The organism is Aeromonas sp. 95A, from assembly GCF_051919235.1.
GTDB classification, from domain to species: domain Bacteria; phylum Pseudomonadota; class Gammaproteobacteria; order Enterobacterales; family Aeromonadaceae; genus Aeromonas; species Aeromonas veronii.
In genome coordinates this window covers 1,779,688-1,834,162 of sequence record NZ_JBQBFC010000001.1, presented here as the reverse complement: position 1 = coordinate 1,834,162, position 54,475 = coordinate 1,779,688, and the positions used below count along the sequence as shown (strand labels likewise).

The following is a 54,475-nucleotide window of genomic DNA, read 5'->3' as shown; positions in this document are numbered from 1 at the left end:
ATCAACACCCCGAAGGGCAAAAAATCTTGTCTTGGCTACCTGCAACCCGGATGTCTTGGCACATCTGTAGTTGGCAGTCCTGATCATCACATGTTGTTTTTTTATGTTCCGATTCTTGGCTATCGGACAACCCCAAGAGTACGTTCGCGGTGCGAAATATCAATGAAAAGTTCCCTCAACGTTTCAAAAGTATGACCGAGTGCAAATAATCATGGGCAAGGTCGTAAACAGCCTCATGGCCGGTATGACGGTGATGAGAGCGTTTTCTTGGTGTCGCCGCCAGCACTGGTGCGGTTTTTCCTCCGGTACGGGCGAAGCGCTGCCAGTTAACCAGTCGGTAACAGATAATTTTGTGCTACAAAAAAACTTTCCCTCTGGTCGAGGGAAAGTGAGCTGGCAAAGATTTGGGGCGAATAGGGTTCAGCCTTGCTGGCCGAGGATGCGGGGGATCTGCTGCGCCTGATGGTGAATATGGGAGGAGACCTGCACCGAGAGCTGACTCACCTGACGGGCATGCTGATGGATACGGGTGATCAGATCGGCAAAACTAGCCAGTTTGTGCTCCTGACTTTTGGCGTTGTCGGCGCCCTGCAGGGCGATCACTGCGGTGTTGCGGGCGATCTCCCGCACCGCCTGGGTAGTCTGGCGCAGTTGTTCCGCCTGCGCCCGCTGGCGGCTTGATTCGCTGGTGATCCGGTTCAGTACATTGCCAAGTTGTTCGCCGGATTGGGTCAGACGCCCCAGAATATCGGTGATCTGGTTGAGGGATTGCTGGGTATTGGCCGAGAGGTGGCGCACCTCATCGGCGACCACCGCAAAGCCGCGTCCCTGTTCCCCTGCGCGGGCCGCTTCGATGGCGGCGTTGAGGGCCAGCAAGTTGGTTTGCTGAGCGATATGACCGATCACATCGACAATGGCCGTCACATCGGCAACCGAGCGGGTGAGGGCTTGCAGCGCCTCATCGCTCTCGTCAATCGCCAGTCCTGTCTGATGAGTGGCGTGCAGCATGCTCCCCACCAGATCTTCGCTCTGGCTCATCGCCTGTTCGTTATGGTGGGCATGCCGGGCGATGTCGGCGGCGACCTGATGGACCTCTCCGGCCAGCTGGTTCAGTTCATCCATCATCTGGCCGCTCTCGTCGACTACCTGTTCAGTGGTGCGGGTGCTGTGGTGGATCTCGTCAACCTGGCTGACCATCCCTTGCAGACTGAGGGATACCGCTGACAGCTGCCCCTCTTTCTGTTGTTGGTCCAGTTGCAGGCGACCGATCAGCCGGTTGTAGCTGGCAACAATATCGGCCAGCTCGTTGCGATCGCGCCCGTCAGGCAACGGCTCGGCCTGCCCCGTCTGATCGAGCTGCAGAAAGGCTCCGCGCAGTCGCAACAAGGGGGCGAGCAGCCAGCGTCGTTGCACCAGCGCAAACAGCAGGGCGACTATCACCAGACAGAGCGCCAGCGTGCCGAGGATGGTGGCCAGCTCCTGATTGACGGCTTGCCGTTCGTGGGCAAGTTGTTCCCCCATCTGTCTGGTCGCTTGCAACATGGCCATGATGTCTTGCTGCACGGTCTGGCGGCCAGCCTGTTGTTGCTGGAGCGCCGTGCGGCTGTTGGCCAGCTCCTGCGGATAGCGGCCCAGCAGCGAACGTAATTCGCTGCGCGGTTGATCTCCCAGCTCCTTGCGTACCGGCTCCCCCAGCGTGAACTCATCGGCGGGAGCCTCTTCATACAGGCCGAGCAGCGGCAAGGCTTGCAGCGCTTGCGCCTGTTTTTGCAGTGCCTCCAGCTCGAAGCGGATCCCTTCGAGCAGCTTTTCATTGCCCTGCTCCATATAGCTTTGGCGCAAATGGGCGAGGCGCGGCAGGCCCGCCAGGATCTCGGCCGCACCGCTGCGATATTGCTGTGCCGCGGCAGATTGTTCTGTGCTGGCACCTTGCTCCCCATAGCGGATCAGCGCCATGGCCTGGCTGCCCAGCTCACTCTCCGCATTTTGCAGCAGCAGCTGGCTGTTGCCCGAGAGCTTGCCTGCGGCCTGATAGTCGTGCGCGATGCGCTGCCCCATCTGTTCGAGTTGCTGCCTGAGCGGGGCCGCCACGGCATCATCCTGAGCGGCCAGCGAGGAGAGCGCTTGCTGGCGGATCTTCTCTGCCGCGGTCAGTTGCTGTGGATCGCCGCTGTTGAGGTAGTCACGCAGGCTGTTTTGCAGGGGCACCGTCACCAGTTGTTGCAGCGTCTCGTGCTGATGCTGGGCCTGATTGGTGCGGGCAAGCTGTTGCCAGCCGTGGTAGAGGGCCAGCGCCTGTCCTCCCGCGACCAGTAACAGAACCAGGGAGGAGAGGGTGGCGTAATGGGCGATTTTCACGGGGTAATACCTGTCAGCACAGACCATGGGGGAGCGTGGCCCGAGCCTAAACAGGGATGATGGCGTTTTTATGACAGCATGGTCAGGTGGCCCTATTTTACCGACTTAACTGGCTGGGGATGCCAGTGCTCTGTTGCGTTGGCCCAGCATACCGAGCAGGGCGCCTCCCATGATAAGTGCACCGGCCAGCAGATGGCGCGAGGTCAGCTCTTCTCCGTTCAATGCCACTAACAGCAAAGTACTCAGCAGCGGTGTCAGGTAGGCAAGGGCACCGATCCGGCGTGGATCGCCGTCTCGCAGTGCCAGATACCAGGTCACAAAGGCCGCCCCCATCGGGCCCAGCGCCAGCCCGATGATGAGGCTCCAGTCACTGGTGGGGATCTGCGCGAGCGGCAGGGGCCCCTCCAGCAGACGGGCAAGCAGCAGCGCCAGCAAACCTGCGGGCAGGCAGGCTGCCGCAGTGACCACGGCAGGGGCTGGCGGCAGACGGCGTGACAACACCGAATAGGCCCCCCAGACGACAGCTGCACTGAGTGCCAACAGGTATCCCGGCAGATAGACCTGTTGCAGTTGCAGCTCGCCGTTGACCATCACCAGCAGGGAGCCCGCCAGACCGAAGGCACCGGCCAGCAGGTGACGGGCATGGAGCGGATGGCCGGGCAGCAACAACGGGGTGAACAGAATGATGCAGAGCGGCCAGAGGTAGTTGATGAGGTTTGCCTCCAGCACCGGGGCATGGTGAAAGCTCATAAAGAGCAGCAGATGGTAGAGCAGCAATGCCGTAACCGTCACCAGCCAGGTAATAGGGCGAGCGCGCCATTGGCGCCAAAACGGCAAGGCCCCAACCCCGCAGAAAAACAGCACCAGCCCGACCAGCACCAGCGGTGACACGCTGGTGACCCGTGACGTCAGCGCCGCCAGCGAGGCCCACAGCACAATGGTCAGCAGTGCAAAACCGGTGGATCTATCCCACCAGGAACATCCGGACATCCAACACTCCTTTGCAAGATGAAACAGGGCTTGGCCTCAAAGACAAGCCAAAGAGAAGCAGTCTATCAGAGAGCGCATGCTCTGAACGCAGAAAGGAGAGGGTCATTACGGTTGGATGGTCGGATTCATTGTCGCCAAAAAAGACCAAGGGGTTGGCATCATGATGATGCCAACCCCTTGTTTTATATGGCGCTCCCGACTGGAGTCGAACCAGTGGCCTGTCCCTTAGGAGGGGACCGCTCTATCCTGCTGAGCTACGGGAGCTGTGTGGCGGGCATTATACAAGAAGCAACTCCCTTTTAAACCCTTGATTCTTATTCCAATACTGCCAAATCCCCATTCTGGATGTTAAACGGCGAATATTTGTTCTGGCTGCTGATGATGGCGCCATCGTCGAATACCTGTACTACCTCAAACAGGCCGTCGGCCGGGTTGCGCATCATGCGCGACTTGCCGTAGGGGTCGATAAAGTCAGCGTTGTGCTGGATGCGGAACTGGTCGCCGAGTTTGACACCATTGCGCCGCCCCAGATTGATGTAGGGACCTCGCTCGTTCTGACCGACCACTCTTGCAGTGACCGGGGCACAGGTGAGCTGGGCTACCAGATCCTGAGCCGCCTGTTGCAACTGGTAGTTGACCTCCTGGCCGTAGCTCGACTGCCAGAACTGGCCGCTGCTGCTGCCCACCTGATCCCGTTTGCCGAAGGTCCAGGTGGCGCGCCCTTCATAGACCTTGCGGTTGATCAGGCTGCCGTTGATGCCGTCGAACAGGTAGAGCTGCATGCGAAAATTGCGGACGGGATCCTCATACCAGCTGGTCAGCTGATTGCCCTGCGGTTCGATGGAGAGATCGTCGATGCTGCCGAGCACCAGATACTGGCTGTCGCTACGCAGGCTGAGGGCCTTGATCTCCTCGAGGGCGCTGCGATCCCCCTGTTGCAGGTGAAGCGGGTCGATGCGCAGGTTTTCATCCAGCCACTGGCGCACCGCGACCCCTTGCGGGGCGTTGGCGAGAGTTTCGAACAGTCGTCGCGAGAGGTTTTCCGGCATGTCGTCCATGGCGCCGTAGCTGGCTTGGTCCGGATAACGCATCCGCAGCCTGACCAGTGTCAAATCCTTGGCGAAGTGTTGGGTCTGGCAGATCTGGCGCTCGGCCTGAATGTCGGCGACCAGCGTGATATACATGCGGCCGTTGCGCACCTCTTCCCGCTTGAGCCGATACTGGCGAATGTCTCCGCCGGAGCGGATCTGGATCTGCTCGGATCGCAGGCTGCCATTTTCCAGACGCTGGACGCTGGAAACGGCCGCGCCGCTGGCTAGCAAGGCTTGACGCAGGGCGTCGCGGGTTGCCTGCTCGCGGGCATAGACTTCATCGCCCCCCAGAATGGCGGCGCTGCCCTGCGCTTCGATAAGCTCGGCTCGGGCGCTCAGGCTGGCCAGCAGCAGGGTCAACAGCAGCGGTAATTTCATAGCAGATACCTTGAGTTGGCGGGCAGCCGAGCCATTTTGAGGAAATGACGCCTGCTGGCCGACATGGATCACAACACGTTCCAAGTGGCAGCGCACGTTGGCGCTGATGATGACCATTAAAAAGCAAGAATCATGCCTCATTCCCGGCTCAAGCTTTGTCCGGCGCGTCCGATAATAAGTCAGGTGCAGATACAGGAAAGGTATCCATGAACAAACTCATCACGGCGTTGGCGCTTGCCCTGGCATTGACCGGGTGTGGCTCCGACCCTATCAATCGGGATCAGGGTGACCCCCGCCAGGCGGCGCAGGGGATGGAGCTCAACTGGCTGGTGGCGCGCATGACCGATCAGCTGATGGAGCGCAAATCGCTGACCACCCTGACCGAGCCCATCGCGGTGGCCTCTTTCGTCGATCTTGATACCCTGCAGGATACCAACTGGATGGGGCAGCAGATTGAGGAGAGCTTTATCTACGAGCTCAATCGTCGCGGCGAGGTGGTGGTGGACTTCAAGCTGACCGGTAGCATCAAGGTGACGCCGCAGGGGGACTTCGTGCTGAGCCGCAACTATAAGGAGCTCTCCTCCCGTTTGCCGATCTCCCGCATTCTGGTCGGCACCTTCAGCCGCAACAGCAAGGGAATTCTGGTCAATGCCCGCGTTATCGACATGCGCACCAAGATGGTGGAGACCACGGCCCAGAGCCTGATCCCGCAAAAATATCTGTTCGGTGCCAACAATTCGTTTGGTCGGGCATCGATCAATCGCGGTTATCTGATGCGTGACAGTCAGGCCCGGCCGGGCGGTCATCTGGTCAACCTGACCCCGTGAGGAGCGAGTCATGAAGATCCTGTTTGGTTGCCTGTTGGCACTCTTGCTCACCGGTTGCAGCTACAACCGGGTGGTGGATTACACCCAGGGTGGCAAGCCCGATGATTTTCCGGTGCTCAAGGCGGTGGGGTATGCGGTGATCGACATCCAGCCCGGCCCCTCCCAGTCGGAGAAGATGCTGCAAGCCATTCGCGCTTCCAAGATGGATGCCTATCGCGAGCTGGCCGAGCAGCTCAATGGTCAGCAGGTGCGCGGCCAGAGCAGCTACCGCGACTTGACCCAGACCTCCAACTCGCTGGATGTGTCGGTCGCCGGTGTGGTGCGTGGTGCCCGGGTGGTTGCCTCCTATCCGCGCGGCAACACCTATGCCACCGAGATGGAGCTCGATACCCGTGCCCTCTACAACATCAACCAGCTGATGGCCGGTCAGTTCTGAGTTGATGGGCTTGCCGTGAAAACCGGCATCAAAACAAAAGGCGAGCAGGGTGCTCGCCTTTTGTCGTTGTGGGCTGGTTAGCTCCCCATCAGCACCGGCGGCACTGCGGTGGGTTTCACATCCTCGCTCGGGTAGCAGCCAAGCACCTTGATATAGCGGGTGATCTTGGTCAGCTCCACCAGTGCGGCCTGCATCGCCGGGGTCTGCAGGTTGGCGGAGACATCCAGATAGAACATCTCTTCCCACGGGTTGCCCTGCACCGGACGGGACTCCAGCTTGGTCATGTTGATCTCGTGGTTGCGCAGTACCAGCAGCGCCTCGACCAGCGAACCCGGCTTCTGGGAGGTGGACATGATGAGGGTGGTCTTGGCCGGGATCTGCGGCGCCACGTCGATGGGCTTTCGCGCCACCACGATGAAGCGGCTGTAGTTCTCTTTCTGGTTGGCGAGCTGCTCGGCCAGCACGTCCAGACCATACAGTTCACCACCGGCGGCGCTGCCGATGGCGGCGGCCTCCGGGCTGGCCAGTTCTTTCACCTTCATCATGGCACTGGAGGAGGAGTCGCAGATCTCGTGGCGTGCCCCTTCCAATTTGCTCAGATAGTGGGAGCACTGCTGGAACACCTGCGGGTGGGCATAGAAGGTTTTGATGCGACTCAGCTCGGTCGGCACGGCGGTGAGGATGCAGTGCTCGATGGGGTAGGTGAGCTCGCCGACGATGGAGAGGCTGGTGTGCTGCATCACGTCATAGACTTCGTTGATGGAGCCCGAGCTGGTGTTCTCGATGGGCAGCACACCGAAGGCGGCGCGGCCTGACTCCACGGCATCCAGCACTTCGCGGAAGTTCTGGCAGTTCACCTCGATCACCTGATCCTTGTAGCGCGCCAGATATTTGCGGGCGGCCAGGCTGGAGTAGGATCCGCGCGGCCCCAGATAGGCGACGCTGGTCATCGGCTCCTGCTGCTCCGGGTTGAGCAGGCTCTGCAGATAGGCCTGCTGGGAGAGCACAGAGTCTTCGATGATGGTGTGATAGATGCGGGTGATGTACTGGGCATCCAGCCCAAGCACGCGCCCTTTCTGGATCAGGGCGACCAGCAGTTCCTGCTCCCGCTGGTGGTCACGGATGGGGCGCGGGTTGGCTTGCTTGGCACGGGCGACCTCGATGCTGAGGGTCTTGCGTTTCGCCAGCAGGGCAAGCAGCTCCTGATCCAACCGGGTGATGTCTTGTCTGATCTCGTCGAGCGTTGCCATGATTGTTCCCTATCCAAGTAATCGATTGATATTAATGCAAAAAAAAGCCTCCGCTAGGGGAGGCTCGATTCGTCTTTGCTTTCTGTTCACACGACGACAGGCCTTCCCTCAAGCGGGCCGGATAAACGAGAAAGCAAAGAAGAATGGTGCGTGCATAGGTGTGTCCTTGAAGTAACGTCATAACCATTAAGGGATTTGCCGGTCTGATGCAAGTAAAACTTGCCCGCAGGAGGGGATGGGGGCAGGGTATCCGGTTAAGAAAATGGCGTATGAGCGATGTTCTATTGACTCTGTTTTGATGACTGAAACCCAGTGGGGGAGGTAAAGACGATGGCGATTATTTTCGATCTGGGGCGGGTGGTGGTGAGCTGGGATCCGGTAGGCATAGTGCGTTCGGTGCGTGGCCCGCAAGGGGCCGAACAGTTGGCCGAGCAGCTCTTTAACCACCCGGATTGGCTGGAGGTAGACAGAGGTACCATGTCGCTCCACACCATGGCCCGGGAAGCGCAAGCGCGCACTGGCCTCTCGGCGGCACAGAATCTGGCCATTTTACAGGCAGTTCCCGCTTCCCTGCTGCCAGATCCCGCTATGCTAACCCTGATAGCCGAGCTGCACGGGGCGGGGCACACCCTGTATGCCCTCTCCAACATGGGTCATGCCAGCATCGACTGGTTGGAGCAGCATCAGGATTTCTGGCGCTTCTTCAGCGGCAAGGTGGTCTCGGCGCGGGTGCGGATGATGAAGCCGGAGCCGGATATCTACCGCTATCTGCTGGTGTCGTTCGATCTGAAACCGGCAGAGTGCATCTTCATCGATGACAGTCCTGCCAACATCGCGGCCGCCGAGGCCCTCGGTATCAGGGGGATCGTTTTTACCGACGCTGAGAGTTGTCGTCAGCAACTGGGTGAGCTGGGCTGTTTGCCCGCCACCGGCAAGGGGTGATGCCCCTCTAGGAGCACTATGGAGCATGGCCGGTTTCGCAATTGGCTCAGTCACTATCCCGAGGCGACCCTGATCATCGCCTGCAAGGATGGCAGCGGTTATCAGCTTTGCATCGAGGCGGAAGGGGAGTGCCTCTGCCTGACCGACAGCGAGGGAGGGCGCTTGACCTTCACCTCGCTGGATCAGGCGCAGGGTTTCTTGCGAGCCCATCGGGTTCACCAAGCAAGATTACGAATTTATGACGCCCAAAATGAAGATTTAGCAGCAGAATCACAGGAAATAATCATCAAGTTTTAATTTTAACCAGACTCTTTAAGGGTCTATTCAGTTTGTTTGCCGCACAATACTGCACCTGTTCATCATCCGGAGCTGTTTAATGGGTGCCAATGTAGTTGTACTGAATCAGGGATATGATCACTCTTTTCAAGCCAGGGAACAGCTGCTGATTGAGCGACTGGCAAGTTTTGACGAGCTGGTTGTCTCTTTTTCGGGACGGTTGGAATCCTGCTACAGCATCGAGCTGTGCCGCGCTGCCGGTGTGAAAATCCACGCAATTACCCTCGATAATCCGACCCGCAGTCGCAGCGAAGTGGCCCGAGCCCGCCGTTATTGCCAGCGTTATGGCATCGATCACTGGGTCATCAAGAGTGACGAGATCGTCTTTTGCGATCGCCTGCCAAATATTGAAGGGCTGATCGACCCGGTTCGCCGCATTGGTGAGTATGTGCAGACTCGTCCGGAGTGGACTCATCTGCCGTTGCTGGTTCCGGCAGCGGTGGAGGAGCGTGATGATTATCTTGCCCAGTTCGGGTCTCTGCCTGCCAACTCAATCTGGTTTTTTGCCGACAACGGATTGATGCGCCGCGATTATCGTTACGGCTTCAACAAGCGTCAGCTCGGTCGTTGGGGTAAGGGGAGCAACGGTTGCCTTAGCAATCGCTTCACCAATCCACGGCAGCTTGAGCAGCGTTATCTGCGAATGGTGGATCAGGCAGAGCAGATGCTGGCCGACATGGGGCTGGACGAGGCACAGGTCTTTTTCCATACCCTGTGTGACTGCTCCACCACCCTGGCCCGGGTGCGTCTGCCCGAGCATCAGCGTGCGCAGGCATTTGATATGCAATCGGATATTTTGTCTGCCCTCAAGGGGAGCAAGTTCGATCTGGTGACCCTAGATATGGCACAGAAAGAGCGGCACGATCTCGCCATCTAGCCTGCGGGCAAGCGATGCGGGTGCCAGAACGTGAGTGCTGTCATAGGCAAGGGGCGACGGGACTGTTTATACTGTCGCCCTTTCATCCGTTACCGAGCTTCGCCCTATGAAATCCTTCTCCCGTCTGCTGATTGCCCTGTGCCTCTCCCCCGTATTGGCGCAGGCTGCCCCTCTTTCTCAGGTGACGCTGCCCGATGGTCGGCAGGTTCAGCTCAACGACGACTTCACCTGGGAGTATCTGGTGGTCAAACCGGCCGAGCCTGTGCAGGGCGTGGCTGCCGATGGGAAGGCTGGGGCCGTGGTGGCCGTCGCGGCCCCGGTACTGACCGAGCAGGCCAAGGCCAATCCGGACCTGCTTGCCCAGATGGCGCGTGACGGTGTGGTGGTCAAGCTGGACAAGATCGAGGGATCTGACCCGCTGGTGCTGACCTTTATGGTGAGCAATACCGGTACCCGCAATGTAGTCGGGGTGCGTGGCATGGTGACCCTGTTCAGTGCTGACGGGGTGCAGCTGAGCCGTCATGAGGCCCGCTTCTGGGTTGCCGAGAACCGCCTGCCGGAGACCTATCTGCGCAAGGGGCAAGCCCGTCCGTCGCTGGCCCTCGAGATCCCCCGTCCTGCCGGATTGACCGGTCAGCCGCTGGTGCGGGTCGAAATTGACGAGGTGGTCTTCCGCTGATTTGGCGTTGTTCCGGCCCATGCAAACCGTGTGGGCCGGCAACTTGTTGCCGCTGACACCCCCTGCAATATCTGCTTACATCTGACATGGTTCTGCAACAGCTTGCAGCTCGGCAAGCCGGGAACCTGATCGCACAATGACTCCATACCAGCTCGCTAGCAACGGGCCCAATCACATGGAGTTATCATCATGAAAAAAGCAACTGTCTCTCTTCTGGTTCTGGCCGGGTTTGCCTCTACTTCCGCCATGGCGCAGGATGCCTTTAGCTACGCCAAGGGCGCGGCCACCTGGGCGCACACCAAATCCGATTATCTCAACGGTACCTTCAGCAATGACAGCAAAGGAACCCGTGATTTTGGCGGTCTGAGCCTGGATCTCTCCAAGAGCTTCGGCTCCAATTTCTATGGTCGCGGCAGCACTGAATACACCTCTCGCAGCAACGGCAACGACAGCATGTCGATCTCCAGCATTGGTGTCGGTGTATTTACCCCGCTCAGCACGGGTCTGAACCTCTACGGTGAAACCGGTGTGACCGGCTACATGCTGGAGCGTGAACTTGCCAGCGATATCGCTAACAAAGGGTGGGATGCTGTTGCTCGCAAAGATAGCGGCAGCATGTACGGTGAAGTGGGTCTGCGCTACGACATCGGCAATGTCGAGCTCTCCACCGCTTATCGCTACGCCAACATGACCGACGATATGCACGACTTCAAGGTGGGCGGTGCCTACAAGCTCAACCAGAACTGGGCGCTGACTGCCGATTACACCTATCGCAACTGGGATCTGCAAAAAGGTTCCATCTCCAGCCTGGGTGTGAAGTACAGCTTCTAATTTTCCTTCCCGTAGTCCGTAGTGTCTTGTTTTTTACCCATGGCGTTCGCCATGGGTTTTTTCTTTTTCCGGTGATCCCTTTTTTCTCCTTGTGTCGTATCAGTCGCAAATAGTTATACAACTTTCATTTTTTTGTATAACTGCTATAACTGAATCAATGCTTATACAAGGAGCGTCATCATGTACAAGATTAAAGTCGGTATCAGTGCCTGCCTGCTGGGACAAGAGGTACGTTTCGATGGGGGCCACAAGCGCTCCAGCTTCTGCGAACGGGATCTTGGCGCTCACTTTGACTACCACCCCGTCTGTCCCGAGATGGCCATCGGTCTAGGGGCGCCTCGCGCCGCCATCCGGCTGGTCAAGCGCAACGGCGAGATCCGCGCCGAGGCGAGCAACGGCAGCTTCGATGTCACCGAAAAGCTGATCGCCTTTAGCGAGCAGAAAGCCCGTCAGCTCGACTTTATCTCCGGCTATATCCTCTGCGCCAAATCCCCCAGCTGTGGCATGGAGAGGGTCAAGGTCTATGGAGCCAACAACGAGGGGAGCGCCAAGGAGGGGATTGGCCTCTTTGCCAAGGCCTTGATGGAGGCCAACCCCCTGCTGCCGGTGGAAGAGGATGGCCGTCTGTGCGACCCCATCCTGCGGGAGAACTTCGTGCTGCGGGTCTTCGCCTACCACGACTGGCAGCAGCTCTGCGCCCGCGGCATTACCGCCTCTGCGCTGATCCGCTTCCACTCCCGCTACAAGTATCTGGTGCTCTCCCATGCCACCACCCACTACCGCATCCTCGGCAAGCTGCTCGGCAATCTGGGCAAGTCCACCAATTTGCAGGAGGTGGCCGACAACTACATCAAGGGATTGATGACGGCGCTGACCCTGCGAGCAAACCGTCGCAGCCACACCAATGTGCTGATGCACCTGCAGGGCTATTTCAAGCGGGTGCTGACCCCGGCCCAGAAGCAGGAGCTTGCCGATACCATCGACAAGTACCGCACCGGTATCTTCCCCTTGCTGGTGCCGCTCACCCTGATCCGTCACTACCTGCGCGAGTACCCCAATCCCTATCTCGCCGAGCAGGTTTATCTCAATCCGCACCCCGATACGCTGAAATTGCGTTACGGGCTCTGAATCCGTTCTGTTGCCCCAGCGCATGGTTTGCGCCGGGTAGCCTTACTCCTTTGTTTGATGGACGTTGTCATGTCTGATTTATCGCAAGAAGTTGCTCCTCTGGCTGATGAGGGGATCTACCCCATTCGCGAGGTCTCCCGTCTCACCGGTGTCAACGCCGTGACCCTGCGCGCCTGGCAGCGCCGCTACGGGTTGGTACAACCGGCTCGCACCGAAAAGGGCCACCGCCTCTACAGCGAGCAGGATATCCGCCAGATCGGCGAGATCCTGAGCTGGCTGGAGCGGGGAGTGAGTATCGGGCAGGTGAAGGGGCTCTTGAGCGAACCCCATTCCGAGCCAGTGAGCGATCACTGGCAGCAAACCCTGGAGCAGTTCAGTCAGGCGTTGCTCGCCTTCAACCAGCGCAAGGCGGAGGCTGAGCTGAACGACCTGCTGGCAAGCTACCCGTTCGAGCTGGTGCGCAGCCGGATACTGCAACCGCTGGTGGAGCGGCTGCTGGGGCTGTGGCGCGAGCGGCCCGATGGCGAGCTGCTGCAACAGGTGTGGCTGGGCTGGCTCCATACCCGCTTCGCCCGCCACCTGATCGAGCAGGAGAAGGGCGTGCCGATCACACTGGCGAGCTGGGGACAGGTCGGCCCCCTCGATCTGGTCTGGGTCGCCTACGAGCTGATCGGTCAGGGCTATGAGGTGCAACTGCTGGGGGCGGTGGAGCCGCGCCATGCCAGCCTGCTGGAGGGGCGAGCCGTTACCCCCTGGCTGGTGCTGCTGGGGGCCGGGCTTGGCAAACAGGAGCTGGCCGCCGGATGGCCCGCCGGCACGCGCCTGTTTGGCGAACTGGGCCGTCTCTACGAGGATGAGTGGCTTAAAGCACACGGCTGGCAGGCGAGCCTTGCCGAGCTGATGGCGAACGCACCTGCTGCGGCTGGCGCCAGCGGACGCGGGAGGAAAAAATCATGAAGCTGGTCTGGTTTCGCAATGATCTGCGCCTTGCCGACAACCCGGCGCTGCGGCATGCCTGCGCCGGTGATGAACCGGTGGCCGCGCTCTTTATCGTCTCTCCTACCCAGTGGCGGCAGCACAAAATGGCCCCCATTCGTCAGCGCTTTATGTTGGCGCAGGTGGATGAGTTGGGGCGCGAGCTGGCGGCGCTTGGCATCCCGCTCCATCTGCTGCGAGTGGAGACCTTTGCCGAGGTGCCCGCAGCGTTGGCAGGCCTCTGCCGCGAGCAGGGGGTGACCCAGCTCTACGCCAATCAGGCTATCGAGATCGACGAGCAGCGCCGCGATCACGCCGTCAGCGCCGCGCTGGTAGAGCAGGGGGTGAGCTGTCACTGGCTCAACGGCTGTTGCGTATTGCCGCCGGGGCGGGTGCTGACCGGCTCGGGTGAGATGTTCAAGGTGTTCACCCCCTTCAGCCGAGCCTGGCTCAAGGCCCTCGATGAAGAGGGGTTTGTCATTCATCGCGCTCCTGCGTCCCGTGGCGAGTCGTTGCCGTGGCAGCCGCTGGCCGAACGTGCGTGGGTTGATGAGGCGCTCGGCGAGCTGACGGCGGATCCCCGCTGGCCAGTGGGGGAGGCAGAAGCTCTGCGTCGTTTGAACATTTTCCTGGAGCAGGCGGTGCTCGACTATGGCGAGACCCGGGATTTTCCTGCCATCGCGGGCACGTCCGTGCTCTCCCCCTATCTGGCGGCCGGCATCATCAGCCCCCGTCAGTGCGTGGCGGCGCTCCAGCAGCGGCTCGGCTATCGGCCCCAGTCCAAGGCTCAGCCCGGCTTTGTCTGGCTCAACGAACTTATCTGGCGCGAGTTCTATCGCCACCTGCTGGTGCTGATCCCGACCCTCTCCATGAATCGCCCTTTCAAACCCGAGACGGCAGCCTTGCCGTGGAGCTGGGATCCGGATGCCTTCGCCGCCTGGTGCGAGGGACGAACCGGCTACCCCATCGTCGATGCGGCGATGCGCTGTCTCAACACCACCGGCTGGATGCACAACCGGCTGCGAATGATAGTGGCGAGCTTTCTCACCAAGGATCTCCATATCCACTGGCGGCTCGGGGAGGATTACTTCATGAGTAGACTCATCGACGGAGATCTGGCGGCCAACAACGGCGGCTGGCAGTGGGCGGCGGGTACCGGCGCCGATGCGGCGCCCTATTTTCGGGTATTCAACCCCACCACTCAGGGGCAACGATTTGATCCACAAGGGGAGTTTATCCGTACTTGGGTAACTGAACTTGCCGATATTCCCGCCGCTTATGTGCATCAGCCCCACGATTGGCTGCGACTCAAGGGGCGACAGGATTATCCGGCACCCATGGTGGATCACGCCGTTGCCCGGGTGAGAGCCATCGAGATGTTTCGCTCTCTGGAGAAATAGGATGAACGAGCCGCTGGCCCGCTTTATTGGCCTCTATCAGCAACTGGACAAACAGCAGTTGCACCGCTTGCCCGAGGTCTATGCCGAACAGGTGGTCTTTACCGATCCGGCTCACCGCATTGAGGGGCTGGCGGCCCTTGGCGACTATTTTACCGCCCTCTATCAGCGCCTCGCCTACTGCCGTTTCGTCATCACCAGTCAGCAGCAACAAGGGCGGCAGGCCTGGCTCGGCTGGACCATGACCTTCTCTCACCCCAGATTGCGTGGTGGTGAGCCGGTGACGGTGGAGGGGGCCACCCGCCTCGAATTCGACGAGGCGGGCAAGGTGTGCCAGCACCGGGACTATTTTGACCTGGGCGCCATGCTCTACGAGCAGTTGCCGCTGCTCGGGCCCGTGGTGCGCACTATCAAGATGAGGCTTGGCGCATGAGCGGCCGGGTGCTTATTACAGGCGCGACTTCCGGCATCGGTCGCCAGTTGGCGCTGGATTACCGGCGGGCAGGCTGGCAGGTGTGGGGCTGTGGCCGCGATGGTGAACGGCTGCAGGCGCTGGGGCTGCACGGTGTCACGCCGCTGCAGTTCGATGCCCGAGATCTGGCCGCTATGAACGGGGTGGCTGCTACACTGCCATTCCTCGATCTGCTGATCCTCAACGCAGGCAACTGCGAGTACATGGATGTCGGCGATGGGTTTGACAGCGAGCTGTTTGCCCGTGTCATCGACACCAATCTGACCGCTACCGGCCATGCGCTGGCCGCCTTCTTGCCGTTGCTCGGGGCTGGGTCACGGCTGGCCATCGTCAGCTCGTCGGTGAGCTGGCTGCCGCTGCCACGAGCCGAGGCCTATGGCGCCTCCAAGGCGGCCCTCGACTATCTGGCGGATACCTTGCGCCTCGATTTGGCCAGCAAAGGGATCGGGGTGACCCTGATCCGCCCCGGCTTTGTCCAGACGCCGCTCACCGCCAAAAATGATTTTCCCATGCCCTGTCTGGTGACGGTGGAGCAGGCCTCCCGCGCCATCATGGACGGGCTGACCGCTGGTCGTCACCAGATCCACTTTCCCCGCCGTTTCATCTGGTTGCTGCGCCTGCTTGGTGCGCTGCCGGTGGGGCTCTGGCTGCGCCTTGGCCGCGCACTTGTATCGAAAGGAAGCCATTCATGAAGAAAAAGATCGCCATCGTCGGTTCAGGGATCTCGGGGCTCACCGCCGGTTTTCTGCTCCACAAACTCCATGACATTACCCTGTTTGAGGCGGCGCCGACCCTGGGTGGCCATACTGCGACCGTCGATGTGAATCAGGCTGGCCGCAGCTATGCCATCGACACCGGCTTTATCGTCTTCAACGATCGCACCTACCCCAACTTCTTGAAGTTGCTGGCGCGGATCGGCATGGCGCGGCAACCGGCCGAGATGAGCTTCTCGGTGAAGAGCCCGGAGGGGCTGGAGTATAACGGCCACAACCTCGACACCCTGTTTGCCCAGCGCCGCAATCTGCTGAGTCCGCGCTTCTACGGCTTTGTCGCCGAGATCCTGCGGTTCAACCGGGAGGCGCGGGCCTGGCTGGCGGATGGGCAACATCAAGGGGCTGGCCCCGAGCTGACCCTGGGAGACTTTCTGCTGGCGGGGGAGTTTAGCGACTACTTCGCCCGCCACTACATCTTGCCGATGGGGGCGGCGATCTGGTCATCGACCCTGGCTGATATGCGCGCCTTCCCCCTTGGCTTCTTCCTGCGCTTTTTTGCCAACCACGGCCTGCTGGATGTGGCCAATCGCCCCCAGTGGTACGTGATCCCGGGCGGCTCGCGGGAATATATCGGCCCCCTTACCGCGGGTTGGCAGTCGCAGATCCGCCTCGCCTGTCCGGTGCAGAGCGTGCGGCGGGAAGCGGATGGCGTAGTGATCCTGAGCAGTTACGGCGAGGAGCGGTTTGACGAGGTGATCTTCGCCTGCCATAGCGATCAGGCGCTGGCACTGCTGGCGGATCCCGGCGAGCGGGAGCTGGCCATTCTCGGCGACATGCCCTATCAGGCCAACGATGTCTGGCTCCATACCGATGCGCGCTGCCTGCCTACCCGTCGCAAGGCATGGGCCAGCTGGAACTATCAACTCGATGGCGACGACGAGGCACGGCCGCTGGTGAGCTACAACATGAACATCCTGCAGGGGGTGAACTCGCCGGAGCCCTTCTGCGTCAGTCTCAACCCCAGGGGCAAGGTCGATGAGAGCAAGGTGCTGCGCCGCTTCGTCTATCACCATCCGGTGTTCAATCAGGCCTCCATCGCTGCCCAGCAGCGCCGCGCGGAGATCTGCGGCCAGCAACACACCCACTTCTGTGGTGCCTACTGGTACAACGGCTTCCATGAGGATGGGGTGCGCAGCGCGCTGGATGTCGCCAGGCGCTTCGGAGCCGAGCTATGAACGGCGCCACCGTGGCCACCGCACATGAGGGTGCCGACGAACTGGCTGGCGTCACCAGCGCCATCTGGCAGGGCTCGGTACGCCACCGCCGTTTCGCACCGCGGGCTCACGCCTTCTCCTACAGCCTCTTTATGCTGGGACTGGATCTCGACGAGCTGCCGCAGCTCGATCAGGGGCGCTGGTTCGGGGTGGAGCGGGCTGGGCTGCTCTCGTTTCACCGCCATGACTATCTCAAGGGGAGTGAGGGAAGCCTCAAGCAGGCGGTGTGGCAGAAGGTGAGCGAGCTGGGTGGCGATGCCGACCCCGAGGGGCGGGTGCTGCTGCTCGGCAATGTGCGCTGTCTGGGGTTCTACTTCAGCCCGGTCAACTTCTACTTCTGTTACCGGCAGGGCGAGGCGCGCTATCTGCTGGCAGAGGTGTCGAACACTCCCTGGAACGAGCGTCACTACTACCTGCTGGATCTGGCGGCGCTGGCACCCCATGACAAGGATTTTCACGTATCCCCCTTTATGGGGCTCGCGATGCGTTATCACTGGCGGATCAGGCCGCCCGCGCGGGAGACACTGATCCACATCGAGAGTCATCCCGTATCCGGTGAAGCCAAGCTGTTTGACGCAACCCTGGCGCTCACTCGCGAACCCTTTTCGCGCAAGGGGCTGGTGGCCCTGCTGGTCCGCTGGCCCTGGATGACCATGAAGGTGCTGCTCGGGATCTACTGGCAGGCCCTGCGTCTATTTATCAAACGAACCCCGATTTTTACCCATCCGGAGAGCCGCTAATGGAACTTGCTCAATCAACCCTCTCTGCCTCTTTCATCGACAAGGGGGCAAGACAACTGCTGCTCAATCTGCTGGGTCGCCTCGAACATGGCCAACTGCTGCTGCGGGATGGCGGTGAGCGCCACAGTTTTGGCGTCGCGGGCACCGATCTGCATGCCGAACTGGTGGTGCAGGATCCGGCCTTCTATCGTCGCCTGCTGCTGGGGGGCAGTATTGCCGCCGGAGAAACCTGGGTGGAGGGGCTCTGGACCAGCCCGGATCCGGTGGCATTGGTGCGGTTGCTGGCTCGCAACCTGACCCTGCTCGACTCCCTCGAGCAGCGCTTAGGCTGGCTCAGTTTCCCCTTCAACAAGGTGCGCCACTGGCTTAATCGCAATACCCTGACCGGCTCGCGTTCCAACATCGCCGCCCACTACGATCTCGGCAATACCCTCTATCAGGGGTTTCTCGACAGCCATATGCAGTACTCGAGCGCCATCTATCCGAGCGCCGAGGCCACTTTGGAGGAGGGGCAGCAGGCCAAGCTGCGCACCATCTGCGAGCGGCTCGAGTTAGGGCCTGACGATCATCTGCTGGAGATCGGTACCGGTTGGGGTGGCCTCGCCGTCTATGCCGCCCGCCACTATGGCTGCCGGGTGACCACCACCACCATCTCCCGGGCTCAGCACGACTATGCCAAGGAGTGGATTGCGCGGGAGGGGCTGGGGGATCGCATCACCTTGCTGCTGGAGGATTACCGCAAGCTGGAAGGCACCTATGACAAGCTGGTCTCCATCGAGATGATCGAGGCGGTGGGCCACGCCTTCCTGCCCGACTATTTCCGCCAGCTGTCACGGCTGCTCAAGCCCGGTGGTCGCCTGCTCATTCAGGCTATCACCATCGCCGATCAGCGCCACGCCCAGTATCTGCGCGGGGTCGATTTTATCCAGCGCTATATCTTCCCCGGTGGCTGCCTGCCGAGCGTCTCCCAGATGGCGGGGTTGCTGGCGCGGGAGACCGACATGCAGCTGGTGCGGCTGCACGATCACGGCCATCACTATGCCCGTACCCTGGCTCACTGGTGCGAGCGTTTTCTGGCGTTGGCGCCCGAGCTGCCCAAGCTCGGTTACAGCCAGGATTTCATCCGGTTGTGGCACTTCTACTTTGCCTATTGCGAAGGGGGATTCTGGGAGCGCACCATCAGTCTGGTGCAGCTGGAGGCCGCCAAGCCGGGGCCCGCTGGCTGGTCGGGTGATGTGCCAGTAAGCGATCACTGACTATGTGGCAGTGGGCTCACCTGCTGGGGTTCAACCTCTACTGGTTGCTGGCGGTGAAGTGGCAGCAGCCGGGCCCGCTGCTGGCAATGTTGCTGCTGCACTTTCTCTTCTCACCCAGCCGCCTGCGTGACTGGCGGCTGCTCCCCATCGCGGTGGCCGGCTGTCTGCTGGATGTGCTGCTCTGGCAGCTCGGCCTGTTTCGGTTCCCGTCCGGTTTTCCCCTCTGGCTGGTGCTGCTCTGGCTCGGTTTTGCCCTGACGCTGGCCCACGGTATGCGCTGGCTGCTGCGCTTGCCTCGCTGGCAGCAGGCGCTGTTTGGCGTATTTGGCGGTGCCTCCTCCTATGTGGCGGGGGCTGCCATGGGGGCAGTAAACTTACCCTGGGGCATCTGGATCAGTACGGCGCTGCTGGCAGTGATCTGGATGTGGTGGTTACCCGTACTCCTGTGGGTAATGGTCAAGCTGGAGGGTGAGTCATGACAAACACCTTTTCGACCGACTCGTTGCTTTTTTCTAAATGGACCAAAGAGAGCCAGCATGAGCTGACTGATCGATTCTATCTGGTGGTTGCCTGCCAGAGGGATGCGCAGGGGCGGCTGGTGCAGGTGGTGATGCAGGATATCAACACCCTGCAAGAACAGGAGATGGACTGGCATGAACTGGAAGACCCCAACCACTGGCATATGGGGTGGAATTAACCCGCTACTGCTGGCGTTTACGCTCTTGGCTGCAACCGCAGTGCAGGCTTCTGCCGCCCCCTGGCAGCAGCTGCGCCCGGTCGGGCAGGGGGAGATGAACTGGCTCTGGTTCAAGCTCTACGATGCCACCCTCTACAGTGCGAGCGGGCACTATCAGCCCGGTCACTATCCACAGGCACTGACCCTCACCTATGCCAGATCCATCGAGCGGGAAGATCTGCTGAGCGCTACTGCCGCCGAGTGGCAGCGGCTTGGTCTTGGCTCTGACGCCGAGCGTCAGCGCTGGCTCGGCCAGCTCGCTGCACTCTGGCCCGATGTGCAGGCAGGCGACAAGCTCACCTTTTATGTCGACAAGGGCGGGGCAGGCCACTTCTGGTGGCAGGAAAAACCCCTCGGCACCCTGGCCGATCCGCAATTCTCGGCCGCTTTTCTCGCCATCTGGCTGGCTGACAACAGCCGCGATCCCGCCCTTACCCGCCGCCTGCGTGGCCAACCCTGAACATGGAGTCTCTGATGTCCTTCTATCGTGCATACCGCTGGTTGCTGCTGCTCCCTTTTTTGCTGCTGAGCGGCTGTGGTGCCAGTCTCGATGACTATCGGGGGCAGGGGCCAAACTGGGATCTCGCCTGTTTCTTCAACGGCAAATTGGTGGCTCATGGCCTGGTAACCGACCGCAGCGGCGAAGTGACCAGTCGCTTTCGGGTCGAGATGGTGGGTCGTTGGAAGGATGGCAAGGGAGAGCTGTTCGAGCAGTTCTACTTTGATGATGGCCGCCAGCAGACCCGTACCTGGTATCTGAGCAAGGGCGATGATGGTCATTGGCGCGGTACTGCTTCCGATGTGGTGGGGGAGGCGGTGGGTAAAACCCAAGGGTTTGCCCTCAACTGGCGTTATCAGCTTGATCTGGCGCTGCCGGATGGCGAGGTGGTGCGGGTGAGCTTCGATGACTGGATGTACCTGCTGGACGAAGATCGTCTGATCAATCGTGCCGAGATCAGCAAGTTCGGTATCCATCTTGGCGAGGTGATCCTCTATATCGAACGTCAGCCCTGACCGTTAACGCAAGATAACGGCCAGTAAAAAGCGCGCCGATGGCGCGCTTTTGTTTACCGAAAAACCAGAGTCATCAGATGATGCGGTTCTCTTCCAGCATCTTGCGACGGGCCTCTTCCTTAGCCATCTTCTTCTTGCGGTTGTCACAGGGTTCCGGGCAATCGCACTCTTTCTCGATGCCGACACTACCCAGACCGCCACAGGAGCCGGAGATGGTCTTCTTCTGGAAGATGTAACCGATAGCCATGGCGGCTATCACCAGCATGAATACCCCGAAGGTGATCAGAAAAATCTGCATCTCTACCTCTTACTTCTTGACCAGATAGGGTTTGAAGGCATCGGAGTAAGCCTCTTCAAAGCCGTTGTCCGTCTTGGTGATCACGAAGATCGCCAGGCCGCGCTCGTTGGCATAGGCCAGGCTTTTCTCGGTCCCCATCACCATAAACACGGTGGCCAGCCCGTCTGCGGTCATGCAGGAGGGGTGGATCACGGTGACCGATACCAGGCGGTGCTGGATCGGCTTGCCGCTGCGCGGATCTATGGTGTGGGAGAAGCGCTGACCATCCAGTTCATAGTAGTTGCGGTAATCGCCGGAGGTGGCCACCCCGTTGTCACCGGGCACGATCACCTCTTGCACCGTGCCGGTGCCTGCGGTGGGCTTCTCGATGGCCACGCGCCAGGGGTGACCCTTGCCGTTGACGCCATTGATCCGCAGCTCGCCACCAATCTCCACCAGATAGTTACGCGCACCCAGTGACTCCAGATACTCGGCTACCTTGTCCACACCAAAGCCCTTGGCGATGGCGGAGAGATCGACGTAGAGATCCGGAATATCTTTTTGCAGGGTGTCGGCATCCACCGAGGTGATGACGTGCAGGTTGCCCAGACCGGTCTTCTGGCGAGTCTGGGTGATCAGCTCGTCGGAGGGAACCTTGGTCGGCTTTTTGTCAGGGCCAAAGCCCCACAGATTGACCAAGGGGCCAACGGTGACGTCCAGCGCCCCCTGGCTCTCACGGCCAATGTGAATGGCCTCTGTGACAACCCGTGCGGTATCGTGGGAGACCACTACCGGTTTGTTGTCACGGCTCTGGTTGAAGCGCGACAGTTCGGAATCGGGGCGATAGGTCGACATCTGATCGTTGACCCGCTCCAGCAAGACATCGACCTCGGCCTGCAATTTGGCTGGATCGGTGATGGCGCTGTCCGCCACCTTGATGGAGTAGTAAGTGCCCATGGTGCTACCGGTGATGTGGATCTCCGGTTTGGATTGGACCGTCTCCTGACCGCACCCAGTCAAGAAAAAGGCTAGCCCGAAGGCTAGCCAGGTCTTTACAACACTGTGCATGGATTAACCACCAAAGTCATCCAACAGGATGTTTTCGTCTTCAACGCCCAAGTCTTTGAGCATGTTGATGACGGCAGCGTTCATCACCGGAGGTCCACACATGTAGAACTCGCAATCTTCCGGTGCTTCGTGGTTCTTGAGATAGTTCTCGTAGAGCACGTTGTGGATGAAGCCGGTGTAGCCGTCCCAGTTGTCTTCCGGTTGCGGATCAGACAGGGCGACGTTCCAGGTGAAGTTCTCGTTCTCGGCGGCGAGCATGTCAAAGTCTTCGACATAGAACATTTCGCGCTTGGAACGGGCACCGTACCAGAAGCTCATCTTGCGCTTGGACTTCAGGCGACGCAGCTGGTCGAAGATATGGGAACGCATCGGCGCCATACCTGCACCACCACCGATGAATACCATTTCGGCATCGGTGTCTTTGGCGAAGAACTCACCGAACGGACCGGAGATAGTCACCTTGTCGCCAGCCTTCAGGCTGAAGATGTAGGAGGACATCTGTCCCGGAGGGGCAGTCCAGTTGCTCGGGGGCGGGGTCGCGATACGCACGTTCAGCATGATGATGCCGAACTCTTCCGGATAGTTGGCCATGGAGTAGGCACGGATGATTGGCTCATCGACCTTGGACTCCAGCTCAAAGATCTTGAAGCGATCCCAGTCACCGCGATACTCCTCGGGAATATCGAAGTTCTTGTAGTGCACGTGGTGAGCCGGGGCTTCAATCTGGATATAACCACCGGCGCGGAACGGCACGCTCTCGCCATCGGGGATCTGCAGCTTGAGCTCCTTGATGAAGGTGGCCTTGTTATCGTTGGAGATAACAGTACATTCCCACTTCTTCACCCCGAAGATCTCTTCCGGCAGTTCGATATCCATGTCGGAGCGAACGGTAACCTGACAGGCCAGACGCTCGCCATGACGGGCTTCGCCCTTGCTGATGTGATCCAGTTCGGTCGGCAGAATGTCGCCACCACCGGATTTCACCCGTACCTTGCACTGGCCGCAGGAGCCACCGCCGCCACAGGCGGAGGAGACGAAGATACCGCTGCCAGCCAGCACGCCGAGCAGCTTGCCACCGGCCGGGCTGGTCACAGCCTTGGCCGGGTCACCATTGATGCTGATTGTCACGTCGCCCGCGGTCACCAGCTTGGACTTGGCGAACAGAATGACTGCCACCAGTGCCAGCAGGATCACGGTAAACATGACCACACCCAAAATAATTTCCATCTATCGTTCCTTTCTGATTGCAGGAAAGCCGATTACAGGGAGATACCAGAGAAGGACATGAAGCCCAGCGCCATCAGACCGGCGGTGATGAAGGTGATGCCCAGACCGCGCAGGCCTTCCGGAACATCGGAATACTTCATCTTCTCGCGGATACCTGCCAGCGCAACGATCGCCAGCATCCAGCCTGCCCCTGAACCCACACCGTAGACCACAGACTCCATGAAGTTGTAGTCACGCTGCACCATGAAGGAGACGCCACCGAAGATGGCGCAGTTCACGGTGATGAGCGGCAGGAAGATACCCAGCGCGTTGTAGAGTGCCGGGAAGTACTTGTCCAGCGCCATCTCCAGGATCTGTACCAGTGCTGCAATCACACCGATGAAGGTGATGAAGCTCAGGAAGCTCAGATCCAGACCGGATACGAGAGCGCCATCTTTAAGCACGTAGTTGTAGATCAGGTTGTTGGCAGGAACCGCGATGGTCTGCACCACAATAACGGCAATACCCAGACCCATGGAGGTCTTTACCTTCTTGGACACCGCCAGGAAGGTACACATCCCCAGGAAGAAGGAGAGTGCCAGGTTTTCGATGAAGATCGATTTAATCAACAGACTCAGATAGTGTTCCATACCTTAATCCTTCGCCTCCACCTGCTTGGGATCCTTGGTGCGTACGCCCCAAATGATCAGACCAATGATGAAGAATGCACTCGGCGGCAGCAGCAGCAGGCCGTTGGGCACATACCAGCCACCGTTGTTCACCAGCGGCAGCAGCTCGATGCCGAACCAGGTGCCGGAGCCCAGCAGTTCACGCACGGTCGCGACGCTCAGCAGAATGGCACCATAGCCCAGACCGTTGCCGATACCATCCAGGAAGGAGGGCAGCGGGGCACTCTTCATGGCGTACGCTTCGGCGCGGCCCATTACGATACAGTTGGTGATGATCAGACCCACGAAGACCGACAGTTGCTTGGAGATGTCATAGGCGTACGCCTTGAGCACCTGGTCAACCACGATAACCAGTGAGGCGATGATCGCCATCTGCACGATGATCCGGACGCTGTTCGGGATCTGGTTGCGGATCAGGGAGATGAACAGGTTTGAGAAGGCGGTGACCGCCATGACCGCGAGGGTCATTACAAACGCAGTTTTCATCTGGCTGGTAACCGCCAGTGCAGAACAGACACCCAGCACCTGCAAGGCGATGGGGTTGTTGCCCAGCACAGGCGTCAACAGCAACTTCTTCATTTCGCTCTTGTCAGCCATTGTTGATTTCTCCTGCACGAACCTTGGCCAGGAAAGGACCGAAGCCCTTGGGACCCATCCAGAAGTCGAAGGTATGCTGTACGCCGTTACCGGTCAGAGTGGCACCGGAGAGACCATCGATCTCGTGCTCGGAGCCCGCCGGAGCATGGCCCTTGATGACGCGCAGCGCCGGCATGCCATTCTGGTCGAACAGTTTCTTGTCCTTGAACAGCGCCTGCCAGGCTGGGTTTTCGATCTCGCCACCCAGACCCGGTGTTTCACCGTGGTCATAGTAGGTGATGCCCTTGATGGTCTGGCCATCAGCGGCAACGGCGACGAAGGCATACATGGTCGACCACAGACCCTGACCGTAGATGGGCAGGATGATGCTGTCGATCTTGCCTTCGGCATCCTTGGCGAAGAATACCGGGATCTGCTTGGAGATCTGACGCAGGCTGGCTTTGTCGTCAGCGGCGGCAAGACGGATGCTGCGGGCCGGATCTTTGGCTGCCTGCTTGGTGTCGAAGTTGTCGGCATCGCCGTCAACAAAGTCACCGGTCGCCAGATCCACCAGACGCGCTTCTATCTTCTCGCCATACAGTTTGGCCAGGTCGCGCTTGGCCACTTCGCTCACATCCACACCGGCTACGGCGAGAATGTTGCTCTGCTTGTCCAGCGCCTTGTTTTCCTGCTGGGTAGAACGCAGGCCCACAGCGGCAACGGATACCACGATGGAACAGGCCAGACACAGGCCGGTGACCACGCTGACGGTGCCGAGGGTTGAATCTTTATTAAACGCCACGAGCAATCCTCCGCTTGATGTTTGCCTGAGCGACGAAGTGGTCAAACAGGGGAGCAAACAGGTTCGCAAACAGAATGGCCAGCATCATACCTTCCGGGAACGCAGGGTTGACCACGCGAACCAGCACGACCATTACGCCGATCAGGGCGCCATACCACCACTTGCCTTTGTTGGTAAAGGCGGCGGAGACAGGGTCGGTCGCCATGAAGGCCATACCGAAGGCGAAGCCACCCAGTACCAGATGCCAGTGCCACGGCATGTTGAACATGGGGTTGGTATCGGAACCGATGACGTTGAACAGCAGGGAGGTGGCGATCATACCGATCATCACGCCGGCGATGATGCGCCAGGAGGCGATGCGCATGTAGACGATCATGGCGGCACCCAGCAGGATCATCAGGGTAGAGACTTCACCGATGGAACCCGGCAGGTTACCCAGGAAAGCGTCCATCCAGCTGATAGCCTGGCCGGTTGCACCGTTGATCAGCGCCATCTGGCCGCCTTGGGCCCACTGGCTCAGGGCAGTCGCGCCGGAGAAGCCGTCAACGGCAACCCACACGGCGTCACCGGAGATCTGGCCCGGGTAGGCGAAGAACAGGAACGCACGGCCAGCAAGCGCCGGGTTCAGGAAGTTCTTGCCGGTACCACCGAACACCTCTTTGGCCATCACCACACCGAAGGTGATACCAAGCGCAGCTTGCCACAGGGGCAGCTCGGGCGGCACGATCAGGGCAAACAGGATGGAGGTTACGAAGAAGCCTTCGTTGATCTCGTGTTTGCGCACCATAGCGAACAGCACTTCCCAGAAACCACCGACAAAGAAGACGGTGATATAGATTGGGAAGAAGTGGGTGGCGCCAATCAGCATCTTGCTGCCGATACCGGCTACAGCCGGATCGAGGGAGGCGCCCAGCATGGTAGCCAGGGCATATTGCCAGCTGCTGGCACCAGCAGCCGAGCCCATGTGGGCAATGGCGGCAATCGCTTGGTTACCAACGTTGTACATGCCCCAGAACATGGCCGGGAACACGGCCAGCCACACCATGATCATCATGCGCTTCAGATCGAGGGCATCACGAACGTGGGAGGCGTTGCGGGTAACGCTACCCGGGGTGTAGAACAGGGTGTACGCCGCTTCGAACAGAGCATAGTACTTGGCGTACTTTCCACCCGGTTCGAAGTGGTGTTCCATATTTTCAAGAAGTTGCTTGAAACTCATCGCTTAACCTTCCAGTTCAATCTTGGTCAGGCACTCACGCAAGATCGGGCCGTACTCTGTCTTGCCGGGGCAGACAAAGGTACAGAGCGCCAAATCTTCCTCATCCAGCTCCAGGCAGCCCAGTGCTTGCGCACCGTCGGTATCGCCGGAGACCATGTCCCGCAGCAGCAGGGTTGGCAGGATGTCGAGTGGCATCACCCGCTCATAGTTGCCGATAGGCACCATGGAACGGTCACTACCGTTGGTAGTGGTGGTGAAGTTGATCAGCTTGCCCTTCATCAGATGAGAGAGGGTGGTACGGGTGATAGAGAACTTGTTGGCGCTGGGGTTGATCCAGCCCAGGAACTCTTTCTCGCGACCTTCACCCAGCACGCAAACCTGATTGTGGTAGCGGCCCAGGTAGTCGTGAACACCTTCGGCTTTGGCACCACTCAGGATAGAACCGGAGATGATACGGTTTTCGTCGGCACGCAGCTCATTATTGGTGAGCTGACTGATGCAGGCGCCCAGACGGGTACGCAGCAGACGCGGCTTGAGCACGTTCGGGCCAGCCAGCGCGATCACCTTGTCAGTGAAGATCTGACCGGTGGTGAACAGCTTGCCGAATGCGATCACATCCTGATAGTTGATGTGCCACTGCACCTTGGTGCTGCTGACCGGATCCAGGAAGTGGATATGGGTACCCGGAAGACCGGCAGGGTGCGGACCAACGAAGATCTCTTCCTTGACCTGAGCCAGCGGAGAGTGGGGCAGACTGCCTTCGCCTTTACAGACGTAGACGGCGCCGTCGGTCAGGCGGGTCAATACGGCCAGACCATCGAGGAAGGCCTGCGGCTGTTCCTTGATAATCAGCTCGGCATCGGCTGCCAGCGGGTTGGTGTCCATTGCAGTCACAAAGATGGCGCGCGGGGCAGACGCTACCGCGGGGACTTTGCTGAACGGACGGGTACGCAACGCAGTCCACTGACCTGATGCGACCAGGATCTCTTGCACCTTGCTGCGCTCGAGCTTGGCCAGCTCGGCAGAGGCAAAATGCTCAAACGTCACCTGTTCATCGGAACCGTCCAGGTCGATGACCACAGACTGGAGAACACGTTTGGCACCACGGTTGATCTCTGAAACCACACCGGTGGCAGGAGCTGTGAATTTAACGCCCGGATTCTTCTTGTCTTCAAAAAGATCCTGACCTTTGATGACGCGATCACCTACTTTGACGAACATAGTAGGTCGCATACCCACAAACTCCTCGCCCAGTGTCGCAACACGGGTGATGGCGGGGCCATCGTAGATTACTTGCTCTGGCGCACCCAGCACGGGGATGTCCAGTCCTCTTTTGATTGTAATCATACTTACTTGCACTACCGTTACGGGAGAGGTTGGTTAGCGCCGAGAAATACATCACGACGGGTGGTTGAATGAGTCGGTGTTGTGGTTGCGCCAGGTGGGCAGGCTCAACAATTATTCAACATGCAGGCTCACTCAAAAGCGCTTGAGTTTACCACTTAAGGTGCATTTTCTGCCATGCCAAATGGGCAAAATCCCCGTGCCATCACAAAATTAACCTGCAATGAATAAGCCCCCGACACCTTGTAAGTAGTGGTTTTAAAGGTTTTTTTATTTCGATACCTCGATGGGGGTATTTGCCGTTGTCTCCACTATCAGCAAAAAGCCTTGATGCCGAAATATACCCCCTTGGATGTAGCCTTTTCGGGGCCAATGGGGGAAATATGTTTAATTTTTGTTGGCAGGTTCTCGAGGGGAATCCTGTGGTACAACCGGTTTCAGGAGAGTGGCGGTTTGCCAACGCAGCTCGGGGTGCGCGGGGCGTGGCCTTTTTCCTGCCACTCGGTCTCGGTGTAGGTATGCAACGCCAGTGCATGAACGGCACCGGCCAGCTCGTCGGCCAGCACCGAATTGACCTGACGATGACGGGCCAGCAGCCGCTGCCCTGCAAATTGCTCGCTGACGATCACCACCTTGAAGTGGCTCTCAGATCCCGGTTCCACACGGTGCATGTGGCTCTCGTTGATCACCTCCAGCACGGTGGGGGAGAGGGCGGCGGTCAGCTTGGCTTCAATCAGTTGTTGGATGGTCATCGGATCGGCTTCCAGAGTGAATGTCGGGCCATTCTATCGGCAGTCGCGGGATGGAATAAGCCCCCGTAAGAGGGAAATCACCCGTCAGTTGCCCCCTTGATGCGCATCGAACTGGTGAAATTCCTGCTCCTCGCTAGAATAGCGCCACTTTGCGTCGCCCCTGGCGCCTGTATACATGAATCAAGCCGAGGTTGGACTCTTCCTATGCAAACCCTTCTCGACACTCCCTATTGCCAGCTCACGCTCTACCGCTATCCGCGCCAGAGTCAGGAGACCCTGCAAGCCTGGGATGCGGCTGACGAATATCTGATCAATACCCTGGCGGAGTCTCCCCTCGAGCAGGCGGGCCCCGTCATCATCATGAATGACGGTTTTGGCGCGCTGGCGGCCTATCTGCATCCGCACTCCCCCTGCTGCGTCACCGACTCCTACATCAGTGAGCGGGCGACCCTGGCCAATCTGGCCGAAAACGGACTGGATGCGGGTGGTATCCGCTTGCAGGATGCGCTGGCGCCGCTGCCCGATGCCCCTGCGCTGGTGGTGATCAAGGTCTCCAAATATCAGGCTCTATTGGAGCAGCAACTGCTGGCGCTGCGGGAGGTGGTGACACCGGCAACCCGCGTTATCGCTGCCGGCAAGGCGAAGGATATTCATACCTCCACCCTCAAGTTGTTCGAGAAGTATTTGGGGCCTACCCGTACCTCGCTGGCCTGGAAGAAGGCGCGCCTCATTCACTGCGAGCCGCAGGCAGATCGTCCCGCGCTGGCCAACCCCTTCCCGACTGTCTGGCCGCTGGAGGGGAGTGGCATGCTCATCCACAACCATGCCAACGTCTTCTCGCGCACCAGTCTCGATATTGGTGCCCGCTTTATGCTGGACAACCTGCCTATCCACAGTGCCCGCAAGGTGATCGATCTGGGCTGTGGCAACGGGGTGCTGGGTCTGTCGCTGCTCGCCAAAGACAGCGAGGTGGAGGTGACCTTTATCGATGAATCCTATATGGCGGTCGCCTCGGCACAGCTCAACGTCGAGCACAATCTGCCTGATGCACTGCCGCGTGCCCGCTTTATGGTCAATAACTGTCTCGACGGGGTGGAGATCGGCTCGGCGGATCGGATCCTCTGCAACCCTCCTTTCCATCAGCTGCAGGCGATCACCGATCATATCGCCTGGCAGATGTTCAGCGATGCGCACCGGGTGTTGCCTCAAGGGGGTGAACTCTGGATAGTAGGCAACCGTCATCTGGACTATCACAACAAACTCAAGCGCTTGTTTGCCAACGCACAAGTCGTTGCGTCGAACAGCAAATTCGTTATTTTGAAAGCCATCAAACGCTAAAGCCAAAGGAAACCATGATGAAAAAGTCACTCTTGCTGCTGGCCGCCCTGATGCTGGGCGGGTGTGCCACCCATTGGCCGGAGACAGCACTGCTCAATCCGCAGGTGATCCCCGCCAACCAGCAATACTACTCTGGCAATCGCATCACCATGGAAGGGGTGGACAAGCGTGAGGCTGCCTACGTCTTCTCCATCAAACATAAAGAGAAAGCGCCCGTGCTGGTCAACAGCGAGCGTCCGCTCAACCTGCTGATGGCCGAGCGGCTGGCCGAAGGTCTGCGCAGCCAGGGTCTGGAAGTGGGCAACAGTGGCACCACCAACCTGACGCTGGTGATCTCCAACGCCGCAGTCAATGTGGAAGAGAAGACCTTTACCTATGTCACCAAGTCCCGCGTCAGCCTGCAGGTGATCGCCGATTTCCAGGGCAACCGTCTGACCAAGCAGTTCAACATGTCCTCCAGCAAGGAGAGCCCGAGCGAGCCAAGCATGGCCGATCTGGAGTCTACACTGAACCTGCAAATGGGTAGCGTGCTGCAGCAGATCATGGCGGATGATGCGCTGCGCGGTTACCTGAAAGGTCAACCGAACGGTGCAGGTGTCTGATGATGAAAAAACTCTGGTTGCTGGCCATGCTGATCGCCCCGCTGGCGTTTGCAGGCCCGAAAGTCAGAATGGAGACCAACCACGGCAATATCGTAGTGGAGTTGGCGTCCAAGCAGGCGCCCCAGACGGTGAAGAACTTCCTGCGTTACGTGGCTGATGGCAGCTATGACGGCAGCATCTTCCACCGGGTGATCCAGGATTTCGTGGTGCAGGGTGGGGGCTATAACCAGCAGTTCCAGCAACTGCCAACCTATGAGCCTGTGGTCAACGAGTCGCGCGGCGGTCTGCCCAACAAGCGTGGCTCCATCGCTATGGCTCGCACCCAGGCGGTCGACAGCGCTACTCGCCAGTTCTACTTCAATCTGGTCGACAACAATAACCTCAACGCCGGTGGTTCTGCGGGTTATACCGTGTTCGGTCAGGTGGTTCAGGGGATGGAGGTGCTGGACAAGCTGGCTCAGGTACAGACAGGTTACAGCCCCATTTTGCGCGCCAATGATGTGCCGACCAGTCCCATCATTCTGAAGAAGGTGGTCTTGCTGGCAGAAACTCCAGCAGACAAGAAAGTCGACAAGAAAGCGGGCAAGTAATCCTCATCGGACGCGGCTCGTCACCTCGCCTCGTCAGGTCACGATACAAGGCTCATCCCGTTCGGGATGGGCCTTTTCTCTATCCGGGCTTCTTTTGCCTATCTCTTTGCTCGCCTTGGCTATCTGCCATCAACCTGCCAAAATGACGCACTTTTCCAAAGTCGTCAGGTAGTTGAACATGATCCGCAAACCAAGCTGGAGAGAGTCCCTCGCCGTCTATCTCGAATTTCGGGTGTTTATTCTCTTTGCCATGGGTTTTTCATCGGGTCTGCCGCTGCTGCTGGTGTTCGGTACCCTCTCATTCTGGTTGCGCGAGGCCGATGTCAGCCTGACCGATATCGGCTATATGAGCTGGGTGGCGCTCGCCTATGGCTTTAAATGGCTGTGGTCGCCGCTGGTGGATCGCATGCCGCTGCCGTTGCTCTCCACGCTGCTGGGGCGTCGCCGCAGCTGGATGTTCTTCTCCCAACTGCTGATTGCCGCCGCGCTGGTCGGCATGGCGTTCTGCGATCCCAAGACCGAGCTGGCTCAGTTGGCGATGTTTGCCCTGCTGGTGGCCTTTGCCTCGGCCACGCAGGATATCGTCATCGACGCCTATCGCATCGAATCCGCCCCCGAGCGGCTGCAGGCGGCGATGGCAGCCTCCTACATGACCGGTTACCGGCTGGCGATGATCATGGCGGGCGCCGGTGCGCTGGCGCTGGCAGCCTGGTTTGGCAGCAATAGTGGCTATGACTATCGTGGCTGGCAGATTACCTATCTGGTGATGGCGGGTCTGATGTCACTCGGGGTCATCACCACGCTGTTTTGCCACGAGCCGGATATCGATCTGGCTGAGCAGGGCAAACAACAGGCCGAACGCAAGGCGCAGCTCCTGGAAAAAGGGTGGCCAGCGCTGCTGGCGAGTGCGGGGGCCTGGGGCTATGAGGCGGTCTGGTGTCCGTTTGCCGATTTCTTTCGTCGCTATGGCAGCTCGGCGCTGCTGATCCTTGCTCTGATCGCCTGCTATCGGGTTGCTGATGTGGTGATGGGGGTGATGTCCAACAGCTTCTATGTGGATATGCAGTTCAGCAAGACTGAGGTTGCCACCATTACCAAGGTGTTTGGCGTCATCATGACGCTGGTGGGCGCTGCGTTGGGGGGCGTGCTGGTGATGCGCTTCGGCACGCTGCGCATCCTGTTCTTGGGGGCGCTGCTCACTGCCAGCACCAACCTGTTGTTTGCCCTGCTCAATCAGGTTGGTCACAACCTGGAACTGCTGACCCTGATTATCTCGCTGGATAACCTCAGTGCCGGTATCGCGACCGCGGCCTTCGTGACCTATCTCTCCAGCCTGACCAATGTGGCATTTTCGGCCACTCAGTACGCCCTGTTCAGCTCGGTAATGTTGCTGCTACCCAAGTTGCTGGCCGGTTTTTCCGGGCAGGTTGTGGAGCAAATTGGCTACAGCGCCTTCTTTGTCGGAACCAGTTTATTGGGCTTGCCCGTGTTGTTGTTGATTGTGCTTGTCGCCAGAAAAGGGAGTGAGTTGCTCTCAACGGCTGACAAATAGCAAGCGTTTGCGTAGAATCGGGGGTGATTAGATTCACACTTCCGGATAAAGTTCCCGAGAAGTTGTTTCACCCCCAATTTTATTTGATTAGAATCCCTCTCGCTCCTTGTGGGCAGGCTACGGAAAACCTCAACTAACGCACAAGAGACCAATAAAATGGCCAAATTTACCAAGACTCTGATCGCTGCCGGTCTGCTGGCTGCTGCCGCTACCCCGGCCTTCGCTGCTGACTACAGCGGTGATATCCACAAGAACGATTTCAAATGGATGCAGTTCAACGTCATGCATACCATTGACCAGCGTCCTATGAGCGCGAAGGATGGCTACAACGATACCTATCTGGAAATGGAATTTGGTGGTCGTTCAGGTATGTTTGATCTGTATGGCTATGTCGATGTGTTCGATATTTTCCAAAGCAGCCACAGTGACAAACATAACGGCAGCAATATCTTCATGAAATTTGCTCCGCGCCTCTCCTTGGATGCCCTGACTGGTAAGGACCTCTCCTTTGGTCCTGTGCAAGAACTTTATATTGCCACATTGAACAACGTTGAAACCGGACACGGTAAAGATGGCAATATGATGGAGAACATGATCGGTCTGGGGGCTGATGTTCAGGTGCCTTGGTTCGGTAAAGTTGGCATGAACCTGTATGCTCGTCATGCAACTGAAAGTGGTTTCACCGCAGAAGAAGGCGACTGGAACGGTTATCAGTTCTCCATGAACTGGTTCAAGCCTTTCTATACCTTCTCCAACGGCAGCTTTGTTTCCTATCAGGGCTACCTGGATTATCTGTTTGATAAAGATACTCACGGCGACAACAACCAGAGTGCCAATGGTCTGGGTACCTTCCACGGTATCTACTGGCACTCCGACCGTTACGCTGTTGGGTACGGTCTGAAGTACTTCAACGAAATCTACGGTATCAACAATGGTGCCTTTGGTGGTCTGAGTACTACCGGTTTCGGCCACTACTTCTCTGTTACCTACAAGTTCTAATAAAACTTGGGGTACAAAAAACCGGAGCATCTGCTCCGGTTTTTTATGGCCGCGATTTAGATAGCGTGGCGCGAGTCATCAAGTGCGCCACGGCTGAGTGGGCAAATCAGTCGCGGAAGTTCTGGAACTGCATCGGTTGACCCAGTTCGGCGCCACGGACCAGTGCCATGGTCTCTTGCAGATCGTCACGCTTCTTGCCGGTGACACGTACTTCATCACCCTGGATGGCGACCTGTACCTTGATCTTGGAGTCCTTGATCAGCTTGACCAGCTTCTTGGCGATCTCTTTCTCGATCCCCTGTTTGAACTTGACGGTCAGGTGGAAGCGTTTGCCGGAGTGAACTGAGTCACCTACTTCCATGGAGCTGTTTTCGATGTTGCGCTTGAGCAGGGCACCGCGCAGAATTTCGACCATCTGCTTGAGCTGGAAATCAGCATCGGCTTCCAGTTTTACCTCTTCCTTGTTCAACTCGAAGCTGGCTTCTACCCCACGAAAATCGAAACGGGTGGCCAGTTCACGATTGGCGTTGTCGACTGCGTTCAACACCTCGTTCATTTTGACTTCAGAGACAATATCGAATGACGGCATAGCCGGAGCTCCTCATGTTGCGTTATCGGGGGGCAAATCTACCAGAAAACGGGCAAATTTGCTGATTTTGATGGGGTTGCTCTGCTAGAATCCCCTGCGCACAGGACGGGTGGACCCGTTAGTGTCCACTAGCGACATCTTCACTTATCCCCGGTAACAGGTTGAGAGGATTGCAACCCTTACCCTGACAGAGTCACACCATGCCAAGCGGATTAAAAAATTCCCGACAGCCCGTTATTCCACCCGTTACTCCGAAGTGGTCACTGTTGGGTTGTGGCGCCCTCGGCGGCGTTTTTGCCTCCCTGCTGACCCAGAGTGGTCAATCCACCCGTGTCTTGTTGCGCGAACATCATAAGTCCACGCTCCATCCGGGGATCGATTTCACCTCGCTGGAGGGGCATGTCCAGCTGCTCAATATCGAGCGCGGATTTGTCAGCAAACCCGGCAAGATCCAGCGTCTGCTGGTGATGACCAAGGCCAGTCAGGTGATTGCCGCACTGACGCCGCTGGTGGGTAAGCTTGATGCCGGCGTGCCGATCGTGCTGCTGCACAACGGGATGGGGATTGCCGAGCAGGTGGTCGAGATGTTCCCGCACAATCCGGTGATTGCCGGTGTCACCAGCCATGGCGCCATGCAGTGCGGCCATTTTGTCTTCCGTCATACTGGCAAGGGTGAAACCTGGCTTGGCCCGATCAACGACGCAGCCAAGGCCCACGCCGCGCTCGCGGACGAGCTGGCGCTGGCACTGGGTCAGGCTGGTTGGGATGAGCAGGTATTGACGCGCCAGTGGCAAAAGCTGGCCATCAACTGTGCCATCAATCCCCTGACGGCTCTCTACAAGCTGAAAAATGGCGAGCTGGCTGGCCCCCGTTTTGCCGATGCCCTGCAGCAGATCTGCGTGGAAGTGGCGGATGTGATGTGCGCCGAAGGAGTTGCGACCACGGCAGAGGAGTTGCAACGCCGGGTGATGACAGTGGTGGAACTGACCGCTGACAATTACTCCTCCATGCATCAGGATATGGAGCTGGGACGCGAGACCGAGATTGAGGCCATCACCGGCTTCCTGCTGGCCAAGGCTGCCCGGCATGGCATTGCCGTACCGGTCAATCAGGGTCTCTATCAGGCGATCAAAGAGAAGAGTCAGGCCGTCTGACCTTTTACATGGCAGAGCAAGCAGCAAGGAGGCGAACGTGAGTGTACTGGTGCTGGTGGCCCCTGGGTCGGAAGAGATAGAGACGGTTGCGATTGTCGATACCCTGGTGCGTGCCAGCATCGAGGTGGTGCTGGCCTCTTGTTGTCCAGCCGGATCCCGGCAGGTAAAAGCGTCGCGCGGGGTACAGCTGGTGGCCGATTGTCATATCGACGAGCTGACCCGTCGGGACTTTGAAGCCATCGTGGTACCCGGTGGTCTGCCCGGCAGCGAAGTGATCCGCGATACCCCGCTGGCCATCGATCTGCTCAAAGAGCAGGCCGCTCTTGGCCGCTGGCGCGCTGCCATCTGCGCCGCCCCTGTGGTGGTGTTGCAACATCACGCGCTGCTGGATGGTGCCATCGTCACCTGTCATCCCGGCTTTCAGTCCCGACTGCCGACATCGCAGCTGTCACATGAGCGGGTCGTCAGGGATGAGGCTCATCGCCTTATCACCAGTCAGGGGCCGGGCAGTGCCATCGAGTTTGCCCTTGAACTGGTCCAGGTGCTGCGTGGGGATGAGGTGGCGGCCACTGTCGCTGCCCCTATGGTGCTGCCTTGAGCGCACTCTGCTGCAGAATCCAGCTGGCCATGCTTTGAAAACGGGCCCCGGTCATCTTGATCGGGGCCCGCTTGTTATCTGCCGTTGTCGGTCACGCCATCTTGTCCGGCTCAGTAGTCGTACTGTGAGCACTGTTTTTTGTTGTACTCAGTTTTCCAGCGTGCCAATTCTTGCTCTGTGCCGAGCTTGTCCCCTTTCTTGATAGCCTGTTCCAGTATCTCAATCCGGTCGTACAGCCAGCGGCACTCTGCCGTCGGGTTGTTCTTGCCGATGCCGGTCAACGGCAGTAAACAGAGTCCCAGCCAAAGATATTTCATCCCGAACTCTCCTTGTCATTGTGGTAGTAAAGGTCTCCTTGGAGTCTACTATTTTAGCCGCAACGAGAGAGATAGAGCTGCGGTTATCCTTGGGGTAAGATGATGCCATGTCTGTTTATTTATACAGTGGTATGCGCAAGATCATCCATATCGACATGGACTGTTTTTTTGCCGCGGTGGAGATGCGGGACAATCCCGCGTTGCGGGAGGTGCCGCTCGCCATCGGTGGGGCCTCCGAGCGGCGCGGCGTCATCTCGACCTGCAACTATGTGGCGCGCCGGTTCGGGGTGCGTTCCGCCATGCCAAGCGCGCTGGCGAAAAAACTCTGCCCGCCGCTGGTACTGATCCCGGGGCGAATGGCGGTGTACAAGGATATCTCCCGTCAGCTCAGGGCCATTTTCCTGCGCTATACCGATCAGGTTGAACCACTGTCGCTGGACGAGGCTTACCTCGACGTGACCCACAGTCGCTGTTGTGGCGGTAGCGCCACCCTGATGGCGCAAGAGATCCGGCAAGCCATCGTCACCGAACTGGGGTTGACCGCCTCGGCCGGAGTGGCCCCCAACAAGTTTCTCGCCAAGCTCGCCTCGGAGCAGCGCAAACCCGATGGTCTGTTTGTCATTCGTCCCGACGAAGTGGCCGAATTTGTCTGCCAGTTGCCCCTCGGCAAACTGCCCGGGGTGGGGAGCAAGACTGCCGAGCGGCTGGAGGCGCAGGGGCTTTACACTTGTGAGGATGCGCGGGCTTTGTCGGCACAAGAGCTGTGCAGCCGTTTTGGCAAGCTGGGGGAGATGCTGACGACCCGGATCTGGGGGCAGGATGAACAGCCGGTGCAGGCGCACCGGATCCGCAAAACCATCGGGGTGGAGACCACCTTGGCGAGCGATCTCTGTGACGAAGAGGCCTGTTTGACGGTATTGCAGCAACTGCTGCCGGAGCTTGAGCGGCGATTTCAGCTGGCGTGCCCTGCCGAACAGGTGATGGGGCAGGGGATCAAGCTCAAGTTTGCCGACTTCCACCAGACCACCGTCTATCGCAGTCAGGGTGGCTATCAGCCAGCCTTGTTCGTTCCCCTGCTCAAAGAGGGGCTACAGCGGGCGCAAGGGCGTTCGGTTCGCCTGCTTGGCTTGGTGGTGGGTTTGCCAAAAGAGGGTGAAGTTAATCAACTCTCGCTGGATTTGCTGTGAGAGAGTTAGGTTTTTGTTTATAAAGTCGATAATCTATCCATATCTGTATGACGTAGGAATATTGGCATGAGCGCTCTTTCTGTCCAGGGTCGGATTACCCTGATCGCCGGTTGCTGTCTGTTGGTGACAGCCGCCGCTCTGGTTGCCTCTTCGATTTACAACGCGAACAAGATGCAACAGCAGGTGCGGCAAGCCACCATGCACGAGGCGCAGCAGTCTGCCGAAAACTGGATGAAGGCGATGGGCTCGGAGCAGGCGGCCAAGGTGACCAGCTATCTCGATGAGGCCTATTTCCGCGCCAGTTTGCTGGCGGAGAGCGTGTTGTTCCAGCGCAAGAATGCGGCCGAGAACTTTGTCCATTCGGAGGCGCTGCGCAGCGCCGTCAATCAGCAGCTGCACGATGCCGTTGCCTCATCGACCAATCTGCTTGGTGTCTATGCGGTGTTCGAGCCTGACCAGCTGGATGGGGAAGACAGCAACTATCAGGGCTCAACGGCGCTGGGTTCCAACGACAAGGGTCGTTTTTCCAGTTACTGGGCCTATGACAACGGCAAGATAGAGCCGGAAGTGCAGAATGAGGATGTACTGGCCGATGAGAGCCCGACTGAGGCTGGTGGAATCGAAAACGAGTGGTATCGCTGCAGTATTCGCACCCGTGCCCTCTGCCTGCTGGAGCCCTACCTGGACGATGTGGGCGATAAACAGATATTGATGACCTCGGTGACGGTCCCGCTGCTGGAGCAGGAGACCTTGCTGGGGATGGTCGGGGTCGATATCTCGCTGGCTACTTTGCAGAGTCTGGTCAGTACCATGGACAAGGAGCTCTATGACGGCAAGGGCAGAATATTGCTGGTCAGTCACGAGGGGCGCGTGGCGGGAGCCGATGAGTTCGATGTGACCATGGGGCGCGGGCTGGATCAGAAGTATCAGGGGCTGGCCAGCGAGCTGAAAGGCTGGCTCAGTCAGGGGCAGGAGCTGACTCGCTGGAGCAGCGACGGCGCCTTGTTGCAGACTTTTGTCCCGGTATCCATGCGTGGCACCGACCGTAAATGGGGCATCTACATTGAATTGCCACGGGCCGTAGTACTGGCTTCGGCCCAGCAACTGCAAGATGAGTTGGCCAGTGAAGCCAATCGCAGCGTGGTCTCGCAGCTGTCAATCGGGGTGCTGATCTCGCTGGTGGCCCTGAGTTTTATCTGGTTGATGGCGCGCCAGATTGTGGCGCCCATCCGCGCCGTGGTTGCCCGCCTCAAGGATATCGCCAGCGGCGAGGGGGATTTGACCCAGCGTATCGAGATCCAGCGGCAAGACGAGATCGGCGAGCTGGCCAAGTGGTTCAACAGCTTCCTCAACAAGTTGCAATCCACCATCAGTCAGGTGATTGATACCGTCTCCGGTACGCGCAACAGTGCCGAGCGAGCCGCGCAGGTGGCCGAGCGCACCAGCAGCGGCATGCAGGCCCAGTATCAGGAGATCGATCTGGTGGCAACGGCATTTGAAGAGCTGAGCGCCACGGCGTTGCAGGTCTCCGGTAATGCCGGCTCGGCGGTGGCAGCCGCCAACACCACTGATGCCGCGGCGCAAGAGGGCAAATATGTCGTTGCCGACACCCAGGAAGCTATGCGCAAGCTGATGACCATCATCAACGATGCCCAGCCGGTGGTGGAGCGACTCTCCGCCAACAGCGACAACATCAATGACATCCTCATTGTGATCCAGGGAATTGCCGAGCAGACCAACTTGCTGGCGCTGAATGCGGCTATTGAAGCGGCGCGGGCCGGTGAGCAGGGCCGTGGCTTTGCCGTGGTGGCCGATGAGGTGCGCAATCTGGCCGGTCGCACCCAGAATGCCATCGTCGAGATCCAGACCCTGATCAGCCAACTGCAATCCGGTACCGGCGCCGTGGTCAAGGCGATCCGCGATGGTCATGGTCAGGCTGACGAGACGCTAGCCAAGGTGGATCTCTCGGTGCAGGTGCTGGAGCAGATTATCCAGTCGGTCTCCACCATCCATCAGATGAACGAGCAGATTGCCCGGGCGGCACAGGAGCAGAGCCGGGTGGCGGACGAGATCAACCGCAACGTCAGCAACATTCGCGATGTGAGCCACACCATACGGGCCGAGGCGGCGACCTCCGCCGAAAATGGTCGCGAGCTCTCTGCGCTGGCGGATAAACAACAGCAGCTGGTGGGGCAGTTCAAGGTATAGAAGGGATGAAAAAAGGCGCCATCCAGCTGGAGGCGCCAAACACATTCAGATGACAGACTGGGTCAAACCGGTGAGATTTGAGCCCCTCTTCCCGCAGAGGAAAAAACACAACACCACAATCGCAGTCGAAAGACTCACTAAAAACACATGTAAACCAACACGTAGTAGAAAATGTGAGCCATATGACGACTGATTGCTGGGCGAATTATGTTTATTCACTGGTCGACCCGCAACCGACAAATTATAATGCGCCCCATTAGAAAAACTCATCGTCGGCTGGTGTCATGTCTCGTCGTTTACCCCCGCTCAATGCCCTCAAGGCCTTTGAAGCTGCGGCTCGTCACTTAAGCTTTACCCGCGCAGCAGAAGAGTTGTTTGTGACTCAGGCTGCCATCAGTCACCAGATCAAGGCGCTGGAGGAGTATCTTGGCATCAAGTTGTTCCGCCGCAAAAACCGTTCCTTGTTGCTGACCGAAGAGGGGCAAGGCTATTTCCTGGATATCAAGGACATCTTTGCCTCCATCTCTGAGGCGACCGACAAGCTGCTGGCCCGCAGTGCCAAGGGGGCGTTGACTGTCAGTTTGCAGCCGAGTTTCGCCATCCAGTGGCTGGTGCCGCGGTTGGTCAAGTTCAGCGAGCGCCACCCCGATATCGACGTGCGGATCAAGGCGGTCGATCTCGACGAAGGGTCGCTCACCGACGATGTGGATGTGGCCATCTACTACGGGCGCGGAAACTGGCCGGGTCTGCGCTCGGACAAGCTCCATACCGAATACTTGATCCCGGTCTGTTCCCCCTTGCTGCTGACCGGGCCCAAACCGCTGCGTACGCCGCAAGATTTGACTCTTCATACCCTGCTGCACGATACCTCCCGCCGCGACTGGAAGGCCTGGTTCCGCCAGCTCGATATCGATGCACCCAACGTCAATCAGGGGCCCATCTTCAGCCACTCCACCATGGTGATCCAGGCGGCGATCCACGGCCAGGGGGTGGCGCTTGGCCACAGCGTGCTGGCACAACCCGAGATTGAGGCCGGCCGCCTTATCTGCCCGTTCGAGCAGGTGCTGGTGAGCAAAAATGCTTTCTATCTGGTGTGCCAGGAACAACAGTCGGATCAGGGCAAGATCGTGGCCTTCCGCGACTGGATGCTGGAGCTGGTGGAGCAGGAAGAGGCGCGTCGCAGGGCAAGGCTCGCCGATGCCTGATGTAATCCGCGAGGGGGCAATTGATGCCCCCGTTCGCATTTTGCTGGCCCACGGGGCAGGCGCGGGGATGGATCATGCCTTTCTTACCGAGTTGTCACGTCTGCTGGCTGGCCCCGACATCGAAGTGGTGCGCTTCAACTTTCCCTACATGACAAAGCGTGCACAGGATGGCAAGCGCCGCCCGCCGGACAGGGCGCCTGTGCTGCTCGCCCATTGGCGCGACATGATCCGCGAGTTTGCCCATCCACGGCTGTTTCTGGCAGGCAAGTCGATGGGCGGGCGGATGGTGGCGGAACTGTATAGCGCAGGCGAGGGTGAGATGAATGCTGCAGGATTGCTCATTCTCGGGTATCCTTTCCACCCTCCGGCCAAGCCCGACAGCTGGCGAGGCGAGGTACTCAAGCATATTGCAGTGCCAACCCTGCTGTTGCAGGGGGAGCGCGACACCTTCGGTAGTCGCGCTGAACTGGCCGATTTCCCCTTCTCACCCGCCGTATCGGTCCATTGGTTGACCGATGGTGATCATGGTTTCAAACCGCGAAAAGCCAGTGGCGTGAGTGAGCAGGAGAATATGCAGCATGCAGCGGCGGCCATCAGCCATTTTGTGGCCCGGCACGGATAGCACGAGAGGGTTGGTTTGATTGCCAGCCGTGATGAGAGAGGGAGAGTGAGGATGCAGATCCATCGATATTGGCTGATACTGGCCGGTCTCTTCGGGTTGACGGCCACCATGCTGGGGGCTTATGGCGCCCATGGATTGGCGGCGACCGGCATTACGCCCGAGCGTCTGGCGGCGTTCAATACCGCCGTGCAATATCAGTTTTTTCACGCATTGGCCCTGCTGGTTCTGGGCTGGTGTGGTGTGCGCAGCAGGGTGATCCACCTGGCTGGCACCGCTTTTGTGCTGGGGATCATCGGATTCTCCGGCAGTATTTACGCCATGGTGCTGCTTGGCAGCAAGGGGCTGGGGTTGATTACCCCGGCCGGTGGCCTCTGTTTTATGTTGGGATGGGCGGCCCTCTGCTGGGCTGGCTGTCGTCTTGGAGGAAAAAATGAATAATCTGCTGCTTTATTGCCGCCCCGGTTTTGAGAAAGAGGCGGCTGCAGAGATCACCGAGCGTGCCGGTAACATGCAGTGCTACGGTTTCGCCCGGGTCAAGGACGACAGCGGTTATGTGATCTTCGAACTGTATGACGAGGAGCAGGCGGACCTGCTGGCTCGCAAGCTGCCATTCCGGGAGCTCATCTTCATCCGTCAGATGCTGGTGGTTACCCATGAGCTGAAGGATCTGGATGTCGCGGACAGGATCTCCCCCATCCTTGAGGCGGTGAGTGACTACACCATTTGCGGCGATCTGCGTGTCGAAACCGCGGATACCAACGAAGCGAAAGAGCTGTCAGCCTTCTGCCGCAAGTTCACCGTGCCGCTGCGTCAGGCGCTGCGCAGCAACGAGATCCTGACCAAGAAGGAGACGCCGAACCGTCCGGTGTTCCACGCCTTCTTCATGGCCAATGATCATGTCTTGCTGGGTTACTCCTATTCGTTCAACAACTCCGGATTCCACATGGGGATCCCGCGCCTGCGCTTCCCGGCCGATGCACCGAGCCGCTCCAGCCTTAAGCTGGAGGAGGCGTTTTACGTGTTCGTGCCGCGGGAAGAGTGGGATGTGCGTCTCTGTTCAGGCATGAAGGCGGTGGATCTGGGCGCCTGTCCGGGTGGCTGGACCTATCAGCTGGTGCGCCGTGGCATGATGGTGACGGCGGTCGACAACGGCATGATGGCCCAATCCCTGATGGATACCGGTCAGGTCAAGCATATCCGGGATGACGGTTTCGTCTGGCGACCGAGCAAGAAGAACACCTACTGGCTGGTGTGCGACATGGTCGATAAACCGGCTCGGGTCGTTCACATGATTGCGGACTGGTTCCGTGAGGGCGACTGCCAGGAGGCGATGTTCAACCTCAAGCTGCCGATGAAGAAGCGTTATGCCGAGTCGGTGCACAATATCGAGGTATTGCGCGAGATGCTCAAGGAGATCGACAACGCGTTCGTGATCCAGGCCAAGCAGCTCTATCACGATCGAGAAGAGATCACCGTGCATGTTTACAACAAGTACTGGGTCTCCAAACTCGAGCCCAAGGCGTGATGTAGCCGTTCAGCCCGTACGATAAATACCAAGGCCGACAGGGAAACCTGTCGGCCTTTTGCTATTCGGCTGCCGGAAAATATCAGAAACGGTAATCGAGGCGCAGGGAGGATTCGTCGTCGGTCACCTTGATCTCTATCTGCAGCGGGATGGTTTTGTCGACCGGATTGAATTGCATCTTTATCCCATCTCCTCTCAGCCTGAGGGCGGTGTTCATTCCGCCAGCCTTGAACTTGACCTTGGGTCTGAAGCGTTCGACCGACAGACTGACGCTCTTCTCCGGGGTCAGATTGAGCTGCGGGTAGGAGGTGATCTTTTGATTACCAAAGTTGTCGGTGGAGACTTCAATACCAAACGACAGGGGTTTGGGTGCCTTGAGCAGGTCGTTGGTATTCAGGCTCGAGCGCCATACCTCGGTGGCAGTCCGTTTTTCCTGCTGTGGCAGTTTGGCGGTTTGGGTCTGTTGATCCTGCTCGAAAGCACTGGCAGTACCACACACCAGCATCAGACCCGAAACCAGATAGCACCCGTATCCCTTCATGAAAAACACTCCCTGTTCTTCTTCTCTATTGAACATAGTTGCTGTTTGGGGAGTGGCAAAGGATTCGGAAACATAAAAAAGGGAGCCGAAGCTCCCTTTTAAAATCAATGAATTAACTCACAAACGATCGATGATAGCCTGGGTGAATTCGCTGGTGGAAGCCGTGCCGCCCAGATCGCGGGTGACCCGATCACCGGATTCGATGGTAGCTCGTACCGCCTTGCGGATCCGCTCTGCTTTATCCTGCATGCCGAGGTACTCCAGCATCTGAATGGAGGCCAGGATCACCGAGGTCGGGTTGGCGATATTCTTGCCAGCTATGTCAGGCGCAGAGCCGTGGACCGCTTCGAAGATGGCCGCGCCATCGCCGATGTTGGCGCCGGGCGCCATGCCAAGGCCGCCGACCAGACCGGCGCAAAGATCCGAGAGAATGTCGCCGAACAGGTTGGTGGTGACCATGACATCGAAACGCTCCGGGTACATCACCAGGTTCATGCAGGCGGCATCGACGATCATCTCTTCGCTCTGGATATCCGGATAGTGGCTGGCGATTTCACGGGCTACTTCGAGGAACAGGCCGGAGGTCGACTTAAGGATGTTCGCCTTGTGGATGATGGTGACCTTCTTGCGCCCTTCCTGACGAGCCAGCTCGAAGGCGAACTTGACGATGCGCTCGGCCCCTTCGCGGGTGATGATGCTCATCGCCTCGGCACTCTTGTTGTCATCGCTACGCTTCTGACCTGCACCCGAGTACATCCCTTCGGTGTTTTCACGCACCGTGATGATGTCGATGTTGTCGTAACGGCTTCTGGTGCCCTTGAAGGAGATGACCGGACGCACGTTGGCGTAGAGGTTGAACTTCTTGCGCAGGGAGACGTTGATGGAGGTAAAACCGCCGCCGACCGGTGTGGTCAATGGCCCTTTCAGGCTCACCTTGTTCTTCTCAATCAGATCCAGGGTAGCCTGGGGCAGCAACTCGCCATGCTTCTCGAGGGCAACCAGACCCGCATCAGCGTATTCGTACTCAAAGTCACAGCCCGCATGGGTCAGGATCTGGATGGCTGATTCAATGATGCTGGGGCCGATGCCGTCGCCGGGGATCACGGTAATTTTTCTTTTGGACATGAGAGGGTTCCACTTCCAGGGTATAGGGGAGGATGGGGCTGCTTTATAGCATTTACTCAGCAAACCAACCACATTCCCTTACATTCTACTCACTTTTATCAACAGCGAGGGTGAGTCTCGTCATGGTTCACGCCCTTGCCTGCATTTTTGTTCGGCACTTTAGTCTGGCTGGGGCGGGTAGCGAATGTCCCGCAGGTTGAATCCCAGCGGAATATCCTGCTGCAAGCGTACCAGCCGCTGGGCCAGCAGGGCCTCATCCTGATGTTGGCGCAGCTTGATCAGGGGCTTGGCGGCATCCTCTTGCTGACAGGCTTCGAGCATGGCTGCCAGATTGCCATATTGCTGCAACAGCTGGGTGGCGGTCTTGGGGCCGATCCCCGGAACCCCCTTGATATTGGAACCGCTGATACCGGTCAGGGCCCAGAAGTCGACCAGCTGAGCAGGGGCTACCCCATATTGCTGCTGGACGAAGGCCGCATCCAGCCAGCGCTTGTTGAAGTAGTCGCGCACCCGGATCTGCTGGCAGATCAGTTGGCAGAAGCCCTTGTCGGTGGAGATGATGGTCGCCTGATGGCCATGGCTGGCGATGCCGCAGGCGAGAGTGGCGATAAGGTCATCTGCTTCATCGGTCTCGGAGAGCAGGGCATCGACCCCGCACTCCCAAAAGGCATCCTGCAGGGTCGCCAGCCCTTCACGCAGTTCGGGGGGCATGGGAGTTCGCCCTTCCTTGTAGGCCGGATAGACCTCCTTGCGCCAGCTATGCACCTCGCCATCAAACACGGCAATGACATGGGTCGGCTCGCTATTGGCCAGCAGCTTGCGGCAGGTATTGATAAGGTTGGCGCGGGTGGCAACCAGCGCCTGGGCAGGGGTCAGTGCCTGCTGGGCCTGTACCGCGTACAGACGGCGAATGAGGTTGAGGGCATCGATGATGAGCAGGTGTGGCCGGATAGTTGACATGGGGCACTCTTGGCGGTCGGGACGCCCCATTGTAACAAACCGCTCGCCTTATGGGGGATTGATGGCAGTCGGGAAGGCATAGCGCCAATAAAGAGGGGCGCCGATGCGCCCCTCTGTCGATGATGTATCTGTACCCTAGCGGACGATTTCGTAGCAGGGCACATATTGGCTGCCCGGCAGCTTCATCCGCTGCTGCTTGACGAAGCTCTCCAGCAGTTTGTCCATCAGGTGCATCAGCTCCTTGTCGCCGTGCAACTTGAAGGGGCCCTTCTTCTCGATGGCGCGAATGCCCCCTTCCTTGACGTTGCCGGCGACGATGCCGGAGAAGGCACGACGCAGGTTGGCGGCCAGCAACTGGGGCGGCTGGTTGCGGTGAAGGTCCAGACTGGCCATGCTGGCGTGATCCGGTTCGAAGGGGAGCTGGAACTCCGGCTCAATCTTGAGGGACCAGTTGAAGGAGTAGGCATCGCCGACCGATTTGCGGTATTCGCGGATTTTCGGCATCGCCTCTTTCATCACCCGGGCCACTTCCGGCGCATCGCCGACAATGATCCGGTAGAGCTTGGTCGCAGGTTCACCGAGGGTCGCCTTGATGAAGTCGTCGATGGCACGGAAGTAGTCGGCACTCTCTTTCGGGCCGGTCAGGATGATGGGCATCGGCTGCCGCTCGTTGGCCGGATGCATCATGATGCCGAGCAGATAGAGCAGCTCTTCGGCGGTGCCGACCCCGCCCGGGAAGATGATGATGCCGTGACCGAGGCGCACGAAGGCTTCCAGCCGTTTCTCGATATCCGGCAGGATCACCAGCTCGTTGACGATGGGGTTGGGCGGTTCGGCCGCAATGATTGAAGGCTCGGTCAGGCCGATGTAGCGGCCGTTTCTTACCCGCTGTTTAGCATGGCCGACGGCGGCTCCCTTCATCGGGCCCTCCATGGCGCCAGGGCCGCAACCGGTACAGATGTTCAGCTCACGCAAGCCCAGTTCGCTGCCCACGGCGCGGGTGTACTGGTATTCGATCTCGTTGATGGAGTGGCCACCCCAGCAGACGATCAGGTTGGGATCGGCGCCGGGCAGGATCACCTTGGCGTTGCGCAGGATGGCGAACACCACGTTGGAGATGTGAGTGGAGTTGGTCAGATTGACCAGGCGGTTGGACTCGAGCTGATTGGAGACATAGAGAATGTCGCGCAGCACCGAGAAGAGGTGCTCCTGAATGCCGCGAATGATCTCGCCATCGACAAAGGCGTGCTCGGGGGCATTGAACAGTTCCAGCTTGACCCCGCGCTCGCGCCGGATCACATGAATATCGAACGATTTGAAGCGCTCCAGTATCTCCTTGGAGCTGTCGGTATGGCTACCTGAATTGAGCACTGCCAGCGAGCAGTTGCGAAACAGTTGATAGATATCGCTGGAGGCAGTCTGCTTGAGGCGATCCACCTCAAGCTGTGACAGCAAATCCATGCTGCCGACGGGATTGATGTGCGTAATCATAGGTTCCCCTTTACTCACTTGTTATCGTTGTGTTTTTCCCTGGGGAGAAAAGGGGACGCTATGTTGCATCCCCTGAGATCGATAGTAGTGGTAACAGAGGGTGGAGGGAAATAGGGCGACGACTGTTCGCTGTTTTTTTAGCCGCTTGTCAGGCCAGTGTCACTTGATCCCGACCGGTGTGCTTGGAGTGGTAGAGCGCCTTGTCCGCCCGCTCGAACACATCTGATGGGTTGTCCCCATCCTTGAACAGGGTTGCACCGATGGAGATGGTGATCTCCACCTTGGCATCGCGAAAACGGAACGGGATGCTCTTGATGGTCTGGCGCAGGGTCTCCAGCGGCTTCTGGAACTTGTCCGGGTTGATGTTGGGCAGCAACACCACGAACTCTTCCCCACCAAAGCGGGCGATGAAGTCGGTGTCACGCAGTGCACTCTGCAGTGCTTTGGCGACCACTTTCAGTGCCTTGTCACCCGCCATATGGCCGTAGTTGTCATTGATATTCTTGAAGTGATCGATGTCGATGATCGCCATGCAGAGCGGAGTGCGGTAACGAAGCCAACGTTTGTACTCCTGCTCCAGCCGTTCATCGAGGGCGGCCCGGTTGTGCACCTGGGTCAGGCTGTCGAGGAACAGCTTGTGTTTTTGAATGGTCAGCCGCTTCTTGTACTCGGCGGTCTCCTCCTTCATCAAGCGCAGCTTGGACTCCATGGTGGAGAGGCGGGTGAGCAGGTGACGCTCCCGCGCCGCCGTGCTGTCACGCTCTTGCAGCAGCAGGTTGATGGCGCCCATATGGCCGGAGATGGCGCGCTTGAGCGCATCGATGGAGTTATGGCTGGCCAGGGAGTGATCGATCGCCTGCAACTCGTTGACCAGCGCCTCGCGGGTCTCGCGGGTTTCGTTTTGCAGCGCACGCCCCTCATCGAGGGATTCGGTAAACCCGACATGTACCGCGGACAGGCTCTCGTTGAGGGAGCTGAGGAAGGCGCGGGAGGCTTTGCGCTCCTCACGGGTGCCTTCGATGATGAGCTCGATCACCTGCAGGCAGGTTTCCGCCAGCAGGGCAGGGTTGATCCCGATCAGCAGTTGGCGGCGAATGTCGCTCAGGCTCTCGCCGATGGCGCCGGCAAAGTCGAGTTCGGTGATAAGCCGCTGCAGCTCATCGGCGATACGGGCGTGATCCTTGAGATCAAACGGGTCGACATCGGGTTGGCCATCGTTGCTGGCAGTATCGCTTTCTTGTTGAGTTGCACCTGACGGTGCCAACAGGGGCTGGCTTGGCAGCAGCTGGATCTTGATCGCCTGCTGGTAAAACTCCAGCAGCTTGATCACCTTTTTCTGGTGATCGGCAATGCTGTAACCGGCGGGACTTGCCAGAAATTCCTTGAGGGACTTGCGGGTCTCTTCCGGGAAGCCCTTGATGTTTTTCAGCTGTTTGGAACCAAGTTCGATGGCGGTCTGGGTCAGGGTGATCGACTCTTCCAGCGCATTGCTGTGCTGCTGCAGCAGTTTTTCAATGGCCAGCAGATCCTCGTCTAGCGCGGTAAATGCGGGGTTGTTATCCAGTTTCTGCTTGAGCTTGGCGAAGCGATTGTCCAGCTCGCGGTCGAAGCCACGGCAGGAGAGCATCAACTTGTTGATAAACTGGATGCCGCGAGCACGCTCTGCATCAGAAAACGACAGCACGCCGTCGAGTTCCAGCTGTTTCTGCTGAAGGGATTCCCTGAGTCTTGCCAATTGTCCTGCTACGGCAGCGATGTCATTCATTATCAGGTCGCCCTGTTGTCATTATTGTTTTTGGTGTTGGATAGCAACAGTGGTCGAACCTGGTTTCGATCCTCGCCTGTTATCTACATTATTTCCTGGTGGTTATCAGCTGCCGGCTTCCTTGCAAGGCTGGGCCAATTAACCCATTGCTTTTCATGAGAAGAATTGACTTTTACCAGTCCCTTGTCAATTGCCATCAGGCCGCATTGCCACACATCTCCATTAAAAAATGCCGCTTGTTGGCAATCGATCGCAGCCAGCTCCAACCAGGCGTTTTGCTGGCATTTTTCACTGAGCTGAATGGCTCCCGACAGAGCGAGATAGCAGAGGTCAAACAGGCCATTGTGATCGAGCGCGGTCGCCGCTTTCGGCAGGAAGGGGTGACTGACAATCCCGAGGCTGATCTGGCGATCCAGCGGATAGTTGCAAGGGAAGGCGGCGATGGCGGTCAGCAGGTCTCCCGCCAGTTGATGCAGGTTGGTGACGTGGCGCTGTGGCACCACATAGAGCATGTGTCCTTCACGCAAGTCATAGATACGGCCATCTTGCGGAGTCAGGGTGTCCATATAGGCACCGAAGGCCTGCTCGATTTCTCTGCTGGCCTGATAGCCGTGGCGCTCCAGCGTATTGACCAGGAAAGGTACCCGGAACAGCAGATAGTGCAGTTTGTCATCGAACTCGCTGGAGGGCTGTTCGCTGAGGTACCAGCGATCCGATTTCAGCTGGCGCTTTGCCATCTCCCGCGGCCAGCGGTTCATCAGTCGCTGCCAGTTGGCTAGCCCCGAGCGTGGCTCGATCAGCAGGGCCTCATTGGTCCGTTTCAGTTGCAGGCGGGCAGTACGAAGCTTGAGCCAGAGGGTGAAGAAGAGGTAGATAAAGAGCGCCAGCAGCAGGCTGGTGGTGATGCTCGACCAGAGATAGCGCTCCTGCTGATGCTGGCTGTTGTTAAGTCGCTGCTCCAGCTCCTTGATATGTTGTACCCGCTCGACTTGAACATAGTTGTCGCGGATCGCCGCCTGCTCCATGGCCTGCTCCTGCTGGCGCACCTCCTCGCCAAGACGGTGGAAGCGCTTGTAGCTGTCGAGAGCCTGACGCAGATACCCCTTCTGCTCGTAGGCAAGCGACAACAGGCGGAATACCTCGTACTGACGGCGAGTATCGCCGAGCTGATTGGCCAGCGCGCGGGCGTTCTCCAACTGCAGGATGGCGATGGCGGCCTCCTGCTTCTTCAGATAGAGCTCGCCGAGCAGCAACAGGGTATCGATCAGCGGCTCTTTGGCATCGCCCAGCTCATGGGACTGACGGGCCGCATTGAGGTAGTTGCTGGCCAGCGAGAGGTTGCCGCTTTGCAGGTAGGTCTTGCCGATTTCGTATTTGAGCAGGGAGGCCTGCGGTCGGTTGCTCCCTTCATCGAGCAGATCCAGCGCATTGAAGAAGTAGACCAGCGCCATATTGAGGTCGCCCTGCTCGCGGTTGAGTCGCGCCAGCACCATCAGGGAGTCGCACAGCAGGGAAGGGTTGCCGATGGAGTGGAAGTAGTTGGCCGCCTCATTGGCATACTGCAGCGCTTTCTGGGGCTCCTGCTCCTGCTGATAGAGTTTGACTATCTGGTTCGACAGCAGGCCGAGAAAGAGCGGGTCGTTGAGGCTTTTGGCCTGTTGCTGGGCATCGATATATTCCCCCAGTGCCAGCTGTGGCTGCTGCAGCGCGCGATAGAGGTCGCCGCTGATGGCGCTGACCCAGGCACTGGCGAGGGGATTGGGGGTCTTGGCGGCCCAGATCCGCGCATCTGCCAAGTGGGCCTTGGCATCATCGAAGTGCTGGTTCTCGATGTCGTAGCTGGTGCGTTGCAGGCGGCCATAGATCTGCAGCTGGCTCTGCTTGAGCGTGGGGACGGCCAACTGTTCGTCCAGTTGATCCATCAGGGCGCGGCTGGTGCTCTGGTTATCCGGTTTGAGGGCCTGACTGCGGATCTTGAGATAGAGGCCGTGCGCCTTGAGTTCCGGTTGCCGCTCTTTGTCTGCCAGCGCCATCGCCTTGTCGAGCGCTTGCTGGGTGGCCTGATATTGGCCCAGTTGCAGCAGACACTCCCCTTTGAGCAGGTGGGCGCCTATGGTCTGGGCCGCCGTGCTGTAGCTCAGGATGGGCTCGCGATAACCGAACTCCTGGCGATTGCTGATGATTTGCTGGGGATTATTGGCTGCGCGCGTCAGGAAGGCTGTGGTGATCTGGACGCATCTGGCAGGATCGGTCAGTACCATCGATTGCGCTTGTTGCAGATCGATAGAGAGTTGCTCCTTGTCGAGATCCAGATTCGGAGCTGACAGGGAGGACATCATCATGGCCAGAAAAAACAGTTGATTCATTGGATTAAGGACGGCGCAGAGGTGTTGGCATGTTATCCAAGCCCCCCCCTGCGAGTCCAGCGTTTACTGTGGTTTGCTGGTGGCCGGCAAGTGGGTTTCGTCTGGATTTTATTATCCAGCCTCCTTATCCCTGCTGCGTAAAGCATCGATTGAAACCTTTTTGCAAGTCATGGAGGGCAGTGTGCCTGCCCTCTCTGTCGCAACTCGACTTTATTGGCGGATCAGACGCAAGTTGGCGGGCACGGCTTCGAAATCGGAGCGGAACGGGTTGATGTCGAGGCCGCCGCGGCGGGTATAGCGGGCATAGACGGTCAACTGCTCAGGCTGGCAATAGTGCTTGAGGTCGATAAAGATCCGCTCGATGCACTGCTCGTGGAACTCGTTGTGCTGGCGGAACGAGATGAGGTAGCGCAGCAGCTTCTCCCGATCGAGTTTCGGCCCCTTGTAGCGGATCACCACAGAGCCCCAGTCGGGCTGGCTGGTCACCAGACAGTTGGATTTGAGCAGGTGGCTGTGCAGGGTCTCCTCGACCAGCTCGCTGCCTGCCGCCCCTTGCAGCAGGGACGCATCAAACTCGTAATTGTCTACCTCGATATCCTGCTCATCAATACACTCGCCGGGCAGCTGGGCAATCTGGTGCGGCGCCTTGTCGAGGGGGAACAGGGTCACCTTGACGGTCTCCCCGGCACAGGCGCTCAGATCCTTGGACAGCATGGCGGCGACTGCCTCGATAGAGTCGCAACGGGTCTGGTTGAAGGAGTTGAGGTAGAGCTTGAAGGATTTGGATTCGATCAGGTTCGCACTGGTGGCAGGAATGGTCACTTCCCCCACCGCCACCATCGGCTTGCCCTTGGCATTGAGCCAGGAGAGCTCATAGAGGGTCCAGACATCGCAACCGCTAAAGGGCAGGTCATCGCCCAGCTTGAGATCATCCCGGTTCAGGCTACGTGGAACCGGCTGCAGCAGGGAGGGGGTGTACTGGCTGATGTAATCGGATTGCTGGCCCAGGCTCAGGCCGGTCAGGGCGCTGGCCCCGGCGTATCTATCTTGTTTGCTCACAGGGTTGCTCACGTAATGTGCTCATGATGAGTGGAATGAAACGGGCCATTGCTGGGCCGGATGGTTGCAGCCGTTTGGCTTGGGTGTCGGCCTCTCTGTATCCCGGGTTCTGTTTCCCGGGTCGCAAGGTCGGCTGGCAACCTTGTCTGTTACCGGGTTTGGTGGTGCAATAGCGGACTTTGCCAGCAATTGTGGGGATTTTCGATGTCGGATCAAGTTTTGTCTGCCCTGGAGCACTTTTTTGCCCGCTGGCAACGGGATGGCGAGGCCAGACGAGGCCTGCCCCTGTGCGAGTGGGAGGCGGACTGGCGTTCCCCCTGCCAACTTGGTGAGCCTGCCGATGGTCGGGTTGCCTGGCGTCCTCACCATCGCTCCGAACCCGCCGATTTTACAGCCATGGCCGACGCCCTTGAGCTGACGATTCATCCCAGCGCCATCGCCCTGTTCGGGCACTGGTTCAGCCGCCCCATCCCCTGCCTTTTCAAGGGGCTGCGCCTTGAGTTGATCCTGCCGTGGAACGACGCGGATCTCGACCTGCTCAAGGAGAACCTCATCGGCCACCTGCTGATGCTGCGCAAGCTAAAACGCACCCCCTCCATCTTTATTGCCACCACCCGCAACGAGATGACGCTCATCTCGCTGGATAACGAGAGTGGTCGGGTGTGGCTGGAGTGGCTCGATTCCGGTCGCCGTCTGACGCTGGCGCCCTCTTTGCCGGCGTTTCTGGAACGGCTGGAGACGTTGCCACAATAGCGCCGGTTCGAGCCAAGGTTACCCATCGGAACGAAAAGAGCCTTGCCATGCGGCAAGGCTCTTTTTTATGGCGGCACGTACATGGGACGCGCTTAATCCTTGAAATCCCAGGAGAGGTTGGAGACCAGCCGGCAGCTGTCGCACTTGAAGTCGAAGATCTCGTGCAGCGGCGCTGCCAGCGCCCACTCACCGCCACAGCTGGGGCAGGGGCGCGCCTTCTCTTCGGCCGCGCTCAACCCGCCCACCCGGTAGAGGTAGTAGTAGGTGGGGATGCCGGTCAGCACCTCCAGCCGTTTGGTGAGATCGCTGCCACGCCGGTAGAGACGACTGCCCACTTCCCCAATCTCGTGCAGCGCCGCATGTTCGGCGATGGAGCCGTTCATCTGTAACTGATCACACGCCTCCCAATCCTCCTGCCACTTGATGATCTGTTTCTGATCGCCATTGGCGACTGCGGGCAGTTGGTAGAGCGGAATGGGGGCGAAGTGGTCGCCACAGCGCAGCGGCGAGCAGGTATGCAAAAAACTGGTATAGAGCAGCATCCAGCTCGGCCGCTCGCCCTGCTGGCCGCAAGGATCTGTGCTGTCGGAGAGCAGATCCGCCCCCTGCAGATGAAGTTTCGGCGCCAGCAGCCCCGCCTGATTGAGCTGCTGCTCGGCCAGCTTGACCTGCTCGCTCTGGTTGTCCGGGTGCAGGCTGTCCTGCTCCGGGCAGACCACCCGGCTGACGAAATAGCCCTCGTGCATGCTGGTGGGAAACTCGCGGCCGAGGATCTGGCCCTGATTGCGCAGCATGTCCAGATAGTTGACGATGGCCCGCTCGGCGTCGCCAAGGGAGGTATCGCGGTAACACTCAAAGCAGAGTTCGACGATATACATGGTTCAGCCTTGCCCCTGCTGGAGGAGCAGGTCGGTCAGGCGATCCACCTTCTGTTCGATGCGCGCGAGCTGTTCGGCGAGTTGCTGCAGGGTGAGCTCCGGTGCTGGCTGAGGCACAGCCTCTGGCAGGATCTCGCTCTCGGCGGTCGCAACTGGCTGCTGCTTCCACTGGCTCAGCACTTTCAGCAGCTCGGCCATCGGCACGGGCTGGGTGAGGCGGGCCTTGATCATGGCGGTGGTGGGCGTCAGGCCCTTGGCGGCCAGCTCGTTGGCAATTCGGATGATCTCGTGGGCGGACATAAGCATGCTCTGGGTGAGAAGGGGGGATCGATATCGGGGCGGGATCTTAACCAAAGCCGGCAGGGGAGGAAAGGGGCGGGCGGCTTAGCGGGGCTGGCGCAGCATCACATCGAGCTGG

At 58.9% G+C, this 54,475-nt stretch carries 58 protein-coding genes, 1 tRNA gene and 1 other annotated feature (1 of these 60 cut by a window edge); of the genes, 33 read left to right on the top strand and 26 right to left on the bottom strand.

Going from position 1 to position 54,475, the window contains the following annotated elements:
• Window positions 1-420 precede the first annotated feature (420 nt).
• The 4 genes from ACTG2U_RS08095 to ACTG2U_RS08080 form a co-directional block, all read right to left on the bottom strand.
• Window positions 421-2,358: a methyl-accepting chemotaxis protein gene (locus ACTG2U_RS08095; protein WP_439974331.1), complete on the bottom strand. Its 1,938-nt coding sequence runs from the start codon at window positions 2,356-2,358 to the stop codon at window positions 421-423.
• A 105-nt stretch (window positions 2,359-2,463) separates the two neighbouring features.
• The gene (locus tag ACTG2U_RS08090; RefSeq protein WP_439974330.1) at window positions 2,464-3,348 is read right to left on the bottom strand and encodes a DMT family transporter; all 885 of its coding nucleotides are present in this window, start codon (window positions 3,346-3,348) and stop codon (window positions 2,464-2,466) included.
• Window positions 3,349-3,535: 187 nt separating this feature from the next.
• A tRNA-Arg gene (locus ACTG2U_RS08085) sits at window positions 3,536-3,612 on the bottom strand.
• A 50-nt stretch (window positions 3,613-3,662) separates the two neighbouring features.
• A complete protein-coding gene (locus ACTG2U_RS08080) occupies window positions 3,663-4,817 on the bottom strand; it encodes a flagellar assembly protein FlgT (RefSeq protein WP_335812041.1) in 1,155 nt (384 codons plus the stop codon).
• Between the two features lie 206 nt (window positions 4,818-5,023).
• On the opposite strand from ACTG2U_RS08080, the gene ACTG2U_RS08075 reads away from it, so the two are divergent.
• The gene (locus ACTG2U_RS08075) at window positions 5,024-5,644 is read left to right on the top strand and encodes a FlgO family outer membrane protein (RefSeq protein ID WP_005338718.1); all 621 of its coding nucleotides are present in this window, start codon (window positions 5,024-5,026) and stop codon (window positions 5,642-5,644) included.
• Between the two features lie 10 nt (window positions 5,645-5,654).
• On the top strand, window positions 5,655-6,080 hold the full coding sequence (locus ACTG2U_RS08070; protein ID WP_005349622.1) for an LPP20 family lipoprotein: 426 nt from the start codon (window positions 5,655-5,657) through the stop codon (window positions 6,078-6,080).
• 77 nt (window positions 6,081-6,157) lie between these two features.
• On the opposite strand, the gene pheA is transcribed toward ACTG2U_RS08070, so the two are convergent.
• The gene (gene pheA / locus ACTG2U_RS08065; protein ID WP_021230338.1) at window positions 6,158-7,330 is read right to left on the bottom strand and encodes a prephenate dehydratase; all 1,173 of its coding nucleotides are present in this window, start codon (window positions 7,328-7,330) and stop codon (window positions 6,158-6,160) included.
• A 38-nt stretch (window positions 7,331-7,368) separates the two neighbouring features.
• Window positions 7,369-7,490: a sequence feature (Phe leader region), on the bottom strand.
• A gap of 170 nt (window positions 7,491-7,660) precedes the next feature.
• Between pheA and ACTG2U_RS08060 the strand changes: the two genes are divergently transcribed.
• The 17 genes from ACTG2U_RS08060 (at window position 7,661) to ACTG2U_RS07980 (ending at window position 20,700) form a co-directional block, all read left to right on the top strand.
• On the top strand, window positions 7,661-8,272 hold the full coding sequence (locus ACTG2U_RS08060; RefSeq protein WP_323968047.1) for an HAD family hydrolase: 612 nt from the start codon (window positions 7,661-7,663) through the stop codon (window positions 8,270-8,272).
• 18 nt (window positions 8,273-8,290) lie between these two features.
• Window positions 8,291-8,569, top strand: a complete 279-nt coding sequence (locus ACTG2U_RS08055) for a DUF6482 family protein (RefSeq protein ID WP_069554313.1) — start codon at window positions 8,291-8,293, stop codon at window positions 8,567-8,569.
• Between the two features lie 79 nt (window positions 8,570-8,648).
• On the top strand, window positions 8,649-9,485 hold the full coding sequence (locus tag ACTG2U_RS08050) for a hypothetical protein (RefSeq protein ID WP_042080710.1): 837 nt from the start codon (window positions 8,649-8,651) through the stop codon (window positions 9,483-9,485).
• A 106-nt stretch (window positions 9,486-9,591) separates the two neighbouring features.
• On the top strand, window positions 9,592-10,164 hold the full coding sequence (locus ACTG2U_RS08045) for a DUF3157 family protein (protein ID WP_323968048.1): 573 nt from the start codon (window positions 9,592-9,594) through the stop codon (window positions 10,162-10,164).
• Between the two features lie 189 nt (window positions 10,165-10,353).
• The gene (locus tag ACTG2U_RS08040; RefSeq protein WP_139463028.1) at window positions 10,354-10,995 is read left to right on the top strand and encodes an outer membrane beta-barrel protein; all 642 of its coding nucleotides are present in this window, start codon (window positions 10,354-10,356) and stop codon (window positions 10,993-10,995) included.
• A 180-nt stretch (window positions 10,996-11,175) separates the two neighbouring features.
• Entirely contained in the window at window positions 11,176-12,123 is a 948-nt protein-coding gene (locus tag ACTG2U_RS08035) for a YbgA family protein (protein WP_005338692.1), read from the top strand.
• Between the two features lie 69 nt (window positions 12,124-12,192).
• Entirely contained in the window at window positions 12,193-13,080 is an 888-nt protein-coding gene (locus ACTG2U_RS08030; protein ID WP_439974329.1) for a MerR family transcriptional regulator, read from the top strand.
• Window positions 13,077-14,498: a deoxyribodipyrimidine photo-lyase gene (gene phrB, locus ACTG2U_RS08025; protein WP_429012468.1), complete on the top strand. Its 1,422-nt coding sequence runs from the start codon at window positions 13,077-13,079 to the stop codon at window positions 14,496-14,498. Before ACTG2U_RS08030 ends, phrB begins: the two co-directional genes overlap by 4 nt.
• A gap of 1 nt (window position 14,499) precedes the next feature.
• Window positions 14,500-14,928 (top strand): nuclear transport factor 2 family protein, encoded by a 429-nt coding sequence (locus tag ACTG2U_RS08020; protein ID WP_201943172.1) that lies wholly within the window; start codon window positions 14,500-14,502, stop codon window positions 14,926-14,928.
• On the top strand, window positions 14,925-15,659 hold the full coding sequence (locus tag ACTG2U_RS08015; protein ID WP_129504592.1) for an SDR family NAD(P)-dependent oxidoreductase: 735 nt from the start codon (window positions 14,925-14,927) through the stop codon (window positions 15,657-15,659). The genes ACTG2U_RS08020 and ACTG2U_RS08015 overlap by 4 nt, the downstream gene beginning before the upstream one ends.
• A complete protein-coding gene (locus ACTG2U_RS08010; RefSeq protein ID WP_335812044.1) occupies window positions 15,656-16,915 on the top strand; it encodes an NAD(P)/FAD-dependent oxidoreductase in 1,260 nt (419 codons plus the stop codon). Before ACTG2U_RS08015 ends, ACTG2U_RS08010 begins: the two co-directional genes overlap by 4 nt.
• Entirely contained in the window at window positions 16,912-17,694 is a 783-nt protein-coding gene (locus ACTG2U_RS08005) for a DUF1365 domain-containing protein (RefSeq protein ID WP_439974328.1), read from the top strand. The genes ACTG2U_RS08010 and ACTG2U_RS08005 overlap by 4 nt, the downstream gene beginning before the upstream one ends.
• Window positions 17,694-18,950, top strand: coding sequence for a class I SAM-dependent methyltransferase (locus ACTG2U_RS08000; protein ID WP_439974327.1), 1,257 nt, complete (start codon window positions 17,694-17,696; stop codon window positions 18,948-18,950). The genes ACTG2U_RS08005 and ACTG2U_RS08000 overlap by 1 nt, the downstream gene beginning before the upstream one ends.
• Window positions 18,951-18,952: 2 nt before the next feature.
• Complete coding sequence (locus ACTG2U_RS07995; protein ID WP_184234511.1) at window positions 18,953-19,429, top strand: DUF2878 domain-containing protein; 477 nt, start codon at window positions 18,953-18,955, stop codon at window positions 19,427-19,429.
• Window positions 19,426-19,647: a TIGR02450 family Trp-rich protein gene (locus tag ACTG2U_RS07990; protein WP_019445887.1), complete on the top strand. Its 222-nt coding sequence runs from the start codon at window positions 19,426-19,428 to the stop codon at window positions 19,645-19,647. The genes ACTG2U_RS07995 and ACTG2U_RS07990 overlap by 4 nt, the downstream gene beginning before the upstream one ends.
• Window positions 19,604-20,146, top strand: a complete 543-nt coding sequence (locus ACTG2U_RS07985; protein ID WP_439974326.1) for a chalcone isomerase family protein — start codon at window positions 19,604-19,606, stop codon at window positions 20,144-20,146. The genes ACTG2U_RS07990 and ACTG2U_RS07985 overlap by 44 nt, the downstream gene beginning before the upstream one ends.
• A 14-nt stretch (window positions 20,147-20,160) precedes the next feature.
• Window positions 20,161-20,700, top strand: a complete 540-nt coding sequence (locus ACTG2U_RS07980; RefSeq protein WP_439974325.1) for a DUF3833 domain-containing protein — start codon at window positions 20,161-20,163, stop codon at window positions 20,698-20,700.
• A gap of 73 nt (window positions 20,701-20,773) precedes the next feature.
• Here the strand turns inward: ACTG2U_RS07980 and nqrM are convergent, their stop codons facing one another.
• The 9 genes from nqrM to ACTG2U_RS07935 form a co-directional block, all read right to left on the bottom strand.
• A complete protein-coding gene (gene nqrM, locus ACTG2U_RS07975) occupies window positions 20,774-20,998 on the bottom strand; it encodes a (Na+)-NQR maturation NqrM (RefSeq protein WP_005338668.1) in 225 nt (74 codons plus the stop codon).
• A gap of 9 nt (window positions 20,999-21,007) precedes the next feature.
• Window positions 21,008-22,045 (bottom strand): FAD:protein FMN transferase, encoded by a 1,038-nt coding sequence (locus ACTG2U_RS07970; protein WP_439974324.1) that lies wholly within the window; start codon window positions 22,043-22,045, stop codon window positions 21,008-21,010.
• Window positions 22,046-22,048: 3 nt separating this feature from the next.
• Complete coding sequence (gene nqrF / locus ACTG2U_RS07965) at window positions 22,049-23,272, bottom strand: NADH:ubiquinone reductase (Na(+)-transporting) subunit F (protein WP_005338656.1); 1,224 nt, start codon at window positions 23,270-23,272, stop codon at window positions 22,049-22,051.
• A gap of 32 nt (window positions 23,273-23,304) precedes the next feature.
• Window positions 23,305-23,901: an NADH:ubiquinone reductase (Na(+)-transporting) subunit E gene (gene nqrE / locus ACTG2U_RS07960; RefSeq protein ID WP_005338645.1), complete on the bottom strand. Its 597-nt coding sequence runs from the start codon at window positions 23,899-23,901 to the stop codon at window positions 23,305-23,307.
• 3 nt (window positions 23,902-23,904) lie between these two features.
• Window positions 23,905-24,537, bottom strand: coding sequence for an NADH:ubiquinone reductase (Na(+)-transporting) subunit D (locus tag ACTG2U_RS07955; protein WP_005338644.1), 633 nt, complete (start codon window positions 24,535-24,537; stop codon window positions 23,905-23,907).
• Entirely contained in the window at window positions 24,530-25,318 is a 789-nt protein-coding gene (locus tag ACTG2U_RS07950) for a Na(+)-translocating NADH-quinone reductase subunit C (protein WP_005338643.1), read from the bottom strand. Before ACTG2U_RS07950 ends, ACTG2U_RS07955 begins: the two co-directional genes overlap by 8 nt.
• Entirely contained in the window at window positions 25,308-26,537 is a 1,230-nt protein-coding gene (locus ACTG2U_RS07945; RefSeq protein ID WP_005338642.1) for an NADH:ubiquinone reductase (Na(+)-transporting) subunit B, read from the bottom strand. The genes ACTG2U_RS07950 and ACTG2U_RS07945 overlap by 11 nt, the downstream gene beginning before the upstream one ends.
• A gap of 3 nt (window positions 26,538-26,540) precedes the next feature.
• Entirely contained in the window at window positions 26,541-27,884 is a 1,344-nt protein-coding gene (locus tag ACTG2U_RS07940) for a Na(+)-translocating NADH-quinone reductase subunit A (protein WP_005349684.1), read from the bottom strand.
• Window positions 27,885-28,318: 434 nt separating this feature from the next.
• The gene (locus ACTG2U_RS07935; RefSeq protein ID WP_335812049.1) at window positions 28,319-28,633 is read right to left on the bottom strand and encodes a BolA family protein; all 315 of its coding nucleotides are present in this window, start codon (window positions 28,631-28,633) and stop codon (window positions 28,319-28,321) included.
• Between the two features lie 204 nt (window positions 28,634-28,837).
• Between ACTG2U_RS07935 and ACTG2U_RS07930 the strand changes: the two genes are divergently transcribed.
• The 5 genes from ACTG2U_RS07930 (at window position 28,838) to ACTG2U_RS07910 (ending at window position 33,714) form a co-directional block, all read left to right on the top strand.
• Window positions 28,838-29,971 carry a methyltransferase gene (locus ACTG2U_RS07930; protein ID WP_429012480.1) on the top strand — a complete coding sequence of 378 codons (1,134 nt, stop codon included), beginning with the start codon at window positions 28,838-28,840 and terminating at the stop codon, window positions 29,969-29,971.
• 17 nt (window positions 29,972-29,988) lie between these two features.
• Window positions 29,989-30,573 carry a YajG family lipoprotein gene (locus ACTG2U_RS07925; protein ID WP_042080734.1) on the top strand — a complete coding sequence of 195 codons (585 nt, stop codon included), beginning with the start codon at window positions 29,989-29,991 and terminating at the stop codon, window positions 30,571-30,573.
• Between the two features lie 2 nt (window positions 30,574-30,575).
• Window positions 30,576-31,163, top strand: coding sequence for a peptidylprolyl isomerase (locus ACTG2U_RS07920; protein ID WP_042053243.1), 588 nt, complete (start codon window positions 30,576-30,578; stop codon window positions 31,161-31,163).
• Between the two features lie 172 nt (window positions 31,164-31,335).
• Window positions 31,336-32,715, top strand: a complete 1,380-nt coding sequence (locus ACTG2U_RS07915; protein WP_041202292.1) for an AmpG family muropeptide MFS transporter — start codon at window positions 31,336-31,338, stop codon at window positions 32,713-32,715.
• A 156-nt stretch (window positions 32,716-32,871) separates the two neighbouring features.
• Complete coding sequence (locus ACTG2U_RS07910; protein ID WP_042080738.1) at window positions 32,872-33,714, top strand: nucleoside-specific channel-forming Tsx family protein; 843 nt, start codon at window positions 32,872-32,874, stop codon at window positions 33,712-33,714.
• Window positions 33,715-33,820: 106 nt separating this feature from the next.
• On the opposite strand, the gene ACTG2U_RS07905 is transcribed toward ACTG2U_RS07910, so the two are convergent.
• Window positions 33,821-34,303 (bottom strand): YajQ family cyclic di-GMP-binding protein, encoded by a 483-nt coding sequence (locus ACTG2U_RS07905; protein WP_005338634.1) that lies wholly within the window; start codon window positions 34,301-34,303, stop codon window positions 33,821-33,823.
• A 200-nt stretch (window positions 34,304-34,503) separates the two neighbouring features.
• Here ACTG2U_RS07905 and ACTG2U_RS07900 point away from each other — a divergent pair, with 200 nt between their 5' ends.
• Complete coding sequence (locus ACTG2U_RS07900) at window positions 34,504-35,457, top strand: ketopantoate reductase family protein (protein WP_103251868.1); 954 nt, start codon at window positions 34,504-34,506, stop codon at window positions 35,455-35,457.
• 37 nt (window positions 35,458-35,494) lie between these two features.
• On the top strand, window positions 35,495-36,055 hold the full coding sequence (locus tag ACTG2U_RS07895; RefSeq protein WP_439974323.1) for a DJ-1 family glyoxalase III: 561 nt from the start codon (window positions 35,495-35,497) through the stop codon (window positions 36,053-36,055).
• A gap of 110 nt (window positions 36,056-36,165) precedes the next feature.
• Here the strand turns inward: ACTG2U_RS07895 and ACTG2U_RS07890 are convergent, their stop codons facing one another.
• Window positions 36,166-36,372 carry a hypothetical protein gene (locus ACTG2U_RS07890; protein ID WP_005338629.1) on the bottom strand — a complete coding sequence of 69 codons (207 nt, stop codon included), beginning with the start codon at window positions 36,370-36,372 and terminating at the stop codon, window positions 36,166-36,168.
• A gap of 131 nt (window positions 36,373-36,503) precedes the next feature.
• Here ACTG2U_RS07890 and dinB point away from each other — a divergent pair, with 131 nt between their 5' ends.
• From dinB to rlmM, 6 genes are all read left to right on the top strand, one after another.
• Window positions 36,504-37,559, top strand: coding sequence for a DNA polymerase IV (gene dinB / locus ACTG2U_RS07885; protein WP_416034894.1), 1,056 nt, complete (start codon window positions 36,504-36,506; stop codon window positions 37,557-37,559).
• 66 nt (window positions 37,560-37,625) lie between these two features.
• Entirely contained in the window at window positions 37,626-39,767 is a 2,142-nt protein-coding gene (locus tag ACTG2U_RS07880; RefSeq protein ID WP_064338581.1) for a methyl-accepting chemotaxis protein, read from the top strand.
• A 284-nt stretch (window positions 39,768-40,051) separates the two neighbouring features.
• On the top strand, window positions 40,052-40,972 hold the full coding sequence (locus ACTG2U_RS07875; RefSeq protein WP_005338622.1) for a transcriptional regulator GcvA: 921 nt from the start codon (window positions 40,052-40,054) through the stop codon (window positions 40,970-40,972).
• A complete protein-coding gene (locus tag ACTG2U_RS07870) occupies window positions 40,965-41,594 on the top strand; it encodes an alpha/beta family hydrolase (protein WP_439974322.1) in 630 nt (209 codons plus the stop codon). Before ACTG2U_RS07875 ends, ACTG2U_RS07870 begins: the two co-directional genes overlap by 8 nt.
• A gap of 51 nt (window positions 41,595-41,645) precedes the next feature.
• The gene (locus tag ACTG2U_RS07865; protein WP_439974321.1) at window positions 41,646-42,032 is read left to right on the top strand and encodes a DUF423 domain-containing protein; all 387 of its coding nucleotides are present in this window, start codon (window positions 41,646-41,648) and stop codon (window positions 42,030-42,032) included.
• The gene (rlmM, locus tag ACTG2U_RS07860) at window positions 42,025-43,119 is read left to right on the top strand and encodes a 23S rRNA (cytidine(2498)-2'-O)-methyltransferase RlmM (protein WP_005338617.1); all 1,095 of its coding nucleotides are present in this window, start codon (window positions 42,025-42,027) and stop codon (window positions 43,117-43,119) included. The genes ACTG2U_RS07865 and rlmM overlap by 8 nt, the downstream gene beginning before the upstream one ends.
• Before the next feature lie 82 nt (window positions 43,120-43,201).
• Here rlmM and ACTG2U_RS07855 read toward each other — a convergent pair whose 3' ends face one another.
• From ACTG2U_RS07855 to queF, 7 genes are all read right to left on the bottom strand, one after another.
• Window positions 43,202-43,660 carry a hypothetical protein gene (locus ACTG2U_RS07855; RefSeq protein ID WP_005349721.1) on the bottom strand — a complete coding sequence of 153 codons (459 nt, stop codon included), beginning with the start codon at window positions 43,658-43,660 and terminating at the stop codon, window positions 43,202-43,204.
• A 117-nt stretch (window positions 43,661-43,777) separates the two neighbouring features.
• Window positions 43,778-44,785 (bottom strand): isocitrate dehydrogenase, encoded by a 1,008-nt coding sequence (locus ACTG2U_RS07850; RefSeq protein ID WP_429122012.1) that lies wholly within the window; start codon window positions 44,783-44,785, stop codon window positions 43,778-43,780.
• A gap of 159 nt (window positions 44,786-44,944) precedes the next feature.
• Window positions 44,945-45,745, bottom strand: a complete 801-nt coding sequence (xni, locus tag ACTG2U_RS07845) for a flap endonuclease Xni (protein ID WP_335812056.1) — start codon at window positions 45,743-45,745, stop codon at window positions 44,945-44,947.
• Window positions 45,746-45,880: 135 nt separating this feature from the next.
• Window positions 45,881-47,236, bottom strand: a complete 1,356-nt coding sequence (ppnN, locus tag ACTG2U_RS07840) for a nucleotide 5'-monophosphate nucleosidase PpnN (protein ID WP_019445906.1) — start codon at window positions 47,234-47,236, stop codon at window positions 45,881-45,883.
• A gap of 148 nt (window positions 47,237-47,384) precedes the next feature.
• Window positions 47,385-49,001, bottom strand: coding sequence for a GGDEF domain-containing protein (locus tag ACTG2U_RS07835; RefSeq protein WP_088869971.1), 1,617 nt, complete (start codon window positions 48,999-49,001; stop codon window positions 47,385-47,387).
• An 83-nt stretch (window positions 49,002-49,084) separates the two neighbouring features.
• Complete coding sequence (locus tag ACTG2U_RS07830; protein WP_236352931.1) at window positions 49,085-51,367, bottom strand: tetratricopeptide repeat protein; 2,283 nt, start codon at window positions 51,365-51,367, stop codon at window positions 49,085-49,087.
• 210 nt (window positions 51,368-51,577) lie between these two features.
• Window positions 51,578-52,426, bottom strand: a complete 849-nt coding sequence (gene queF / locus ACTG2U_RS07825; protein WP_439974320.1) for an NADPH-dependent 7-cyano-7-deazaguanine reductase QueF — start codon at window positions 52,424-52,426, stop codon at window positions 51,578-51,580.
• Window positions 52,427-52,630: 204 nt separating this feature from the next.
• Here queF and syd point away from each other — a divergent pair, with 204 nt between their 5' ends.
• Entirely contained in the window at window positions 52,631-53,179 is a 549-nt protein-coding gene (gene syd, locus ACTG2U_RS07820; RefSeq protein WP_236395744.1) for a SecY-interacting protein, read from the top strand.
• A 92-nt stretch (window positions 53,180-53,271) separates the two neighbouring features.
• Here syd and ACTG2U_RS07815 read toward each other — a convergent pair whose 3' ends face one another.
• The 3 genes from ACTG2U_RS07815 to ACTG2U_RS07805 form a co-directional block, all read right to left on the bottom strand.
• Complete coding sequence (locus tag ACTG2U_RS07815; RefSeq protein WP_439974319.1) at window positions 53,272-54,057, bottom strand: Zn-ribbon-containing protein; 786 nt, start codon at window positions 54,055-54,057, stop codon at window positions 53,272-53,274.
• 3 nt (window positions 54,058-54,060) lie between these two features.
• Window positions 54,061-54,357, bottom strand: a complete 297-nt coding sequence (locus tag ACTG2U_RS07810; protein ID WP_005343755.1) for a DNA-binding protein — start codon at window positions 54,355-54,357, stop codon at window positions 54,061-54,063.
• An 84-nt stretch (window positions 54,358-54,441) separates the two neighbouring features.
• Window positions 54,442-54,475, bottom strand: partial view of a DUF2789 family protein gene (locus ACTG2U_RS07805; RefSeq protein ID WP_005338602.1) — the 3' portion only. It continues 203 nt past the right edge of the window; 34 of the gene's 237 nt are visible here — the last part of the coding sequence; its start codon lies beyond the right edge, outside the window — the gene reads right to left on this strand; it ends in the stop codon at window positions 54,442-54,444.

Excerpts from the sequence above, each read along its gene's own strand:
- ACTG2U_RS08090 (WP_439974330.1), bottom strand. The coding sequence starts at position 3,348 with ATGTCCGGATGTTCCTGGTGGGATAGATCCACCGGTTTTGCACTGCTG.
- ACTG2U_RS08080 (WP_335812041.1), bottom strand. The coding sequence starts at position 4,817 with ATGAAATTACCGCTGCTGTTGACCCTGCTGCTGGCCAGCCTGAGCGCC.
- ACTG2U_RS08075 (WP_005338718.1), top strand. The coding sequence starts at position 5,024 with ATGAACAAACTCATCACGGCGTTGGCGCTTGCCCTGGCATTGACCGGG.
- ACTG2U_RS08070 (WP_005349622.1), top strand. The coding sequence starts at position 5,655 with ATGAAGATCCTGTTTGGTTGCCTGTTGGCACTCTTGCTCACCGGTTGC.
- pheA (WP_021230338.1), bottom strand. The coding sequence starts at position 7,330 with ATGGCAACGCTCGACGAGATCAGACAAGACATCACCCGGTTGGATCAG.
- ACTG2U_RS08060 (WP_323968047.1), top strand. The coding sequence starts at position 7,661 with ATGGCGATTATTTTCGATCTGGGGCGGGTGGTGGTGAGCTGGGATCCG.
- ACTG2U_RS08055 (WP_069554313.1), top strand. The coding sequence starts at position 8,291 with ATGGAGCATGGCCGGTTTCGCAATTGGCTCAGTCACTATCCCGAGGCG.
- ACTG2U_RS08050 (WP_042080710.1), top strand. The coding sequence starts at position 8,649 with ATGGGTGCCAATGTAGTTGTACTGAATCAGGGATATGATCACTCTTTT.
- ACTG2U_RS08045 (WP_323968048.1), top strand. The coding sequence starts at position 9,592 with ATGAAATCCTTCTCCCGTCTGCTGATTGCCCTGTGCCTCTCCCCCGTA.
- ACTG2U_RS08040 (WP_139463028.1), top strand. The coding sequence starts at position 10,354 with ATGAAAAAAGCAACTGTCTCTCTTCTGGTTCTGGCCGGGTTTGCCTCT.
- ACTG2U_RS08035 (WP_005338692.1), top strand. The coding sequence starts at position 11,176 with ATGTACAAGATTAAAGTCGGTATCAGTGCCTGCCTGCTGGGACAAGAG.
- ACTG2U_RS08030 (WP_439974329.1), top strand. The coding sequence starts at position 12,193 with ATGTCTGATTTATCGCAAGAAGTTGCTCCTCTGGCTGATGAGGGGATC.
- phrB (WP_429012468.1), top strand. The coding sequence starts at position 13,077 with ATGAAGCTGGTCTGGTTTCGCAATGATCTGCGCCTTGCCGACAACCCG.
- ACTG2U_RS08020 (WP_201943172.1), top strand. The coding sequence starts at position 14,500 with ATGAACGAGCCGCTGGCCCGCTTTATTGGCCTCTATCAGCAACTGGAC.
- ACTG2U_RS08015 (WP_129504592.1), top strand. The coding sequence starts at position 14,925 with ATGAGCGGCCGGGTGCTTATTACAGGCGCGACTTCCGGCATCGGTCGC.
- ACTG2U_RS08010 (WP_335812044.1), top strand. The coding sequence starts at position 15,656 with ATGAAGAAAAAGATCGCCATCGTCGGTTCAGGGATCTCGGGGCTCACC.
- ACTG2U_RS08005 (WP_439974328.1), top strand. The coding sequence starts at position 16,912 with ATGAACGGCGCCACCGTGGCCACCGCACATGAGGGTGCCGACGAACTG.
- ACTG2U_RS08000 (WP_439974327.1), top strand. The coding sequence starts at position 17,694 with ATGGAACTTGCTCAATCAACCCTCTCTGCCTCTTTCATCGACAAGGGG.
- ACTG2U_RS07995 (WP_184234511.1), top strand. The coding sequence starts at position 18,953 with ATGTGGCAGTGGGCTCACCTGCTGGGGTTCAACCTCTACTGGTTGCTG.
- ACTG2U_RS07990 (WP_019445887.1), top strand. The coding sequence starts at position 19,426 with ATGACAAACACCTTTTCGACCGACTCGTTGCTTTTTTCTAAATGGACC.
- ACTG2U_RS07985 (WP_439974326.1), top strand. The coding sequence starts at position 19,604 with ATGAACTGGAAGACCCCAACCACTGGCATATGGGGTGGAATTAACCCG.
- ACTG2U_RS07980 (WP_439974325.1), top strand. The coding sequence starts at position 20,161 with ATGTCCTTCTATCGTGCATACCGCTGGTTGCTGCTGCTCCCTTTTTTG.
- nqrM (WP_005338668.1), bottom strand. The coding sequence starts at position 20,998 with ATGCAGATTTTTCTGATCACCTTCGGGGTATTCATGCTGGTGATAGCC.
- ACTG2U_RS07970 (WP_439974324.1), bottom strand. The coding sequence starts at position 22,045 with ATGCACAGTGTTGTAAAGACCTGGCTAGCCTTCGGGCTAGCCTTTTTC.
- nqrF (WP_005338656.1), bottom strand. The coding sequence starts at position 23,272 with ATGGAAATTATTTTGGGTGTGGTCATGTTTACCGTGATCCTGCTGGCA.
- nqrE (WP_005338645.1), bottom strand. The coding sequence starts at position 23,901 with ATGGAACACTATCTGAGTCTGTTGATTAAATCGATCTTCATCGAAAAC.
- ACTG2U_RS07955 (WP_005338644.1), bottom strand. The coding sequence starts at position 24,537 with ATGGCTGACAAGAGCGAAATGAAGAAGTTGCTGTTGACGCCTGTGCTG.
- ACTG2U_RS07945 (WP_005338642.1), bottom strand. The coding sequence starts at position 26,537 with ATGAGTTTCAAGCAACTTCTTGAAAATATGGAACACCACTTCGAACCG.
- ACTG2U_RS07940 (WP_005349684.1), bottom strand. The coding sequence starts at position 27,884 with ATGATTACAATCAAAAGAGGACTGGACATCCCCGTGCTGGGTGCGCCA.
- ACTG2U_RS07935 (WP_335812049.1), bottom strand. The coding sequence starts at position 28,633 with ATGACCATCCAACAACTGATTGAAGCCAAGCTGACCGCCGCCCTCTCC.
- ACTG2U_RS07930 (WP_429012480.1), top strand. The coding sequence starts at position 28,838 with ATGCAAACCCTTCTCGACACTCCCTATTGCCAGCTCACGCTCTACCGC.
- ACTG2U_RS07925 (WP_042080734.1), top strand. The coding sequence starts at position 29,989 with ATGAAAAAGTCACTCTTGCTGCTGGCCGCCCTGATGCTGGGCGGGTGT.
- ACTG2U_RS07920 (WP_042053243.1), top strand. The coding sequence starts at position 30,576 with ATGAAAAAACTCTGGTTGCTGGCCATGCTGATCGCCCCGCTGGCGTTT.
- ACTG2U_RS07910 (WP_042080738.1), top strand. The coding sequence starts at position 32,872 with ATGGCCAAATTTACCAAGACTCTGATCGCTGCCGGTCTGCTGGCTGCT.
- ACTG2U_RS07905 (WP_005338634.1), bottom strand. The coding sequence starts at position 34,303 with ATGCCGTCATTCGATATTGTCTCTGAAGTCAAAATGAACGAGGTGTTG.
- ACTG2U_RS07900 (WP_103251868.1), top strand. The coding sequence starts at position 34,504 with ATGCCAAGCGGATTAAAAAATTCCCGACAGCCCGTTATTCCACCCGTT.
- ACTG2U_RS07890 (WP_005338629.1), bottom strand. The coding sequence starts at position 36,372 with ATGAAATATCTTTGGCTGGGACTCTGTTTACTGCCGTTGACCGGCATC.
- dinB (WP_416034894.1), top strand. The coding sequence starts at position 36,504 with ATGCGCAAGATCATCCATATCGACATGGACTGTTTTTTTGCCGCGGTG.
- ACTG2U_RS07880 (WP_064338581.1), top strand. The coding sequence starts at position 37,626 with ATGAGCGCTCTTTCTGTCCAGGGTCGGATTACCCTGATCGCCGGTTGC.
- ACTG2U_RS07875 (WP_005338622.1), top strand. The coding sequence starts at position 40,052 with ATGTCTCGTCGTTTACCCCCGCTCAATGCCCTCAAGGCCTTTGAAGCT.
- ACTG2U_RS07870 (WP_439974322.1), top strand. The coding sequence starts at position 40,965 with ATGCCTGATGTAATCCGCGAGGGGGCAATTGATGCCCCCGTTCGCATT.
- ACTG2U_RS07865 (WP_439974321.1), top strand. The coding sequence starts at position 41,646 with ATGCAGATCCATCGATATTGGCTGATACTGGCCGGTCTCTTCGGGTTG.
- rlmM (WP_005338617.1), top strand. The coding sequence starts at position 42,025 with ATGAATAATCTGCTGCTTTATTGCCGCCCCGGTTTTGAGAAAGAGGCG.
- ACTG2U_RS07855 (WP_005349721.1), bottom strand. The coding sequence starts at position 43,660 with ATGAAGGGATACGGGTGCTATCTGGTTTCGGGTCTGATGCTGGTGTGT.
- ACTG2U_RS07850 (WP_429122012.1), bottom strand. The coding sequence starts at position 44,785 with ATGTCCAAAAGAAAAATTACCGTGATCCCCGGCGACGGCATCGGCCCC.
- xni (WP_335812056.1), bottom strand. The coding sequence starts at position 45,745 with ATGTCAACTATCCGGCCACACCTGCTCATCATCGATGCCCTCAACCTC.
- ppnN (WP_019445906.1), bottom strand. The coding sequence starts at position 47,236 with ATGATTACGCACATCAATCCCGTCGGCAGCATGGATTTGCTGTCACAG.
- ACTG2U_RS07835 (WP_088869971.1), bottom strand. The coding sequence starts at position 49,001 with ATGAATGACATCGCTGCCGTAGCAGGACAATTGGCAAGACTCAGGGAA.
- ACTG2U_RS07830 (WP_236352931.1), bottom strand. The coding sequence starts at position 51,367 with ATGAATCAACTGTTTTTTCTGGCCATGATGATGTCCTCCCTGTCAGCT.
- syd (WP_236395744.1), top strand. The coding sequence starts at position 52,631 with ATGTCGGATCAAGTTTTGTCTGCCCTGGAGCACTTTTTTGCCCGCTGG.
- ACTG2U_RS07815 (WP_439974319.1), bottom strand. The coding sequence starts at position 54,057 with ATGTATATCGTCGAACTCTGCTTTGAGTGTTACCGCGATACCTCCCTT.
- ACTG2U_RS07810 (WP_005343755.1), bottom strand. The coding sequence starts at position 54,357 with ATGTCCGCCCACGAGATCATCCGAATTGCCAACGAGCTGGCCGCCAAG.